This window comes from Streptomyces sp. NPDC058295 (assembly GCF_042880655.1).
GTDB lineage: Bacteria > Actinomycetota > Actinomycetes > Streptomycetales > Streptomycetaceae > Streptomyces > Streptomyces coriariae.
Map to the genome: position 1 here is coordinate 1 of NZ_JBHVYO010000065.1, position 41,131 is coordinate 41,131.

At 70.9% G+C, this 41,131-nt stretch carries 29 protein-coding genes, 8 tRNA genes and 1 pseudogene; 18 read left to right on the forward strand and 20 right to left on the reverse strand.

Going from position 1 to position 41,131, the window contains the following annotated elements; translation table 11 throughout:
• The first annotated feature begins 469 nt into the window (after positions 1 to 469).
• Complete coding sequence (locus tag ACFVYS_RS39365) at positions 470 to 829, forward strand: hypothetical protein (protein WP_389510105.1); 360 nt, start codon at positions 470 to 472, stop codon at positions 827 to 829.
• A 146-nt stretch (positions 830 to 975) separates the two neighbouring features.
• On the opposite strand, the gene ACFVYS_RS39370 is transcribed toward ACFVYS_RS39365, so the two are convergent.
• The 6 genes from ACFVYS_RS39370 to ACFVYS_RS39395 all read right to left on the reverse strand — a co-directional run bounded on the left by ACFVYS_RS39370 (position 976) and on the right by ACFVYS_RS39395 (position 9,863).
• A tRNA-Lys gene (locus ACFVYS_RS39370) sits at positions 976 to 1,048 on the reverse strand.
• 100 nt (positions 1,049 to 1,148) lie between these two features.
• Positions 1,149 to 2,702: an amino acid permease gene (locus tag ACFVYS_RS39375; protein WP_389510106.1), complete on the reverse strand. Its 1,554-nt coding sequence runs from the start codon at positions 2,700 to 2,702 to the stop codon at positions 1,149 to 1,151.
• Positions 2,703 to 2,750: 48 nt separating this feature from the next.
• Positions 2,751 to 5,819, reverse strand: coding sequence for an FG-GAP repeat domain-containing protein (locus tag ACFVYS_RS39380; protein WP_389510108.1), 3,069 nt, complete (start codon positions 5,817 to 5,819; stop codon positions 2,751 to 2,753).
• A gap of 207 nt (positions 5,820 to 6,026) precedes the next feature.
• A complete protein-coding gene (locus ACFVYS_RS39385) occupies positions 6,027 to 8,309 on the reverse strand; it encodes a DEAD/DEAH box helicase (RefSeq protein WP_389510109.1) in 2,283 nt (760 codons plus the stop codon).
• 560 nt (positions 8,310 to 8,869) lie between these two features.
• Positions 8,870 to 9,403 carry a hypothetical protein gene (locus tag ACFVYS_RS39390; RefSeq protein WP_389510111.1) on the reverse strand — a complete coding sequence of 178 codons (534 nt, stop codon included), beginning with the start codon at positions 9,401 to 9,403 and terminating at the stop codon, positions 8,870 to 8,872.
• 109 nt (positions 9,404 to 9,512) lie between these two features.
• Positions 9,513 to 9,863 (reverse strand): metallopeptidase family protein, encoded by a 351-nt coding sequence (locus tag ACFVYS_RS39395; RefSeq protein WP_216377826.1) that lies wholly within the window; start codon positions 9,861 to 9,863, stop codon positions 9,513 to 9,515.
• Between the two features lie 84 nt (positions 9,864 to 9,947).
• On the opposite strand from ACFVYS_RS39395, the gene ACFVYS_RS39400 reads away from it, so the two are divergent.
• The 7 genes from ACFVYS_RS39400 to ACFVYS_RS39430 all read left to right on the forward strand — a co-directional run bounded on the left by ACFVYS_RS39400 (position 9,948) and on the right by ACFVYS_RS39430 (position 16,652).
• Positions 9,948 to 11,546: a metallophosphoesterase gene (locus ACFVYS_RS39400; protein ID WP_389510113.1), complete on the forward strand. Its 1,599-nt coding sequence runs from the start codon at positions 9,948 to 9,950 to the stop codon at positions 11,544 to 11,546.
• An 80-nt stretch (positions 11,547 to 11,626) separates the two neighbouring features.
• Positions 11,627 to 11,699, forward strand: a tRNA-Glu gene (locus tag ACFVYS_RS39405).
• A 38-nt stretch (positions 11,700 to 11,737) separates the two neighbouring features.
• Positions 11,738 to 11,812, forward strand: a tRNA-Asp gene (locus ACFVYS_RS39410).
• A 23-nt stretch (positions 11,813 to 11,835) separates the two neighbouring features.
• Positions 11,836 to 11,909 (forward strand) — tRNA-Phe (locus tag ACFVYS_RS39415).
• Between the two features lie 116 nt (positions 11,910 to 12,025).
• A complete protein-coding gene (gene hrpA / locus ACFVYS_RS39420; protein ID WP_389510115.1) occupies positions 12,026 to 15,994 on the forward strand; it encodes an ATP-dependent RNA helicase HrpA in 3,969 nt (1,322 codons plus the stop codon).
• A gap of 94 nt (positions 15,995 to 16,088) precedes the next feature.
• Positions 16,089 to 16,163 (forward strand) — tRNA-Asp (locus ACFVYS_RS39425).
• A 297-nt stretch (positions 16,164 to 16,460) separates the two neighbouring features.
• Positions 16,461 to 16,652, forward strand: a complete 192-nt coding sequence (locus ACFVYS_RS39430) for a DUF6274 family protein (protein ID WP_389510117.1) — start codon at positions 16,461 to 16,463, stop codon at positions 16,650 to 16,652.
• Positions 16,653 to 17,175: 523 nt separating this feature from the next.
• Here ACFVYS_RS39430 and bldC read toward each other — a convergent pair.
• Together bldC and ACFVYS_RS39440 are read right to left on the reverse strand one after the other, a co-directional pair.
• Positions 17,176 to 17,382: a developmental transcriptional regulator BldC gene (gene bldC, locus ACFVYS_RS39435; protein ID WP_003949541.1), complete on the reverse strand. Its 207-nt coding sequence runs from the start codon at positions 17,380 to 17,382 to the stop codon at positions 17,176 to 17,178.
• 604 nt (positions 17,383 to 17,986) lie between these two features.
• Complete coding sequence (locus ACFVYS_RS39440; protein ID WP_389510119.1) at positions 17,987 to 18,829, reverse strand: hypothetical protein; 843 nt, start codon at positions 18,827 to 18,829, stop codon at positions 17,987 to 17,989.
• A gap of 189 nt (positions 18,830 to 19,018) precedes the next feature.
• Here ACFVYS_RS39440 and ACFVYS_RS39445 point away from each other — a divergent pair, with 189 nt between their 5' ends.
• Together ACFVYS_RS39445 and ACFVYS_RS39450 are read left to right on the forward strand one after the other, a co-directional pair.
• Complete coding sequence (locus ACFVYS_RS39445; RefSeq protein WP_389510121.1) at positions 19,019 to 20,119, forward strand: Leu/Phe/Val dehydrogenase; 1,101 nt, start codon at positions 19,019 to 19,021, stop codon at positions 20,117 to 20,119.
• A gap of 309 nt (positions 20,120 to 20,428) precedes the next feature.
• Positions 20,429 to 20,689 (forward strand): DUF3073 domain-containing protein, encoded by a 261-nt coding sequence (locus tag ACFVYS_RS39450; RefSeq protein WP_020131270.1) that lies wholly within the window; start codon positions 20,429 to 20,431, stop codon positions 20,687 to 20,689.
• 99 nt (positions 20,690 to 20,788) lie between these two features.
• Here the strand turns inward: ACFVYS_RS39450 and purM are convergent, their stop codons facing one another.
• The 7 genes from purM to purS all read right to left on the reverse strand — a co-directional run bounded on the left by purM (position 20,789) and on the right by purS (position 28,376).
• On the reverse strand, positions 20,789 to 21,865 hold the full coding sequence (gene purM / locus ACFVYS_RS39455) for a phosphoribosylformylglycinamidine cyclo-ligase (protein ID WP_389510123.1): 1,077 nt from the start codon (positions 21,863 to 21,865) through the stop codon (positions 20,789 to 20,791).
• Between the two features lie 42 nt (positions 21,866 to 21,907).
• Positions 21,908 to 23,434, reverse strand: coding sequence for an amidophosphoribosyltransferase (purF, locus tag ACFVYS_RS39460; protein ID WP_389510125.1), 1,527 nt, complete (start codon positions 23,432 to 23,434; stop codon positions 21,908 to 21,910).
• A 254-nt stretch (positions 23,435 to 23,688) separates the two neighbouring features.
• Complete coding sequence (locus ACFVYS_RS39465) at positions 23,689 to 24,171, reverse strand: META domain-containing protein (RefSeq protein ID WP_362268073.1); 483 nt, start codon at positions 24,169 to 24,171, stop codon at positions 23,689 to 23,691.
• A 49-nt stretch (positions 24,172 to 24,220) separates the two neighbouring features.
• The gene (locus tag ACFVYS_RS39470; RefSeq protein WP_389510127.1) at positions 24,221 to 25,018 is read right to left on the reverse strand and encodes a sterol carrier family protein; all 798 of its coding nucleotides are present in this window, start codon (positions 25,016 to 25,018) and stop codon (positions 24,221 to 24,223) included.
• Between the two features lie 129 nt (positions 25,019 to 25,147).
• The gene (purL, locus tag ACFVYS_RS39475) at positions 25,148 to 27,406 is read right to left on the reverse strand and encodes a phosphoribosylformylglycinamidine synthase subunit PurL (RefSeq protein WP_389510129.1); all 2,259 of its coding nucleotides are present in this window, start codon (positions 27,404 to 27,406) and stop codon (positions 25,148 to 25,150) included.
• Positions 27,403 to 28,107: a phosphoribosylformylglycinamidine synthase subunit PurQ gene (gene purQ / locus ACFVYS_RS39480; RefSeq protein WP_389510131.1), complete on the reverse strand. Its 705-nt coding sequence runs from the start codon at positions 28,105 to 28,107 to the stop codon at positions 27,403 to 27,405. Before purQ ends, purL begins: the two co-directional genes overlap by 4 nt.
• A complete protein-coding gene (purS, locus tag ACFVYS_RS39485; protein ID WP_020131278.1) occupies positions 28,104 to 28,376 on the reverse strand; it encodes a phosphoribosylformylglycinamidine synthase subunit PurS in 273 nt (90 codons plus the stop codon). Before purS ends, purQ begins: the two co-directional genes overlap by 4 nt.
• Positions 28,377 to 28,740: 364 nt before the next feature.
• Between purS and ACFVYS_RS39490 the strand changes: the two genes are divergently transcribed.
• From ACFVYS_RS39490 to ACFVYS_RS39525, 8 genes are all read left to right on the forward strand, one after another.
• Positions 28,741 to 29,058, forward strand: coding sequence for an Lsr2 family protein (locus tag ACFVYS_RS39490; protein WP_389510133.1), 318 nt, complete (start codon positions 28,741 to 28,743; stop codon positions 29,056 to 29,058).
• Positions 29,059 to 29,211: 153 nt separating this feature from the next.
• Positions 29,212 to 29,283: transfer RNA gene (locus ACFVYS_RS39495), tRNA-Gly, on the forward strand.
• A gap of 80 nt (positions 29,284 to 29,363) precedes the next feature.
• Positions 29,364 to 29,436, forward strand: a tRNA-Gly gene (locus ACFVYS_RS39500).
• A gap of 187 nt (positions 29,437 to 29,623) precedes the next feature.
• A complete protein-coding gene (locus ACFVYS_RS39505) occupies positions 29,624 to 30,577 on the forward strand; it encodes an ABC transporter ATP-binding protein (protein ID WP_389510135.1) in 954 nt (317 codons plus the stop codon).
• Entirely contained in the window at positions 30,574 to 31,389 is an 816-nt protein-coding gene (locus ACFVYS_RS39510) for an ABC transporter permease (RefSeq protein ID WP_389510137.1), read from the forward strand. The genes ACFVYS_RS39505 and ACFVYS_RS39510 overlap by 4 nt, the downstream gene beginning before the upstream one ends.
• 44 nt (positions 31,390 to 31,433) lie before the next feature.
• On the forward strand, positions 31,434 to 32,660 hold the full coding sequence (locus ACFVYS_RS39515) for a sensor histidine kinase (protein ID WP_389510139.1): 1,227 nt from the start codon (positions 31,434 to 31,436) through the stop codon (positions 32,658 to 32,660).
• A complete protein-coding gene (locus ACFVYS_RS39520; RefSeq protein ID WP_389510143.1) occupies positions 32,657 to 33,265 on the forward strand; it encodes a response regulator in 609 nt (202 codons plus the stop codon). The genes ACFVYS_RS39515 and ACFVYS_RS39520 overlap by 4 nt, the downstream gene beginning before the upstream one ends.
• 37 nt (positions 33,266 to 33,302) lie before the next feature.
• Positions 33,303 to 33,378: transfer RNA gene (locus tag ACFVYS_RS39525), tRNA-Gly, on the forward strand.
• Between the two features lie 37 nt (positions 33,379 to 33,415).
• Here ACFVYS_RS39525 and ACFVYS_RS39530 read toward each other — a convergent pair.
• From ACFVYS_RS39530 to ACFVYS_RS39550, 5 genes and pseudogenes are all read right to left on the reverse strand, one after another.
• Complete coding sequence (locus ACFVYS_RS39530) at positions 33,416 to 34,315, reverse strand: phosphoribosylaminoimidazolesuccinocarboxamide synthase (protein ID WP_389510145.1); 900 nt, start codon at positions 34,313 to 34,315, stop codon at positions 33,416 to 33,418.
• Positions 34,316 to 34,420: 105 nt separating this feature from the next.
• Positions 34,421 to 35,932, reverse strand: coding sequence for a N,N-dimethylformamidase beta subunit family domain-containing protein (locus tag ACFVYS_RS39535; RefSeq protein WP_389510146.1), 1,512 nt, complete (start codon positions 35,930 to 35,932; stop codon positions 34,421 to 34,423).
• A gap of 270 nt (positions 35,933 to 36,202) precedes the next feature.
• Complete coding sequence (locus tag ACFVYS_RS39540; protein ID WP_389510150.1) at positions 36,203 to 38,623, reverse strand: hypothetical protein; 2,421 nt, start codon at positions 38,621 to 38,623, stop codon at positions 36,203 to 36,205.
• Between the two features lie 335 nt (positions 38,624 to 38,958).
• Positions 38,959 to 40,221 carry a phosphoribosylamine--glycine ligase gene (gene purD, locus ACFVYS_RS39545; RefSeq protein WP_389510148.1) on the reverse strand — a complete coding sequence of 421 codons (1,263 nt, stop codon included), beginning with the start codon at positions 40,219 to 40,221 and terminating at the stop codon, positions 38,959 to 38,961.
• Positions 40,222 to 40,352: 131 nt separating this feature from the next.
• Positions 40,353 to 41,131 (reverse strand): annotated as a pseudogene (locus ACFVYS_RS39550) (DNA polymerase III subunit gamma and tau); the annotation flags it as partial.

A 41,131-nucleotide genomic window follows, 5' to 3' on the forward strand; every position in this document is an offset into this window, starting at 1 on the left:
GCCATCTCGCTCGCCGCCAACTGACCCCGGACGCCGCCGGGGCCCGGGGGCCGTCGGCCACCGGGGCCCCTGCGGAATCGCACCACCGCCTGCCGGCCCTGGCGCTGCTCCGGCCGCGGTACTGCTGGTACTGCTCGTACTACTTGGTACTACCGGTACTGCCACCGCGTCGACCGCGGTCCTGCTCATGGCGGCCCCTGATCACTGCGGGCCACCCGGTCCGGCCGTCAGTCCCGTCGCCGTCGTACGACCACCACCTGGCTTCGACACTCCACCGCCGCACCGTCATACACCTGCTGCTGCCCGGCAGTTCGTGTCTGCCAGGCCTTGCTCGATCTCGGCTACGAGAGAAACCATAACCAGGTCAGTGCTCAATGTCTACTCTGGCAAGCATAGATTTTGCGGCTCTCGGCAATGAGGTATCCCCACGGGCCCGGCTCGGACGGGTCGGTGCATAGAATCCGATCTCATGCCGAAGCCTGACGAGCTGATCGTGGACATCGCCGCCCGTGTGGAGTCCGAGCAGAGCAATCAGATGCCCCTGACCGTGGTCACCGGTGGTGCCGTCATCACCGGTCGACTGGCTCCCGAAGCCACCTGGCGGCAGAGGGTGTCGGAGGTGCTGACGGACTCCGCCCACCTGGGAGAGTTCTCCGCCGTCTTCGACACCCCCGCGAAGAAGGACGGGCCGCCCACGCATCTGCACTTCCATGTCGCCCGGATCCTCCAGGGCACGGTGGGGATCCCCGAGACGGGCGGGATGTACCGCGTGGCGATCGAGGACGTCAGCGCCTGGACCATCGGGGACTTCAGCTACTCCGACCACTGACCGACCGACCCGCCGCCGAGCCGGGAACGGCACGGCACCCGCGCTCACGCACCGGCCCGGAAACGGAAGCGGCGCCCGGGTCGACCGAAGTCGACCCGAGCGCCGCACCACAGGCCGGAAGGGGATGTCCCCCGCCTCGCCGCCGGTAGGCCCTGTGGGACTCGAACCCACAACCAATGGATTAAAAGTCCACTGCTCTGCCAATTGAGCTAAGGGCCCAGGCGATGTTGCCTCCCCGAGCATAGCCGGAGGTGGCCGTGTCTCCGATCGGGTATCGGAGACACGGGCGCGCCGGGCGACGCGAAGCGATCGAGATCGGTCACCGCTCGGGCAGTTCGGCGGGTGCCGCAGCCCGTGACGCCTCGCGGGCGATGGTCCGTTCGTGCTCGGGGTTGAGGAACCAGTTCCGGGCGGAGACCTGCCACCACACACCCGCGAAGCCCAGCACGACGAGGACGGCGACCGGGGCGTAGTTGAAGGTCTCCCAGGTGACCGGCGAGACCTGGGGCAGCATGAACAGGACGGTGATGACGGCCACCCACGCCACCGACACCACGCCGATCGCCTTCGACCAGCGGCCCAGGTGCCACGGCCCCCGCGCGAAGGCGTCGCCCTTGCGGATGCGCAGCAGGGTCGGGATGACGTACGCGATGTAGAGGCCGATGACGGCGATCGAGGTGACGGCCGCGTACGCGGTCACGTTGATCAGGTACGGCAGGCCCAGCACCAACGCGCCGCCGGCCGCCAGCCAGACCGCCGCGACGGGCGTGCGGGTACGCGGGCTGACCGTGTGCCAGATGTGCGAGTACGGCAGCGCCCCGTCCCTCGAGAAGGCGTAGATCATGCGGCTGTTGGCGGTCACGGACGCCATCCCGCAGAACAGCTGGGCGCCGATCACGACGAGCAGCAGCAGCTTGCCGGCGGTCGCGCCGAGCGCGTCGAGCAGGATCTGGGCGGGCGGCGCGCCGGTCGGGGAGGCGAGCGCGGCGTCGTAGGACTGGATGGCGTACGTGAAGCCGAGCAGCAGCACGAAGCCCGCGATCCACGAGGTCCAGATGGACTGCACGATCCCCTTGGGGCCGGCCGTCGACGCATCGTGCGTCTCCTCGGTCATGTGGGCGGAGGCGTCGTACCCGGTGAAGGTGTACTGGGCCATCAGCAGGCCGAGCAGGACGACGTACACCCCGCTGCCCCAGCCGGTGTTGTTGACGAACTCACCGAACACGAAGGACGTCGACTGGTGCTTGTCGGGGACGAAGGCCAGCGCCCCGACGATGACGCCCACGCCCAGCACGTGCCACCACACGCTCACGCTGTTGAGGAGGGCGACGATCCGCACCCCGAAGGTGTTCAGCAGTCCGTGCAGCACCAGGATCCCGGCGAACAGCAGGACCGTCCGGCCGGGGGTCACCTCGAAGTCGAACTGGAGGTTCAGATAAGCGCCGAGGAAGGAGGCGGCGCCGAAGTCGATGCCCGCCGTCACCGCCACCTGGCCCAGCACGTTGAACCAGCCCGTGAACCAGGCCCAGGCCGCCGCCGATCGCGGGGGCGCCAGCCGGTGGGCCCAGAAGTACAGGCCCGCCGACGTCGGGTACGCCGAACAGATCTCGGCCATGGCCAGGCCGACGAACAGGGTCATCAGCCCCACGGCGACCCAGCCCCAGACGATCACCGCCGGGCCGCCCGTGTTCATGCCGAACAGGTACAGCGTCAGGCAGCCCGACAGGACCGAGATGATCGTGAAGGAGACCGCGTAGTTGGAGAACGCCGACATGCGGCGGGCGAGGACCTGGGTGTAACCGAGTTCGGCCAGCCGCTCTTCGTCCGAGAGTTTCCCGGGAGCCGGCCGACCCGCTGTGCCGTCATCTGTCATGCCCCCAGCAATTCCCCTGCCGAGGGCGTGACACACGTCACAACTTGGCTAGAAAATGCCCTTGTAGTTCTGCCAGCCGGCGCCGATCTTGACCCGCGTCCCGAAGGTGCCCGTCCCGGTGCCGGGCAGCCGGTACAGCCCGCCCGCGGTGTCGCGCACCACGAGGTCCGCCTTCCCGTCCCCCGTGATGTCCCCGGCCCCGGCGACCGCGTTGTACGAAGCCCCCCAGTTCGCGAACAGCTTCACGCGCGCCGTGAAGGTCCCCTTGCCGGTCCCGAGGTAGCGGTACAGGTTGTTCGACTTGTCCTGGGCGATCAGGTCACCGACGCCGTCACCGTTGAGGTCACCGACGCCGACGATCTTCTTGTACGTCTTCCAGTCGTCGTAGAGCTTCACGGCCGTCGCCAGCTTCCCGGCGGCCGTCCCCCGGTAGAGGTAGACCCGGCCGGTCGACGGGTTACGGGCGATCAGGTCTGGCCGCCCGTCCTTCGTGACGTCACCGGGCGAGGTCAGCACGTCGAACTGGGTCCAGCCGCTGGTGCCCAGCGTGGTGTACGGCGAGGTCGGCTTCAGTGCCGTCCCGCACACCGGCCGGTACAGCCGCAGGGCGCCGTTGCTCAACCGCACCAGGACGTCGTTGCAGCGGTCCCCGGTCAGGTCCCCGACCGGGACCGGCAGGATGCCCGCGGGCCAGCCACCGCCGCTGAGCGCCGAGGGGAACGCGCCCTTGCCGTCGCCCTGCCGGAACGTGACCGTGCCGGAAGAGGTGAACGCGAGCAGATCCCCGACGCCGTCGGGGAACGCCTGCGGCCCCGCGTAGTCGTGCCGGACCGCGGTGCCGCGCAGCATGCGGACCTCGCCCCTCACCTCGAGCGGGGCACCGACGCCGTCGGCGGGCGCGACGGAGAGCGTCCAGTCGTACCGGCCGTTGGGCAGGGTGGCCCCGGGGTCCCAGTCGACCGTCAGCTCGCCCCGAACCGCACCGCCGTCCGTGCCGCCGACGACCTTCCCGGTCGCCTTGCTGCGCACCTTCAGCTCCCAGCCCGCGGCCGGCTTCGACAGCACCGTCGTGGTCAGTGTGTGGTAGCCGGGCGAGGTCTCGGCCGTATTCCGTGCGGGGTCGAGCAGGCGCAGCGGCTGCTGGGCCACCCCGGACGGTACGAGATGGACGCGTTGCAGCTCGTCCACGTACGCGGCGTTGGAGCCCGACTCGTCCACGGTCCAGCGCACGTCCCGCTGCGGGACCCCGGTGTCCGGCAGGTCCCCGATCACCCGGCTCTCGGGGGCCGCGCCGGTGACCGTGGTGAGGACCAGCTTCCCGTTCTGCCTGTCGTGCGTGACGACGAACCCGTCCCCCAGTCCGGCCTCGCCGGCCGGTACGGCCACGGAGGCGCCCGCCGTGCGGTCGTACACGCCCGCACGGCCGTCGCAGGCCCAGTACAGCCAGCGGCCGACGGCCTGGAGGTCGGTGGGGGCGCAGCCCGCGTCGGTGGTGAGGGGCGTGCCGCTCCGGCCGGTGGCCAGGTCGAGGGGCACGACGCTGCCCACGGTCGTACCGGGGGTCCACAGGGTGTTGCCGGAGAGGGCGGCGGCACCGGGGGCGCGGGTGACGGGCTGGTAGTAGTCGTCACCGGGCTTGTACACGTACTGCCCACCGGGAGCCGTGTAGAGCAGGTACCGGCCCGAGACGTCGGTGATCCGTCCCCCGGCCGGGACGTCGACGTGCCATGACTTCCACGCGGTGGCCGACGCTCGGTACGTATTGATCCGGTCGAGTTGCTCCGTGGCGTGGCTCAGCCGGACGGTCGTCCCGTCGCCCATGCTCCGCACCGGAGAACAGGCGGCGTCGTCGGACGGACAGCTCTCGGCGCCCGTGAGGGTGGTCTCGGCGCCGAAGACCGGGGTGCCCGTCGGCGCGACACTGCGGGCGTTGATGAGCCGGCTGGTCGTGGTGGCATCGTAGGCGGCCACCAGGCGCCCCTGGTCCAGGGACAGACCCTGGATCTCGGTCGGCGGCTTGGGCAGCGCCTTGACCTGCGTGACGACCGGACTGCCGGCCGGACCGGGCTGGATGCGCCGGATGCCCCAGTCGTCGAGCGTGACCGAGGTGCGCCCGACCGCCACGGCGCTGCCGTCGGCCGCCGCGGAGATGCCGGCGTACGACGTGGCGAGCAGGGTCACCGGGGGGCCGCCCGCGAGGGACTGCCCGTACACCGCCAGTCCCGCGCTGGGCCGGTACACCAACCAGTCGCCGACCACGGCGAGGTCCTGCACCGGGTTCACGCCGCGCCCCGTCAGCGTGAGCTGGGCGGGTGCAGCGGACAGGTCGGAGCGGGAGTACACCTGGACGGTGGGCTCGTTGAGGTTGAAGAGGACGACGTGGCCGGAGGTGACCTGGGCGTCGAGATAGATCTTGGGACCCGGCGTGGTCCAGCTCTGCGCCCGGCCCGTGCGCCGGTCGACCATGACCGTCAGGAACTGGCCGTCCTTGTCGGCCAGGAACAGCAGCCCGTTCTCGTCACCGCCCGCGGGCCTGCCGAGGTTCACTCCCTCGGGCACCCCGGTGACCGGCACGTCCCGCGTGGTGCCGTCGGTCTCCGGGAGCAGCAGGTGCATCTCCCGCCAGGCCTTGCCGTTCTCGTCCTCCACTGCGCGGTAGGCGACCGCCAGATCGCGGTAGGCCGTGACCAGGTCCAGGCCGTCGGGTGCCCGGAGGGTGCGTGTGGTGCCGGCGGCCGCGTCCCACAGGCCGACCTCACCGCCGCCGTACTGGTAGGCGAGCACGTCGCCTCCGGCCGCGTAGGTGCCGGTGATCCCGGCCGGACGGGTCACGGGCACGGACTCGCCGTCCGCGTACCGCGTCCAGACCAGCCCCTTGCCCTCCAGCGTGTGGAAGACGCCCTGTGCTCCGGCGCCGTCGTGACCGCTGTAGGTCGACCGGCTGTAGAGCGGAGCCGAGGTGTTGGAGTCACGTACCTTCGCCGGCACCACCGTCTCCTGCGCCGTGTCCGCGACCGCCACCGACGACGGCAGCAGGGGGCTCAGGCCCGCTGCCAGGACGGCGGAGGCGGCGACGAGGCGCAGGCGGTCGTGGGCGTGGCGGGTCGAACGAGCCAAGAGGGTCCCTCCCCGGGAACGGGGACGGATGCGCCACCCGCCTCTCCGGCGTCTTCGGCCCCCCGGCCTGTGGCTCCGCCCCACGAAGTCCGGTGATCCTACAGCCGCCCCACAGCCACACGGAAAGGGGTTACCGGGAGACGGAAAACGCCGTGGCCCCCACCGGAGTTCGGTGGGGGCCACGGCGTTCACTCAACTGAGCCGACGTCAGCCGTTGCGCTTCCAGCGCGGCTTGTCGTCACGGCGGCCGGTCGTGCCGGAGCCGGTGCCACGGTGGTCGCCGCGGTGGGTGGACGGGCGGTCGTGGCCGCCGGAGCGGAAGCCCGGGCGGTCGTCGCGACGGTCACGGTTGAACGGACGGTCGCTGCCACGGTGGGTGGAGGGACGCTCGTCGCGACGGTCGCGGTTGAAGCCGCCCGACTGACGGTCGTCACGGTTGAAACCGCCCGAGGGACGGTCGTCGCGGCGGAAGCCACCGGAGGGACGCTCGTCACGACGGTCACGGCTGAAGCCGCCCGAGGGACGGTCGTCACGGCGGAAACCACCGGAGGGACGCTCGTCACGACGGTCGTCGCGGCGGAAACCACCCGCGGGACGCTCGTCACGACGCTCGAAGGAGCGGCCACCACGGTCGTCACGGCCGGCGCCGCCACGGTCGTCACGGCGGTCACGGTTGAAGCCACCGCGGTCGTCACGACGCTCGAAGGAGCGGCCACCACGGTCGTCACGGCGGTCGTCGCGGCGGAACCCGCCACGGTCGCCGTCCCGACGGTCACGGTTGAAGCCACCGCGGTCGTCCCGGTTGAAGCCGCCACGGTCGTTGTCGCGGCGCTCGAAGGAACGGCCGCCACGGTCGTCACGGCGCTCGTAGTTGCCCCGCTCGTCACGGCGCTGACGCGGCTGCTCGTGCGCGGGCTGCTCGGAGACCACGGCCTCGGCCGGCGCCTCCGCCACGGTGTTCTGCTCGACGACCGCCTCGGCGGCCGCGACGACGGCCGCCTCCGGGTCCTCGCCACGCTCGCGCGCCACGCGGGCCACCAGACGGTCTGCCTCCTCGCGCAGCTCGGTCGCGCGCCGCTGCGCACGCTCCAGCTCCTTGGTGAGCTCGGAGACCTCACGCTCGGCCTGCTGCGCCGCGTTGCCCGCGGACTCGGCCTGGACCTCCGTCATCGAACGGGCACCGGTGATCTCGGCGACCTCCGGCTCGAAGGCGGCACCGCCCTGGATGATGTGACGCCCGGCGTCGACGCCCGCGTCCTCCATCAGACGGAAGATCTGACGGCGCTGGTGCGGCAGCGAGAGGGAGACGACCGTGCCGGTGCGGCCGGCCCGCGCGGTGCGGCCCGCGCGGTGCAGGTAGTCCTTGTGGTCGCCGGCCGGGTCCACGTTGAGCACCAGGTCGATGCCGTCGACGTGGATACCGCGGGCGGCGACGTCGGTCGCGACGAGCGCGTTGACGTAGCCGTCCTTGAAGTCGGCCAGCGTGCGGGTCCGCGCGCCCTGGGTCATGCCGCCGTGCAGCGCGTCCGCCTTCACACCGGAGTCGCGCAGCTGCTCGGCGATACGGTCGGCGCCGAGCTGGGTGCGGACGAAGATGATCGTGCGGCCCTTGCGGGACGCGATCGCGGCGGTGACCGGCGCCTTGTCCTTGGGCTTCACGATCAGGATGTGGTGCGACATGGTCGTGACGTTGCCCTGGGCGCTGTCGACCTCGTGCGTGACGGGGTTGCTCAGGTAGCGCTTGACCAGCGTGGAGATCTCGTTCTCCATCGTGGCCGAGAACAGCATGCGCTGGCCGCCGCCGGGGATCTGGTCGAGCAGCTCGGTGACCTCGGGCAGGAAGCCCAGGTCGGACATCTGGTCGGCCTCGTCGAGGACGGCGACCTGGACGTTCTCGAGCGAGCAGGCGCCACGGTTGATGAGGTCACGCAGACGGCCCGGGGTGGCGACGAGGACGTCGACGCCGCGCTCCAGGGCGTACATCTGGTTGCTCATCGACGTACCGCCGCAGACGACCTTCATCTTCAGGCCGAGCACGTCGCCGTACGGCTGAAGCGCGTCCGCGACCTGCATCGCGAGCTCACGCGTCGGCGTGAGGATGATGCCGCGGGGCTTCTTCTTGTCGGTGTGGCCGCCGGACAGCGACGTCAGCAGCGGCAGACCGAACGAGAGGGTCTTGCCGGAGCCGGTGCGGCCGCGGCCGAGGATGTCCTTGCCGGCCAGGGCGTCCGGGATGGTCGCGGCCTGGATCGGGAAGGGGCTGGTCACACCGTTCTGCGCGAGCTTGCGCACGACGCCCTCGGGGAGCCCGAGGTCGGCGAAGGTGAGTTCGGGGGTCTTGGGGGCCTCGGGCGTCTCGACGATGGCCTCTACGGCCTCGGCGACGGCCTCTGCGGTCCCGGCGGTCTCCGCGACCTCGATGGTCGCGAGGTTGATCGGCTCGTCGTTGTTCTCGGACACGACGGAGTGATCAGTACTGGAAATGGACATGCGAATGCGAAACCTTCCGGAGTCTCAAGTCGGCACGCGCCCGTCAACTCCGTGTTCGCATTGCACTACGACCGCCTCTATGCGGTCAGCCACGGCAAGGGAGAGTACGCGCCACACGGCGCGCTCTGCGGTGGCGCCGGGCAAATGGGATCAAACGATCTACCACTATAAGCACCCTGACCACCGAAGGCAAACCGAGCCTCATCACCGCAGCTCAGCGGCCTCCTCACACCCAAGGAGAGAGCCCACGCGAGGGATCCGCGAAGGACCTGCGTCATGGCCTCCCCGAGCCGGGCGGCCCGCCCGGGACAAGCACCTGATCGAGACGGACGACCACCCGGCACGAACGAGTGTCCGGGACGAGCACCTGATCGAGATGGACGACTGCCCGAAGCGAACAACTGTCCGAGACCGACGGCTGTCGGGACGGACGACTGACAGGGACAGGCGACTGCCCGGCACGAACGACTGTCCGGTACGAACGACCGACCGGGACGGATGACTCTCGGGGGCGAACGACTGACCGGGACAGCACGTCCGGACCAGGCGGGCGCGTCCGACTACGCGGGCGAGCCCGCCTCCGGTGCCGGCTCCCGGTCCGCCAGCTGTGCCGCCGGGCCTCCGTCGCCCTCGTGCGCCGAGGACGACGGCTCGGCGACCGTCGGCTCCGGCGTGGGCGACGGCGGCTCCGGCGTGGGCGCGGGCGGCTCCGGGTCCGGCGAGCGCGTGGGCGGCTGTGCCCCGGTGGGCGTCGGCACCCCCGGCCGCTCGCTCGTCCCCGGCCGCACGGCCCCTGCCGAGGCCGGCGCGCTCCGACCCGCCGACGGCGGGGCCGAGACCGACGCCGAGGCGCTCGCTCCGCCCTTGCCGCCCTTGCCGTGCCCGTGCTTGCCGTCACCGCCCGCCGCGCCCACCCCGAAGCCGCCGCCGGAGCCCCCCGAGACCCCGCCGGGGGCCTCACCGCCCCGCTGCCCCGCCGAGTGCGACGGCTTGGCCCGGCCGCCCTCCTCGTGCCCCACGCTCATGCAGCCGGCGGCCGCGGCGACGGCCAGGACCGTCGCGGCCAGACGAACGGGTACGTACAAGGGGCGCACGGGGCCACCTCCGGGGCAGGCGTAAGGAGTCGACGTGCCCAACTCCCGGCGCCCGCAAGAAGACACGCGCCGACGCGCGCCCCTCTGCCGTACGGCTCAGGCGTACGGCTCAGCCGTAGCCGAGGGCGTGCAGCCGCGCGTCGTCGATGCCGAAGTGGTGGGCGATCTCGTGCACCACCGTGACCTCCGTCTCCGCGACGACCTCCTCCCGCGTCTTGCACATCCGCAGCGTCGGCCCCCGGTAGATCGTGATCCGGTCCGGCAGCACGCCGGCGTACCACTCCCCGCGGTCCGTCAGCGGCGTCCCCTCGTACAGCCCGAGCAGCTCGGGATCGTCCGCCGCCGGTTCGTCCTCGACGAACACCGCGACGTTGTCCATCAGCCGCGTCAACTCCGGCGGAATCCGGTCCAGCGCCTCGGCGACCAGTTCCTCGAACTCCTCGCGCGTCATCTCCAGCACAGGGCCATTGTCCGGTACGACGCCGCCGGGGGGAGGTCACGAACCGTCCGCATACCGACGCCCGGACCGGGGCATAGGGCACCAATGGTCCGAGCCCGTCTCCCCACCGCAGTCCTGAAGCGCCGCAAGCCCGCCAGGAGCGGGAACCCGGTCCCCGAACTCGCCGCCCGGCCCAACCCCTGGATCCGCGCTCTCGGCCTGACCGGCGTCGTCCTCATCGGCGCCTGGCTCGGCCTGCTGATCGTCGGGGACGTCCGCGTGTCCGTCGGCCCGATGAACACCACGATGACCCTGCGCCCGTCCGTCACCGGCGGCACGAAGATCAACATCTCCCCGCTGGGCGCGCTCAGCCTGGACAGCCACATCGCCCCGGTCCGCCTCGACGTGAACGTGGACCAGCTCGATCCCGAGCGCTCCCAGGCCCTCGTCGACCACCCCGAACGCCTCTCCGGCCTGCAGGACGAGGTCGCCCGTGACATCGAGCACGGCACCCTCGACCTCGCGCTCCGCTCCTGCGTCGCCGTGGTCTCCGGCGCCACCGCGCTCGGCCTCGCCGTCTACCGCCGCCCCCGCCGCGCCCTCGCCGCCGGCGGTCTCGCCCTCACCCTGCTGGCCGCCTCGGGCGCGACCGCCTACGCCACCTGGAACCCCAAGTCGGTGCTGGAGCCGCGGTTCTCGGGCCTGCTGTCCTCCGCGCCCTCGCTCGTCGGCAACGCCCGCAGCATCGTCACCGAGTTCGACGTCTACCAGCAGGAACTCGCCCGCCTGGTCACCAACGTGACCAAGCTCTACGACGTCACCTCCACGCTCCCCGCCTTCCAGCCGGACCCGACCACCGTCCGCGTCCTGCACGTCTCCGACATCCACCTGAACCCCGCGAGCTGGAAGATCATCGCCTCGCTCGTGGAGCAGTACAAGGTCAATGTGATCGTCGACTCCGGCGACACGATGGACCACGGCTCGGCCGCGGAGAACGGCTTCCTGGACCCCATCGCCACGCTCGGCGCGCCCTACGTCTGGGTCAGGGGCAACCACGACTCGCTCGTCACCCAGCGCTACCTGGAGGGGATGAAGAACGTGCACGTCCTCGACGACGGCCGCGCGGTCACCCTCGCCGGGCTGCGCTTCGCCGGCATCGGCGACCCCCAGTTCACCCCCGACCGCTCCGCCGCGCCGGGCGCCGAGGAGTCCCAGGAGGAGGCGGGCGCCCGGCTGGCCCAGGCCCTGCGCGCCCAGCGGGACGCCAACACCCCGGCGGACGTGGCCATCGCCCACGAGCCCTCCGCCGCCCGCGGCACGGACGGCGAGGTGCCCCTCGTCCTGGCCGGGCACCTCCACCACGAGGACATGGAGGTCATGAAGAAGGGCACGCGGCTGCGCGTCGAGGGCTCCACCGGCGGCAGCGGCCTGCGGGCCGTGGAGGGCAAGTACCCGGACCCCATCGAGGCGTCGATCCTCTACTTCGACCGGGACACCCGCCGCCTCCAGGCCTGGGACGAGATCAAACTCGGCGGCCTGGGTCTGACGACGGCCGAGGTCAGCCGCCACCTCCCGAAGGAGAACCTGCCCGGAGCCGCACCGTCCCCGAGCCCCTCGCCGACTCCCTCCCCCAGCCCGCCGCTCAGCCCGTCCGCCAACCCGTCGGTCAGGCCCTCCGGAACCCCCTCCGGGGCTGCCCCGTAAACCGTTTTGGCGATACCCCCCGCCATCCCATATGCTCATGACGTCCCCGACGCGCTGAGAAGCGCCCAGGCGGGCCGATAGCCCTCATCGTCTAGCGGCCTAGGACGCCGCCCTTTCAAGGCGGTAGCACGGGTTCGAATCCCGTTGGGGGCACGCAACACCGTGTGCGACACTGTCGTACACAACAGCTGGGTCCTGTGGAGCAGTTTGGAGTGCTCGCCACCCTGTCAAGGTGGAGGCCGCGGGTTCAAATCCCGTCAGGACCGCTGAGGTTTCACTGAAACCTCGTGGCTGGGTAGCTCAGTTGGTACGAGCGATCGCCTGAAAAGCGATAGGTCGCCGGTTCGACCCCGGCCCCAGCCACAAGAACGAAAACCCCCTCCGGGCGACCGGAGGGGGTTTTCGTCGCTGTGTGTCGGACGGGGCGGGTCCAAAAGCACTCGCCCCTTCTTTCGCCGAGATGAGATCCTGGATCGCGTATGTCTACGCACCCCACTCCCGGCGCCTCCGCTCCGGGCACTCCGGCCCTCGGCGACCTCGCCCCCCGCCTGACCGAGCTGTCCCTGCGCGACGCGCACCGGCTCGGGCGCAGGCTCGAAGGCGCGCGCAAGATCCGCAAGCCGGAGGCCCGTGCCGCCGTCCTCGCCGAGATCGAGGCGGAGGTCGCTCAGGTCGAGGAGCGGATGGTCCTGCGGCGCGGCCGGGTGCCCGCCGTCTCGTACCCCGAGCAGCTTCCGGTCAGCCAGAAGAAGGACGAGATCGCGGCCGCCATCCGTGATCACCAGGTCGTCATCGTCGCCGGTGAGACCGGGTCCGGCAAGACCACCCAGATCCCGAAGATCTGTCTCGAGCTGGGGCGCGGCGTCCGCGGCATGATCGGGCACACGCAGCCCCGTCGGATCGCCGCCCGCACCGTCGCCGAGCGGGTCGCCGAGGAGCTCGACACGCCCCTCGGCGAGGCCGTCGGCTGGAAGGTGCGGTTCACCGACCAGGTGAACCCGGACGCCACCTTCGTGAAGCTGATGACGGACGGCATCCTCCTCGCGGAGATCCAGACCGACCGTGAGCTGCGCGCTTACGACACGATCATCATCGACGAGGCCCACGAGCGGTCCCTCAACATCGACTTCCTGCTGGGCTACCTCGCCCAGCTGCTCCCCCGCCGCCCCGACCTCAAGGTCGTCATCACCTCCGCGACCATCGACCCGGAGCGCTTCTCCCGGCACTTCGGCGAAGCCCCGATCGTCGAGGTCAGCGGGCGGACGTACCCGGTGGAGGTCCGCTACCGGCCGCTCCTCGAAGAGGAGTCCGACGACGCCGACCGCGACCAGATCACCGCGATCTGCGATGCCGTCGAGGAGCTCCAGTCCGAAGGCAAGGGCGACATCCTCGTCTTCCTCTCCGGTGAACGGGAGATCCGGGACACCGCCGACGCCCTGGAGAAGAGGAAGTACCGCTTCACGGAAGTGCTCCCCCTCTACGCCCGGCTCTCGCACGCCGAGCAGCACCGGGTCTTCCAGCAGCACACCGGCCGCAGGATCGTTCTGGCGACCAACGTGGCCGAGACGTCCCTGACCGTCCCGGGCATCAAGTACGTCATCGATCCCGGCTTCGCCCGCATCAGCCGTTACAGTCACCGCACCAAGGTCCAGCGCCTGCCCATCGAGCCGATCTCGCAGGCCAGCGCCAACCAGCGCAAGGGCCGCTGCGGCCGGACCAGCGACGGCATCTGCATCCGGCTGTACGACGAGGACGACTTCCTCGCCCGCCCGGAGTTCACGGACGCGGAGATCCTCCGTACCAACCTGGCCAGCGTCATCCTCCAGATGACCGCGGCGGGCCTCGGCGACATCGAGAAGTTCCCCTTCATCGACCCGCCGGACCACCGCAACATCCGCGACGGCGTGCAGCTGCTCCAGGAGCTGAACGCGCTGGACCCGGCCGAGAAGGACCCCCGCCGGCGGCTCACCCAGACCGGCCGCAAGCTGGCCCAGCTCCCCGTCGACCCGCGCCTCGCGCGGATGGTCCTGGAGGCCGACAAGAACGGCTGTGTGCGCGAGGTCATGGTGATAGCCGCCGCGCTGTCCATCCAGGACCCGCGCGAGCGCCCGGCCGACAAGCAGACCCAGGCCGACCAGCAGCACGCCCGCTTCAAGGACGAGACCAGCGACTTCCTGGCCTACCTCAACCTGTGGCGGTACGTGCGCGAGCAGCAGAAGGAGCGCGGTTCCTCCTCCTTCCGGCGTATGTGCAAGCAGGAGTACCTGAACTTCCTGCGCATCCGTGAGTGGCAGGACATCTACTCGCAGCTCCGCACGGTCGCCAAGCAGATGGGGATCCATCTGAACGAGGAGGACGCGCCCGAGCAGAGTGTCCATGTCTCGCTCCTCGCCGGGCTGCTCTCGCACGTCGGCATGAAGGACGTGAAGGACGGCAACAAGAACGAGTACCTGGGTGCGCGGAGCGCCAAGTTCGCGATCTTCCCGGGTTCGGCCCTCTTCAAGAAGCAGCCGCGCTTCGTGATGTCCGCCGAGCTGGTGGAGACGAGCCGTCTCTGGGCCCGCGTCAACGCGAAGATCGAGCCCGAGTGGGTCGAGCCGCTCGCCGGACACCTCCTGAAGCGGACGTACAGCGAGCCGCGCTGGGAGAAGGACCAGGCGGCCGTCATGGCGGACGAGAAGGTCACGCTGTACGGCGTCCCGATCATCGCCCAGCGGAAGGTCAACTACGGGCGGATCGACCCGGAGACCTCCCGCGACCTGTTCATCCGCAACGCGCTGGTCGAGGGCGACTGGCGCACACACCACAAGTTCTTCGCCGACAACCGCCGGCTCCTCAGCGAGGTCGAGGAGCTGGAGCACCGTGCCCGGCGCCGGGACATCGTGGTGGACGACGAGACGCTGTTCGACTTCTACGACCAGCGGGTGCCCGAACACGTCGTGTCCGGCGCGCACTTCGACTCCTGGTGGAAGCACAAGCGGCACGAGCAGCCCGATCACCTGGACTTCGAGCGGGAGATGCTCATCCGGGAGTCGGCGGAGGCCGTCACCAAGGCCGACTATCCGGACTCCTGGCGGCAGGGTCAGCTGAAGTTCCGGGTGACGTACCAGTTCGAGCCCGGCACGGACGCGGACGGCGTGACCGTCCACATCCCGCTCCATGTCCTCAACCAGGTCACGGACGAGGGCTTCGACTGGCAGATCCCGGGTCTGCGGGAGGAGGTCGTCACGGAGCTGATCCGTTCCCTCCCCAAGCCGATCCGCCGCCACTATGTACCGGCGCCGAACTTCGCGAAGCGCTTCCTGGACGTGGCGGTGCCCCTTCAGGAGCCGCTCACGACGACCATGGCGCGTGAGCTGAAGCGCATGGTCGGCGTCCCGTTCGAGGCGGACGACTTCGACTGGTCGCGGCTCCCCGACCATCTGCGGATCACCTTCCGGATCGTCGACGAGCGGCGCCGCAACCTGGCCGAGGACAAGGACCTCGAGACGCTGAAGCTCCGGCTGAGGCCGAAGGCGAGGCAGGCCATCTCGCAGGCGGCCGCGGCCACCGCCGAACGGCAGGGCGGCGAGTCCCTGGAGCGTTCGGGCCTGACGGACTGGACGATCGGCTCGCTCGCCCGCGTCTTCGAGACCCGCCGCGCGGGCCAGCCGGTGAAGGCGTATCCGGCGCTCGTCGACGACGGCGACACCGTGTCCGTGCGTCTCTTCGACACGGAGGCGGAGCAGGCGGAGGCCATGTGGAAGGGCACGCGCCGACTGATCCTGCGCACCATCCCGGTCAATCCGGCAAAGTTCGCATCCGAGAAGCTGACGAACGCCCAGAAGCTCGCGCTGTCCGCGAATCCGCACGGCTCGATCCAGGCGCTGTTCGACGACTGCGCGATGGCGGCGGCGGATCGGCTGATCGCCGACTTCGGCGGTCCGGCCTGGGACGAGGAGTCGTACCGGAAGCTCTACGACAAGGTGCGTGCGGAGATCGTCGACACGACGGTGCGCACGGTCGGGCAGGTGCAGCAGGTCCTGGCCGCCTGGCAGGCCTGTGAGCGCCGTCTGAAGGGCGTACGCAGCCCCGTGCTGCTCGCGAACCTGGCGGACGTGCGGAAACAGCTGGACGCCCTCGTGAAGCCCGGCTTCGTGACCTGGGCGGGGCTGCGCCGCCTGCCCGACCTCATGCGCTACCTGGTGGCGGCGGACCGGCGGCTCCAGCAGATGCCGACCGGCGTCCAGCGGGACACCAGCCGCATGGAGAAGGTCCACGAGATGCAGGACGAGTACGCGTGGCTGCTGGAGCAGTTGCCGAAGGGCCGGCCCGTTCCCCAGCAGGTCCTGGACGTCCGCTGGATGATCGAGGAGCTCCGGGTCAGCTATTTCGCCCACGCGCTGGGCACGGCGTACGCGGTCTCCGACAAGCGGATCGTGAAGGCGATCGACGCGCTGGCGCCGTAACGGCTCCCGCACGGAGGGTGAGTTCGACCACCGGGCTCACCCTCCTGTACAGTCCTTCTCGCAGCGCAACGCAACATCAAGTGCCGCAAAACCTGGTCCTGTGGAGCAGTTTGGAGTGCTCGCCACCCTGTCAAGGTGGAGGCCGCGGGTTCAAATCCCGTCAGGACCGCAGTGAACGAGTGAGGCCCGCTTCCCGCCAAGGGACGCGGGCCTCACTCATGTCGTGACCTGCGTCAACCCGCCGACCACCCGCCAAGGCGGAGGCCGCGCCGCGGCGCAGCCGCAATCGGGTACGTCACATCCCGTCAGGACCGCAGTGAACGAACGGCAGAGAGCCCGGATCTTCGGATCCGGGCTCTCTGCGTTGCTCTCCGGACGTTGTCCGCCGCTCCCTTGACGTCGTCACCTTCCGCCGGTACCCCAGAAGTCAGGGCCCTGTTTCGCGTGGCCCCGACGGAGGTGGGGCATGGCGGTATCGGTCAGGCACGAGACGCGGGCACTGCTTCGCGCGCACCTGTCGGCCGCGACCCCCTACCGGCATCAGACCCGCCACTGCCCGATCTGCCACCGCTTACTGCGGCTGGCGCTGAACGGCACCCCACGGGGCCCGGAGGCCCCTGAAGGGGCCGTGGAGGGCGAGAGTCCCCCGTCGGCGTGATCCGGCGCCCTCGTGACCTCCGGCCGCGCCGGCGCCGCACTCGCACCCGCACCCGCACCCGCGTCCGCGTCCGCGTCCGCGTCCGTCAACGGCCGTACCCGCGTGGGGCGCTGGAACGTGAACCTCCTCTAGCGCACATGAGCCAGAGGCAACAAGGCTGCTGGCATGTGACGGGTGTCACGGCATGAGTTTTGAAAAGCCGGGTTCTTACCAGGCTCCTACAACTGGTCAATTTTATATGTGCAATTGCACCACTCCGGAGGATGCCCCCAGGAACCCTCCCAGAGCCTCCCCAGACTCCGACAAGGCCGCTCACAGAGCCACCTGATATGACCCGCCGAGCACCCTCAAGCAGTCTCAAGCGCACAAAAAAGATCGCGCTGGACCCGGCGGAGTCCAGCGCGATCGACGACGCTCCCAGTGGGCGAGGGGCCTGTTGGGGCAGGACCCACGTCGCTTGTAGCTAGGTTTCGGGCGTCCGAACAGGTTGGGGGACCTGACGTGTTGCCCGGTTATTCACTTGTCAGGCCTCGCTGCGCTGCTGCGGGATACCCGCAAGCAGTGCGCGGACCTCGGCCTCGCGATAACGGCGATGTCCGCCGAGCGTACGAATCGATGTGAGCTTGCCGGCCTTCGCCCACCGCGTGACCGTCTTGGGGTCGACGCGGAACATGGTGGCGACCTCAGCCGGGGTCAGCAGCGGCTCAGCATCAGGGGTGCGAGCGGTCATGAGCGGCCTCCTCGGGAGAACCGAACCTTCTCGGTTCTTTCCTCTAAATTCTGCACCTTGACCCGCGTTGCCCGAAATGGCGGACGCGAGTCGAGTCGGTTATAGGACGAACGGCTTGTCCTCGGCACTACAACTACACCATCCGTCCAGCCGCGTCGGCCAAACCGATGGAATTGCCCCCCAGGTGTTCATCGGCGACGGAAGCCGATGGACCATGCCATAGCGGACAGTCACGCCACTGTGACGATCAGTCACAGGGCGATCAGGAGGCATCAGACCCCCCAAAGCGCTGCAATGCTGAGATTTCCCCCCACAGTGGAGCATAAGCAGGCGGACGGAGCCCTCCCCGGACTCCTTGTCCTATTTTGGCACGAGGAGGGGTAAGCGACGCAAGGGCCGCGTACGTGCGTTCCATCACCCTTGCGACATAAGCCCGGATCGGGACCTACGTCCCGTCAGTTCCGTGAAGTGCGGTTGACCGTACGCTGTTCCACTGCTTCACGGCCGTGACGTGCGTCACTAATGAAAGCGCTGTCGCATCTGTCACATCGTCAGATCACAGCAAACGCGGGAGGTCGGCGGCCGTGCCAACCCACGGCGGCCGTCAGTTCGCCGAGCGCCGCTCCCGCACCGACCGCCACCGCTCCACGAGCCGCGCGTACGCCTCGCCCGCCGCCGCGCCGTCGCCGATCCGCAGCGCCTCGATGGCCTCGGCCACGTCCTGCGCCGAGTGATCGTCCTCCAGATCACCCGCCGGCAGCACGTGCACCAGGCCGCCGTAATCCAGTTCCACCAGCGAACGCGGGTGGAACTCCTCGAGCCAGCGCCCCACGTCCACCAGGCCCTCGACGAGCGGCCCGCCGTCCATGGTGTCCTTCAAAGTCCGCAGCGACCGGGCCACCCTGCGTCGCGCCTGCACCATCGGGGTGCGATAGCGCAGCACGGGGGCCACCTCCGCCGTCCCCTTCTCGTACTCCCGCTCCTCCTCGGAGACGAGCACGAACCAGTTCAGGGGCACCTGCCAGACGGCGGTACGGATCCACGGGCGGGCATCGGGGTTGCGTTCCAGCCACCGCTCGTGGTCCTTGGCGGCCTCCAGACGCACGACCTCGGGCAGTGCCGCCTCCAGGACCGGCCGGGGCAGCTCGTCCTCCAGCTCCGCCAGGGCCAGCCAGCCGCGCAGCCGGGTGCGCCAGGGGCAGACACAGAGCACCCCGTCCACCTGGGCCAGGAACGCGTCGCCGCTCTCGTGCACGGGCACCGCGACCGGAGGGGTGGGCAGCAGGTCGGCCAGCGAGCGGCGCAGCTCGTCCTGGTAGGAGGGGAGCTCGGGGCGGCCGGCGTAGCGGGTCCAGTGGGTGCGCTCGGGCTCGGGGAAGGCGGCCAGCGGCTCGTACACACGCAGATAGACCGCGTACGGAACGACCACCGAGGACACCTTGGGCACGCCTGCTCCCTCCCCCTTCGGCCGATCGGGAAACCCTGCGAATCGTCCCACGGAGGCACTCCGGGAGAAGGTGATCCCTGACACTGCGAGATCGGCGGGCCAGGCAGGCTCTACTCTCAGTCCATCAGGCCCCGCCACCCTTACGGTGCCTGCGTCCCGACCGCCGCTCGATACCCGGGAGTCACCACAGTGACCGACGTTTTCGGCGCACCTGCTGATGTACTGCACACCCTGTTCCACTCGGACCAGGGCGGTCATGAGCAAGTCGTGCTCTGCCAGGACCGCGCCAGCGGCCTCAAGGCCGTCATCGCCCTCCACTCCACCGCTCTGGGCCCGGCCCTCGGCGGTACCCGCTTCTACCCGTACGCGACCGAGGCGGAGGCCGTCGCCGACGCGCTGAACCTCGCCCGCGGGATGTCGTACAAGAACGCCATGGCCGGTCTGGACCACGGCGGCGGCAAGGCCGTGATCATCGGCGATCCCGACACGATCAAGACCGAAGCACTGCTGCTCGCGTACGGCCGTTTCGTGGCCTCGCTCGGCGGTCGGTACGTGACCGCCTGCGACGTCGGCACCTATGTCGCCGACATGGACGTCGTGGCCCGAGAGTGCCGCTGGACGACCGGGCGCTCACCGGAGAACGGCGGGGCCGGCGACTCGTCCGTGCTGACCGCCTTCGGCGTCTACCAGGGCATGCGGGCCTCCGCGCAGCACCTGTGGGGCGACCCGTCGCTGCGGGGCCGCACGGTCGGCATCGCGGGCGTCGGCAAGGTCGGCCACCACCTGGTGGAACACCTGCTGGCGGAGGGCGCCCAGGTCGTGATCACGGACGTGCGCCAGGAAGCCGTGCGGCGGATCGCCGACAAGCACCCCTCGGTGGGTGTGGTCGCCGACACCGAGCGCCTGATCGAGATCGACGGGCTCGACATCTACGCGCCCTGCGCGCTCGGCGGCGCCCTGAGCGACGCCTCCGTGCCGGTGCTGACCGCGAAGATCGTCTGTGGCGCGGCCAACAACCAGCTCGCCCACCCGGGTGTGGAGAAGGACCTCGCCGACCGCGGGATCCTCTACGCGCCGGACTACGTGGTGAACGCCGGCGGCGTCATCCAGGTCGCCGACGAGCTGCACGGTTTCGACTTCGAGCGGTGCAAGGCGAAGGCCGCGAAGATCTTCGACACCACGCTCGCCATCTTCGCTCGTGCGAAGGCGGACGGGATTCCGCCGGCCGCGGCGGCCGACCGGATCGCGGAGCAGCGGATGCACGAGGCCGCCCAGGCGCGCGGCTGGTGACCCTCCCGTAGGGCCCGCTGCGACCCCTCCGGGGGTTTCGGCGGTACCGCCGGGAGGAAAGTTGGAGAGAACTCTCACTCTTCCCGGCGGGTCGGCCGCCGATAAGTGGTTAAAATCGCCACTGACCAGCCAGGACGGGGCGACCGAAAGGTGCCGCGCACACGCGCGTGCTACGGGCGACGTACCGTACGGGCGTGGGCTCAGGTACCGTGGGAGCCCTACGACGGGCTCTCCACGGAGAGACCGTCCTGGATCATGAACGCGTGTCAACCTGGGGCCGTCGAGCCCCGTCGTTGAGGGGGTCGAGCCATGGGGCGCGGCCGGGCCAAGGCCAAGCAAGCGAAGGTCGCCCGCCAGCTGAAGTACAACAGCGGCGGGACAGATCTCTCACGCCTGGCCGAAGAGCTGGGCGCATCGCCATCGAATATTCCGCCGAATGGTGAGCCATTCGAGGACGATGACGATGACGATGAGCAAGACGACGACCCGTACGCCCGGTACGCCGAGCTGTACGGGGACGACGACGAGGATGACGGCGAGGATTCCTCGCAACACCGTCGCGGCGCTTGACCTTGTACTGAGCACCCGCCCGGTCGGTGACTTCGGTCACCGACCGGGTCTTGTGCTGCCTACGCGGTCACGGGCCTGCCCGGTCGCAGGACCGCCCGGTCATCGGCCGGCGTAGTCCCCGACCAGCTCCGCGCCCGTCGGGTGCTCGCCGCGTTCGGTGATCTCGCCGGCGACCCAGGCCTCCACACCACGGTCGGCCAGCGTCGCCAGGGCCACGTCCGTCGACTCCTCGGGCACGATCGCCATCATGCCGATGCCCATGTTCAGGGTCTTCTCCAGCTCCAGGCGCTCCACGGAGCCGGTCCTGCCGACCAGGTCGAAGATCGGGGCCGGGGTCCAGGTGGAGCGGTCCACGACGGCGTGCAGGCCGTCCGGGATCACCCGGGCCAGGTTGGCCGCGAGGCCGCCGCCGGTGATGTGCGAGAAGGCGTGCACGTCCGTCGTGCGGGTGAGCGCCAGACAGTCCAGCGAGTAGATCTTGGTGGGCTCCAGGAGCTCCTCGCCGAGGGTGCGGCCGAGGTCGTCGATCCGCGACTCCAGGGACAGGCCGGCCTGCTTCAGCAGGACGTGCCGGACCAGGGAGTATCCGTTCGAGTGAAGACCGGAGGCCGCCATGGCGATCACGGTGTCACCCGTGCGGATACGATCCGGGCCGAGCAGCCGGTCGGCCTCCACGACGCCCGTACCGGCGCCGGCCACGTCGAAGTCGTCCTCGCCCAGCAGACCCGGGTGCTCGGCCGTCTCGCCGCCGACCAGGGCGCAGCCGGCGAGCACGCAGCCCTCGGCGATGCCCTTGACGATGGCGGCGACCCGCTCGGGGTGGACCTTGCCGACGCAGATGTAGTCGGTCATGAACAGCGGTTCGGCGCCGCACACCACGATGTCGTCCATGACCATGGCGACCAGGTCGTGGCCGATGGTGTCGTACACACCCAGCTGACGGGCGATGTCGACCTTGGTGCCCACGCCGTCCGTGGCGGAGGCGAGCAGCGGACGCTCGAAACGCTTGAGGGCGGAGGCGTCGAAGAGGCCGGCGAAGCCGCCGAGGCCGCCGAGGACCTCGGGGCGCTGCGTCTTCTTCACCCACTCCTTCATCAGCTCTACGGCGCGGTCGCCCGCCTCGATGTCGACTCCGGCAGCCGCGTAGGACGCACCGGAAGCACTGGTCTCAGACATTGCCTGGGATCTTTCGGGTTGGTGAAACGGGGCTCTGCGGCGCTACGGGCGACGGATGGCGTCAGCCGCGGCCGTGGCTGCGGGACCCGCGGCCAGCTCGGTCTCCAGGAGCTGCTTGCCGAGCAGCTCGGGGTCCGGAAGCTCCATCGGGTACTCGCCGTCGAAGCAGGCGCGGCAGAGGTTCGGCTTGGCGATGGTGGTCGCCTCGATCATGCCGTCGATGGAGATGTAGGAGAGGGAGTCGGCGCCCAGGGAGGTGCCGATCTCGTCGATGGTCATGCCGTTGGCGATGAGCTCCGCGCGCGTGGCGAAGTCGATGCCGAAGAAGCAGGGCCACTTCACGGGCGGCGAGGAGATCCGGATGTGGACCTCGGCCGCGCCGGCCTCGCGGAGCATGCGGACCAGGGCCCGCTGGGTGTTGCCGCGCACGATCGAGTCGTCGACGACGACCAGGCGCTTGCCCTTGATGACTTCCTTCAGCGGGTTCAGCTTCAGCCGGATACCGAGCTGTCGAATGGTCTGCGAGGGCTGGATGAACGTCCGGCCGACGTACGCGTTCTTCACGAGACCCGCGCCGAAGGGGATGCCGGAGGCTTCGGCGTAACCGATGGCGGCCGGGGTGCCGGATTCCGGGGTCGCTATCACCAGGTCGGCGTCGACCGGCGCTTCCTTGGCCAGCTTGCGGCCCATCTCCACGCGGGAGAGGTACACGTTCCGGCCGGCGATGTCGGTGTCCGGGCGGGCCAGGTATACGTACTCGAAGACACAGCCCTTGGGCTTCGCTTCCGCGAAGCGGGAGGTCCGCAGTCCGTTCTCGTCGATGGCGATGAACTCGCCGGGCTCGATCTCACGGACGTAGGCGGCGCCGCAGATGTCGAGGGCGGCGGACTCGGAGGCGACCACCCAGCCGCGCTCCAGGCGGCCGAGGACCAGCGGGCGGATGCCCTGCGGGTCGCGGCCGGCGTAGAGGGTGTGCTCGTCCATGAAGACGAGCGAGAATGCGCCCTTGACCTGGGGAAGGACCTGGTGGGCCGCCTCCTCGATGGTCAGCGGCTTGCCGTTCTCGTCGACCTGGGCCGCGAGCAGCGCGGTGAGCAGGTCGGTGTCGTTGGTCGCCGCGACGCGCGGGGTGCGGCCTTCCTGCTTGGGCAGGTCGGCGACCATCTCGGCGAGCTGGGCGGTGTTGACGAGGTTGCCGTTGTGACCGAGCGCGATCGAGCCGTGCGCGGTGGCACGGAACGTCGGCTGGGCGTTCTCCCACACGGAGGCCCCGGTGGTCGAGTAGCGGGCGTGTCCGACCGCGATATGACCCTGGAGCGAACCGAGCGAGGTCTCGTCGAAGACCTGGGACACGAGGCCCATGTCCTTGAAGACGAGGATCTGGGAGCCGTTGCTGACCGCGATCCCCGCGGATTCCTGACCTCGATGCTGGAGGGCGTAGAGCCCGAAGTAAGTGAGCTTGGCGACCTCTTCACCGGGAGCCCAGACTCCGAAGACGCCGCAAGCGTCCTGGGGGCCCTTCTCGCCGGGGAGCAGATCATGACTGAGTCGACCGTCACCACGTGGCACGCCTCCGAGTGTAGGCGAGATCGACCACTGGTCCGAATTGGGGATACCCGCCGGTAACTCGATCACCGGGCGGCCACCACCTCCATGATCGACTCATTTCCGCAGGTCAATGGCCGGATATGATGATCCATTGGATGGCCGGACGGGCCTCGGGGGCGACCGCCCGAGCACCCGTTCCGCGGGGGCGAGTGAGGTGTCGCACACCATCGGGGCCGACGGGCGCGCCTCACCGCAGCCGAGGAGCCGCCCGCGGGTCATTTCCTGGTCAGCAGGACCTGATCGCCGTCGGCCGTGGCGAGCGTCAGCCGGGTGCCGTCGACCTCGGTGCTGAGGGCGCCCTCGGCGAGGGTGCCGGCCAGCGTGCGCTCGAAGTCCATCGGCTGCTCCGCGCAGGCCATCCTGGTCGACCTGGCGTCGCTGAACCGGATGCTGTCGCCCGCGACGGCGGCTTTGGCGGTGAAGTTGTTGCAGCCGTAACTGCCCGCCGCCTTGCCGTCCCGGATCTCGACGTGCGCGCCGGCCGGGGCGCGGTGGGTGGTGCCGTCCACGGTGACGCTGTCGACGTTCCAGCGGACACCGGTGACGGGCTGCTCGGCGCTCACCGCCCCGCTGCCGGGCTGCTCACCGTCCGCCTTCTCGCTGCCGCAGGCCGCGGCGAGCGGGATGAGCAGGACGGCCGCGGTCAGCGTCAGGCGCTGCTTGTACGTGTGCGTAGGGCTGTGCCTCTGCCGGTACATGCCGGTTCGACGGGACGGGTGGGGCGGTCGGTTCCACCCGGGGTCGGATTCAGGACATGAGGGGCAGCAGCGCCCTGAGGTCGGCCCGCTCGCCGCTCGCCGCGACCTTCGCCTGTTCCACGGCGTCCGGCCAGGTCACCCGGCCTGTGGCCAGCCGGATCCAGGTCAGCGGGTCGGTCTCGACGACGTTGGGCGGGGTGCCCCGGGTGTGCCGGGGGCCCTCCACACACTGCACGACGGCGTACGGCGGGATCCGCACCTCCGTCGCGCCACCGGGCGCCCTGGCGGCGAGGGCGTCGGCGAGGAGCCGGGTGGCGGCGGCGAGCGCCTGGCGGTCGTACGGGACGTCCAGGCCGGGGACGGCGGCGTTCAGGTCGTCGGTGTGGACGACGAGCTCGACGGTCCGGGTGACGAGGTAGTCGGCGAGGCTCATCGCGCCGGTGCGGGTGGCGAGGAGGCGGTCGCCGGGAGCGGTGCCGAGGGCCTCCGCGAAGCCCTCCTCGGTGCGGGTGAACAGGGCGTTCAGGTCGGGGTGGGCCACGGCGAGGTCCCGGGTGCCGTCGGAGATGTCGGCGGCCCGGGCAGCGGTGGCGAACGGCCACTCGAGGAGCGTGAGCTCCGCCTTCGGGGGCTCGTCCCGGTCGAGGTTGCGGCCGACCGTCGCCACCGCCATGGTCACGTGCGCGGCCAGGTCCCGTACGGTCCAGCCCGGCAGCCGTGTGGGCAGCGCGAGCTGCTCGGGGCCGAGGCCGGCCACGGCCCGCCGGACGTTCCCGAACTGCGCGGTGACCGCGGCACGGGTCTTGGCGGGGTCGTACGCGCGGGTGCGTTTCCTGGCCGGGGGCATGGCGGTGAGCCTAGTGGCCGCCTGTGACACCGGGCCCGTCCCGCTCCGCGCGACCCTGTGACGGCACGACGAAGGCCCCGCCCGTGGGAACGGGCGAGGCCTTGGCCGCCGTACAGATGCCGCGGGTGCTTACGCGAACAGCGCCGGGATGGTGTCCTCGTGAGCCTTGCGCAGCTCCTCCAGGGACAGCTCGAACTCACCCTGGAGCTCGACCGTGTCGCCGTCGACGACACCGATGCGGGTGACGGGCAGGCCGCGCGCCCCGCACATGTCGTTGAACCGCAGCTCCTCGGAGCGCGGGACGGCCACCACGGCACGGCCCGCCGACTCGGAGAACAGAAGGGTGAAGGCGTCGAGCCCGTCCGGTACGACCAGCCGCGCGCCCTTGCCGCCGAGCAGCGCCGACTCGACGACCGCCTGGATCAGACCGCCGTCGGACAGGTCGTGCGCGGCGTCGATCATGCCGTCGCGGGAGGCGGAGATCAGGATCTCGCCGAGCAGCCGCTCGCGCTCCAGGTCGACCTTCGGGGGCAGACCGCCGAGGTGGTCGTGGACGACCTGGGACCAGGCCGAACCGCCGAACTCCTCACGCGTGTCGCCGAGGAGGTAGAGCAGCTGGCCCTCCTCCTGGAAGGCGACGGGCGTGCGGCGCGCGACATCGTCGATCACACCGAGCACGGCCACCACCGGGGTCGGGTGGATGGCCACCTCGCCCGTCTGGTTGTAGAGCGAGACGTTGCCGCCGGTCACCGGGGTGCCCAGCTGCTGGCAGGCGTCCGCGAGGCCGCGGATGGCCTCCGCGAACTGCCACATCACCGCCGGGTCCTCGGGCGAGCCGAAGTTCAGGCAGTCGGAGACGGCGAGCGGCTTGGCGCCGGTCGTCGCCACGTTCCGGTAGGCCTCGGCGAGGGCCAGCTGCGCGCCCGCGTACGGGTCGAGCTTGGCGTACCGGCCGTTGCCGTCGGTCGCGATGGCGACGCCGAGGCCGGTCTCCTCGTCGATCCGGATCATGCCGGAGTCCTCGGGCTGCGCGAGGACGGTGTTGCCCTGCACGAAGTGGTCGTACTGCGAGGTGATCCACTTCTTGGACGCCTGGTTGGGCGAGGCGACCAGCTTGAGCACCTGGTCCTTGAGCTCGGCGCCGGTGGTGGGCCGGGGCAGCTGGTTCGCGTCGTCCGCCTGGAGGGCGTCCTGCCACTCCGGGCGGGCGTAGGGGCGCTCGTAGACCGGGCCGTCGTGGGCCACGGTCCGCGGGTCGACGTCGACGATCTTGCCGCCGTGCCAGAAGATCTCCAGCCGGTCGCCGTCGGTGACCTCACCGATGACGGTCGCGATGACGTCCCACTTGTCGCAGATCTCCAGGAACCGGTCGACCTTCGCCGGCTCGACGACCGCGCACATGCGCTCCTGCGACTCGCTCATGAGGATTTCCTCGGGCGAGAGCGTGGAGTCGCGCAGCGGTACGTCGTCCAGGGTGACGCGCATGCCGCCGGAGCCGTTGGAGGCCAGCTCGGACGTGGCGCAGGACAGGCCGGCCGCGCCGAGGTCCTGGATGCCGACGACCAGCTTCTCGGCGAAGGCCTCCAGGGTGCACTCGATGAGGAGCTTCTCCTGGAAGGGGTCGCCGACCTGAACGGCGGGACGCTTCGACGGCTTGGCGTCGTCGAAGGTCTCGGAGGCGAGGATCGACGCGCCGCCGATGCCGTCGCCGCCGGTCCGGGCCCCGTACAGGATGACCTTGTTGCCCGTGCCGGACGCCTTCGCGAGGTGGATGTCCTCGTGCCGCATGACGCCGATGGCACCGGCGTTGACCAGCGGGTTGCCCTGGTAGCAGGCGTCGAAGACGACCTCGCCGCCGATGTTGGGCAGGCCCAGGCAGTTGCCGTAGCCGCCGATGCCGGCCACGACGCCCGGCAGGACGCGCTTGGTGTCGGGGTGGTCGGCGGCGCCGAAGCGCAGCGGGTCCACGACCGCGACCGGACGCGCGCCCATCGCGATGATGTCGCGGACGATGCCGCCCACGCCTGTGGCCGCGCCCTGGTAGGGCTCGACGTACGAGGGGTGGTTGTGCGACTCGACCTTGAAGGTGACCGCGTAGCCCTGGCCGACGTCGACGACGCCCGCGTTCTCGCCGATGCCCACGAGCAGCGCGTCGGACCGGGGGGCCTTCTCACCGAACTGGCGGAGGTGGACCTTGGAGGACTTGTACGAGCAGTGCTCCGACCACATGACCGAGTACATGGCCAGCTCGGCGCCGGTCGGGCGGCGGCCGAGGATCTCGACCACGCGCTCGTACTCGTCCTTCTTCAGACCGAGTTCGGCCCAGGGCAGCTCGACGTCGGGGGTCTCGGCCGCGTGCTCGACCGTGTCCAGAGGCGTCCGGCTCATGCGTTGACCAGCTTCTTGAGGATCGAGGTGAAGAACGGGAGACCGTCGGTGCGGCCGGAGCCGACGAGGGGCTCGACGGCGTGCTCCGGGTGCGGCATGAGGCCCACGACGTTGCCGGCCTCGTTGGTGATGCCGGCGATGTCACGGAGGCTGCCGTTGGGGTTACCCCGCTCATTGGCGACTCCGTCGCGGGCCAGGTAGCGGAAGACGACCCGGCCCTCGGCCTCGAGCTGGTCGAGGGTGCGCTCGTCGGCGACGTACCGGCCGTCCATGTTCTTCAGCGGGATGTGGATCTCCTGGCCCGCCTCGTAGTCGGCGGTCCAGGCGGTCTCCGCGTTCTCCACCCGCAGCTTCTGGTCGCGGCAGATGAAGTGGAGGTGGTCGTTGCCGAGCATCCCGCCGGGAAGCAGGTGGGCCTCGGTGAGGATCTGGAAGCCGTTGCAGATACCCAGGACCGGAAGACCGGCCTTCGCCTGCTCGATGACGGTCTCCATCACCGGCGAGAAGCGGGAGATGGCTCCGGCCCGCAGATAGTCGCCGTAGGAGAAACCGCCGGGCAGCACCACGGCGTCCACCTGATGGAGGTTCTTGTCCTTGTGCCAGAGAGCGACGGGTTCGGCACCCGCGAGCCGGATCGCACGCTGAGTGTCCCGGTCGTCGAGGCTGCCGGGGAAAGTGACGACGCCAATACGAGCGGTCACTTCGCGGCCCCCGCGACTGCTTCTTCCGACTCGACCTTGACGGTGAAGTCCTCGATCACGGTGTTCGCGAGGAAGGATTCCGCAAGATCGTGGATGCGGGCGAGGGCGGCCTCGTCGACCGGCCCGTCAACTTCCAGTTCGAATCGCTTTCCCTGACGTACGTCGGAGATGCCTTCGAAACCCAGCCGCGGCAGTGCGCGCTGCACCGCCTGGCCCTGGGGGTCGAGGATCTCCGGCTTGAGCATGACGTCGACTACGACGCGTGCCACTGGCACTCCCGGTGGTGTGGTGCTGAGCAGGTGCCTGCGGGGTGTCTCCAACAGGTGTCTTCAGACTACCCGTACAAAATTTCTACGCGGGTAGAGTTGTAGGAAACTACGTGAGCGCCATCACGATCAGGTATCGGACCAGTGCCTTGGTGAAAATTTCAGGGAAAGATCCGGGGTGCGCCAACGTTCCCTATTGCCCTGGGACACGCGGGCAGATTTAGTCGAGCTTCACATTGCAATGCCGGGCACTGTACAAATGAATTGTCAATAGCCGATACTTTGCCCCATAACAGGCGGACAGTCGACATCTCCGTGACGTCTTGGCACGTCATCGCAGAGGTGTCGCACGAAGGGACCGATATTCGTGGCGCAGAAGGTCGTGGTCACTCTCTTTGACGACATCGACGGCTCGGAAGCGGCGGAAACGATCGCCTTCGGGCTCGACGGCAAGTCGTACGAGATCGACCTGAATGAAGCCAATGCCAAGAAACTGCGTAAGGCTCTCGAGCCCTACGTCGACGCCGGCCGCAAGCGGTCGAGGTCCGGCAAGGCGTACAGGCAGACGGAGGTCGCTCCCGACCCCGCGGCCGTCCGGGCCTGGGCCCAGGCCAACAAGCTGGAGGTGCCGGCGCGCGGCCGCATCCCCAAGAAGGTCTACGAGGCGTTCGCCGACGCGCAGTGAGCCGCACTCGCTGATCGGCTCCCCGTGAGCCGCGGGCCGACGGCCGGTCACCGGCCCCTCGAACGTACCGACTTGCGCTGCACCCCTCCTGGTCAGCTAGAGTCTGGAGCACGCCGAGGGGCCAGGCCGAAAAGCCCAGCTCACGGAGTACACGCGGGTGTAGTTCAGTAGTAGAACATCCCCCTTCCAGGGGGAAGGCGCAGTGTGCGATCCCTGTCACCCGCTCTGCATGACCTGTCTGGCCACTGCTGTGGATCAGGTAGGGTGGTGCTCGCGCCGATCGGTGAAAGCCGGTCGGAGGCAATGCGGACGTAGCTCAGTTGGTAGAGCGCAACCTTGCCAAGGTTGAGGTCGCGAGTTCGAGCCTCGTCGTCCGCTCGGGAATCAGACCCCGGTCCATTGGACCGGGGTCTTTTCGTGTGCCGTGAACGGGTGCGCGGCTGCCTTGAACGGGTGGCGACTGTCTTGAGCGGGTGCGCGTCGCGCGCGGCCTTCTGACATTTGTCATACGGAGTGGTGACACCTCGCACTGCTGCCGGCCTCGGCCCGCGGGGAGGCTTGAGGCATGGACACGAATGAACACGTGATCGAGGTCACCGACCTCCGGCGTGTGTACGGGGGCGGGTTCGAAGCGGTCCGTGGGATCTCCTTCCACGTCGGCCGCGGTGAGATCTTCGCGCTGCTCGGCACCAACGGCGCCGGAAAGACATCGACGGTCGAACTGCTGGAGGGGCTCGCACGCCCCGACGGCGGGCGGATCAGGGTTCTCGGCCACGACCCGTACACCGAGCGGGCCGCCGTCCGGCCGCGCACCGGCGTGATGCTCCAGGAGGGCGGCTTCCCCTCCGAGCTGACCGTCGCCGAGACCGCCCGCATGTGGGCCGGCTGTGTGAGCGGCGCCCGCCCGATCAGGGAGGCGCTGGCACTGGTCGGACTCGCCGGGCGGGCCGACGTCCGGGTCAAGCAGTTGTCCGGCGGTGAGCGGCGGCGCCTCGACCTGGCGCTCGCGGTCCTCGGAGAACCCGAGGTGCTGTTCCTGGACGAGCCGACCACCGGCCTGGACGCCGAGGGCCGCCGGGACACCTGGGACCTGGTGCGCGCCCTGCGCGACGCCGGTACGACGGTGCTGCTGACCACGCACTACCTGGAGGAGGCGGAGAACCTCGCCGACCGGCTGGCCATCCTGCACCAGGGCCGGATCGCGGCCGCCGGGACACCCGCCGAGGTGACCGGCGGCCAGCCGTCCCGGATCACCTTCGAACTGCCCGAGGGGTACTTCGTGGGCGATCTGCCTCCGCTGGGCGAGCTGGGTGTGTGCGGTCACGAGGTCGACGGGCGCGTCGTACGGCTGCGCACCCGGGAGCTCCAGCGGGCGGCGACCGGGCTCCTGGTGTGGGCCGAGCGGGCCCAGGTCGTGCTGCGAAGGCTGGATGTGCGGTCGGCCTCGTTGGAGGAGGCGTTCCTGGGGATCGCCCGGGAGGCGTCGAGGAACGACGAGACCGAGGAGGTCGCGGCATGAGCGGGGCATCGGTGAAGGACCCGGCCACCCGTGCGGCCGGCCGTGCGGTCACGACTCCCGCGAGCCGGCTGGCCGCCCTCGCACGCGCCGAGCTGACCCTGCTCGGGCGGAGCAGGAGCACGATCATCGCGGCCGTGTTCGTGCCACTGGTGCTGCCGGTGAGCCTGGCGACGGTGGTCGAGGACATGGACGTGGAGGACGTCGGACTCAGCGCCGGCCTGGTGCTGCTGCCCGCCGCGATCGGCTTCTCGCTGCTGTTCGGGGTGTACTCGGCGCTGGCGGCCATCTACACCGCCCGGCGCGAGGAGCTGGTACTGAAGCGGCTGCGTACCGGCGAGCTGCGGGATCCGGAGATCCTCGGCGGGGCGGCGCTGCCCGTCGTCGCCACGGGACTGGTGCAGTCCCTGGTGCTGGTGGCCGGCACCACGGTCCTGCTCGACCTGCCGGCCCCCAAGGCCCCTCATCTCGCCGTTCTGGGACTGCTGTTGGGCCTGGTGATGTGCGCGGCGCTGGCGGCGGTCACGGCGGCGGTGACCCGGACCGTCGAGAGCGCACAGGTCACCACGATGCCCATGGTGCTCGTGTCGATGACCGGCTCCGGCGTGACCGTCCCCCTGGAACTGCTGCCCGACCGGCTCGCCTCCGTCTGCGAACTGCTGCCCCTGTCGCCGGTGATCACCCTGATACGCGGCGGCTGGACCGGAAGTCTGTCGGCGTACGAGGCCCTGGGCGCCCTGGCCACCGCACTGGCCTGGACCCTGCTGGCGGTGTTTGCTGTACGCCGGTGGTTCCGATGGGAGCCCCGGCGCTGACGTACACGCGGCGCGGGGAGTACGGGGAAACGGGGGGCGCGCGGATGCGCAGGCCGTGGGGCTGGTGGCGGCGGAAGAGCACGCCCGCGAAGGTCGAGACATATACGCGGTGGTCGTTCCACTTCTTCGCCGTGGCCGAGTTCATGGCGGTGGGACTGCCGTTCACCGGCGGGCTGCGGACCGGCACCGGGTGGTGGCTGCCGGCGATGACGGTCGGGCACTGCGTGCTGAGCGCGGTGACGGCGTCACGGGCGCTGGACTGGACGCGCGGGCGCCGGCCGCAGCCCCTCCGGCTGCTGTGGGCCCTGGCCGCGGCCACCGCGGTCGTCGCCGTCACCGCGATCGGGATCGCGGAGCGCGGTCCGGACCACGAGGGCGTCGACACCGCCGCGGGCGGGGTCTTCGGAGTCGTGCTGGTCTTCGGGGCCGGCTTCACCGCTCTCGGCGTACGCAGACGGCGACGGGTGTTCGCGGTCGTCGCCGGCTTCGCGCTGGGCGCCGGGGTCGTGGCGTTCCCGGTCGGACTGCCCGGCCCGGCCACTCTGGTGACGATGACCGCGGTGTTCCTCGGCGGCGGATTCCTCGCTTTCACCTCCGTCTTCTCCGTCTGGCTGCTCGACGCCGTCTACAAGCTCGACGAGGCCCGTGACACCCGGGCCCGGCTCGCCGTCGCCGAGGAACGGCTGCGGTTCGGACGGGATCTGCACGACGTGATGGGCAGGAATCTGGCGGTGATCGCCCTGAAGAGCGAGCTGGCCGTGCAGCTGGCCCGGCGGGGACGACCGGACGCCGTGGAGCAGATGATCGAGGTGCAGCGCATCGCGCAGGAGTCGCAGCGCGAGGTGCGCGCCGTCGTACGTGGATACCGGGAGGCCGACCTGGGCGTCGAACTCGCGGGCGCGCAGGGGGTACTGAAGGCGGCGGGCATCGCGTGCGCGGTGAACGGGGAGACCGGCGGGCTGTCCACCGAGGTGCAGTCCGCGCTCGCCTGGGTGGTGCGCGAGACCACCACCAACGTGCTCCGGCACGGAAACGCCGGCCGATGCTCGGTGGCGTTGCGCAGGACGGAGGAACACGTGGTGCTGACGGTGGAGAACGACGGCGCGGGGCCCAACGGCGCCGGCGGTGGGTCGGGACTGACCGGGCTGCGGGAGCGGCTGCGGGGCGTCGACGGGACGCTGGAGGCCGGGTTCGTCGAGGCCGGCGTCTTCCGGGTCGTCGCCGAGGTTCCGTTGAGCGGAAAGGCCGCTGTGAGAGAGGTCGCTTCATGACCGTGCGGGTACTGCTCGCCGACGACGAACATCTCATCCGGGGTGCGCTGGCCGCGCTGCTCTCCCTGGAGGACGACCTGATGATCGTCGCCGAGGCGGCCACCGGACCGGAGGCGCTGGCGATGGCGCTGGCGCACCGGCCCGACGTCGCCGTCCTGGATCTGCAGATGCCGGGCACCGACGGTGTGAACGTCGCCACATCCCTGCGCACCGAACTGCCGGAGTGCCGGGCACTGATCGTCACCAGCCACGGCCGGCCCGGGCATCTCAAGCGGGCGCTCGCGGCCGGTGTGCGGGGGTTCGTCCCCAAGACGGTGAGCGCGCAGCGGCTCGCGGAGATCATCCGTACCGTGCACGCCGGGAACCGGTACGTCGACCCGGAGTTGGCCGCCGACGCGATCGCCGCCGGTGACTCGCCGCTGACCTCGCGCGAGACGGAGGTGCTCGAACTCGCCGCCGACGGGGCGCCCGTCGCGGAGATCGCCGAGCGGGCCGCGCTGTCCCAGGGGACCGTACGGAACTATCTGTCGTCGGCCGTCTCCAAGCTCGGGGCGGAGAACCGGCACGCGGCCGTGCGGCTCGCCCGGGAGCGGGGTTGGGTATAGTTGGCCTCGCGCCACGGCATCTTCACCACGGCGCAGTGCGGACGTAGCTCAGTTGGTAGAGCGCAACCTTGCCAAGGTTGAGGTCGCGAGTTCGAGCCTCGTCGTCCGCTCCATCGCAAAGGCCCCGGTCATCGACCGGGGCCTTTCGCGTCAGGACCAGCTGATGCCCGTCAGGCGCTCGTAGGCCTCGATGTACTTCGCGCGGGTGGCGTCCACGATGTGCTGCGGCAGGGGCGGCGGGGGCTGCTCGCTCGCCCGGTCCCAGCCGGACTCGGCCGAGGTCAGCCAGTCCCGCACGAACTGCTTGTCGTACGAGGGCTGCGCGCGGCCCGGCTGCCACTGGTCGGCCGGCCAGAAGCGGGAGGAGTCCGGGGTGAGGACCTCGTCGGCGATCACCAGGTTCTCGCCCTCGAAGCCGAACTCGAACTTGGTGTCGGCGAGGATGATGCCCCGGTCGCGGGCGATGTCGCGGGCGCGGCCGTAGACCGCGAGGGTCGCCTGGCGGAGCTGGGCGGCGGTGTCGGCGCCGACCTGACGGGCGACCTCCTCGTAGGAGACGTTCTCGTCGTGCTCACCGACGGCGGCCTTGGTCGCCGGGGTGAAGATCGGCGCGGGGAGTTCGCTGCCGTCGACCAGGCCCTCGGGGAGGGCGAGGCCGCAGACCGTGCGGGACTCCTTGTACTCGGCGAGGCCCGAGCCGGTGAGGTAGCCGCGGGCCACACACTCCACGGGGATCATCCGGAGCGACTTGCAGACGAGGGTGCGGCCGGCCCAGTCGGCGGGGGCGCCGGCGGGCAGTTCCGTGCTCAGGACGTGGTTCGGGACCAGGTCGCGAAGCTGGTCGAACCACCACAGGGAGAGCTGGGTGAGGACACGGCCCTTGTCGGGGATCTCGGTGGGCAGCACCCAGTCGAAGGCGGAGGTGCGGTCGCTGGCGACCATCACGAGGTCGCCCGCCTCGTTCTGGTACAGCTCGCGCACCTTGCCGGTGTGCAGATGCACCAGACCCGGCACCTGAAGCGGCTCGGGCTTTTCTACGAATCCGGACACGGTTCCTCCCCGTGGTTCTGTCTCAGTGGGGTGATTGTCCCGTACATCGGGATCGATCGAGGACAGCGGGTCGGATCGTGGGTGGGGCGGGCGGGCGTACGGACGTCAGTCGCGTTTGCAGATGCGGTCCAGGAGGTTGGCCGTGGCGCGTTGGACGCGGGGGTCCACATGGCCGGGGCGGTCCAGGGCCGGCGACCATGCGAAGGTGCCGGAGGCGAAGACCAGGGCGCCGGAGGGGGCCCGGTAGAGGGAGGTCTCCTGGTGGCGGAGGACGCCCTCGCTGTCGGCGTACGGGGAGTGGGCGAGGAGTATGCGGTCCTCGTGGGGCGGGAGGGGGGTGCGCGGGAAGTAGCGGTCGGCCTCACCCGCCACCAGGTCCTCGATGCCGTCGCCGTCGCACGCTCCGGTCGCCTCCCACAGCCAGTGGTCGGCGTTGCGGACGATCAGCGGATGCGGCTCGGGCACCCGGCCCGCGTACTGGATGCCGACCAACTGCTGCTCGGCGCGGTCGATCTCCCGCCACAGGACGGGTTTGCCGGGTCCCTTGCGCTTGCGGCAGGTCAGCAGGCGGCCGGGGACGCCGGACGGGGAGGGGCCCAACTCCACCTGCCAGTAGAGGGAGTTGGCGGACAGGAAGACCAGTGAGGTGCCGCTGTCGCGGGCGAGTTCCACGGTGCGGCGCATGCTCGTCGACCAGTACTCGTCGTGGCCGGGAAAGACCAGGCCGCGGTAACGGGTGGGGTCGATGTGACCTGCGTGCAGATCGCGGGCGTCGGCGTAGGCGAGGTCGTAGCCGTAGCGCTCGGCCCAGCGGATGAAGTCGTAGGCGTGGCCGACATGGAGGGGCAGGCCCGCGCCTGCGTACGGCCGGTCGAAGGAGACCGTCGTCGCGGCGTCGGCCTCGCCGAGGAGACGGCCGTCCTCGTCCCACGCGTGGTAGAGGCTGGCGCCGCTGCGGCCGTCCTCGGGGTAGAGGTTGTAGGCCTGCCAGGTGACATCGGGCAGCAGCAGGAGCAGATCGGCGGGGTGGTGGTCGCGGACCGTGAAGGGGACGTGGGAGCGGTAGCCGTCGACGGTGGTGAGGACGGCCACGTACGCGCCGCCGTTCCAGTACGACGGGACCTGTAAGCGCCAGGAGAGCCACCAGTGGTGGCAGGAGACCGTGCGGTCGGCGGCCAGCGGCGGGGGCTGGACGATGCCGGAGAGGCGCGGGCTGGTGGTGATCTTGGCGGCGCCGTCGCCGTCGTAGTGGCCGATGCGGTAGACGTCGACGCTGAATTCCTGGGGCGGGTCGACCGTGATGTGGAAGTCGACGGCCTCGCCGGGGGCGACCGCGCCGGTGGAGACGAAGCCCTTGATCTGGCGGCGCACGTCGTCGGCCGAGCGGGGGCCGCCGGCCGAGGGCGCGGTGCGGGGGGCCGGGACCCGGAGGCCGCCCCGGGTGGGGGCGGGGGCCGTGTCCACGTACCAGGGGACGACCTGGCCGGTGTCGTCGAAGTACGTCTCGCTGCCGCGCAGCCAGGGGACGGGGCCCTGTCCGAAGGGGTCCGTCACGGCGTGGGCCAGTGCTCCCGACTCCCATCGGCGGATGTGTTCCGGTCCTGGTCCGGGTTCCATGGTGCTCCCCTCCCTTGTGCCCCCGTGCTGCTTCGTGCGTACGCCGTACGTGACCGCCCTGCGCGTTTGTCCTATGTCGCAAGCCCTTGCCATGGGCCCGATCGATCCCAGCACATCACATAACGCGCGCAGGCAGTCACTATTCGTTGCGAATTGGCCGAAAGTGGAATATAGAGCTCCGCTCGGTCTTGGTCGGTGGGGTGTTGCCGAGGGTTGCCGGGGGCCGGCCGAGGGCGGACGGCACGGGCAGCGTCGGCGCTTCGGGGGCGTTCAGCCGAGCCGTACCGGCTTCTCCGGGCGTATCCCGAGCTCCACCAGCCAGGTGCGCAGGGGGACCGCGTCGCCGTCCTCGACGAGGCTGAGCACCCGGGGCGCCAGGTCGGCCACGCGCTCGCCGTCGACCAGGAGGGTCGGGCCGTCGAGCCAGTCGAGACCCGGAACGGCGCCGACGGTGTCCATCGCGGCGCAACAGACCATCGCCGTGACGTGATCGGCCAGCAGCTCGCGCTCGGTGCGCGGGGGCTGGAGGGGGAACAGGGGGAGCGCGTCCTGGTCCCAGAGGGCCATGTCGGGGCCCTGCCCGGGCGCCGTGGGGCCGGACGGAACGGGGGGCGCCGCCGCCGCGGCTGCGGCCTCCTCCCGCCCCAGCTCGGCACCGATCCCGGCGGCGAGGGCCACGCTGCGGGGGTTCGGAGGCAAGAGGTCCTCGTCATCCGCGAGGTAGGCGGGTTCGGGGGCCTGGAGGGGGGCGGGGGGTTCGGCTTCGGCCTCGGCCTCGGCCTCGGCTTCGGCTTCGGCTTCGGCTTCGGCTTCGGGATAGCCGGCGCGGGCGGGGGCCGGCGAGGTCGGCAGACCGGGGGCGGCAGAAGGACCGTTGGGGTCGATGGGGCCGCTGGGGTCGGTGAGGCCAGCGGGGCCAGCAACACCCGAGAGGCCGTTGGGGTCAGTGGGGCCCGAAGGGCTGGTGGGGCCCGCGGGGCCATCAGCGCCGGAGAGGCCATTGGGGTCAGCGAGACCAGCGGGGCCAGCAGCACCCGAGAGGCCGTTGGGGGCAGTGGGGCCCGAAGGGCTGGTGGGGCCCGCGGGGCCATCAGCGCCGGAGAGGCCATTGGGGCCCGCGGGGCCCGAAGGCCTGGTGGGGTCAGTGAGACCGTCGGCGTCCGTGGGGGATGGCAGGGATGCCGGGCCGGATACAGGGGCCGCAGGCACGCTCGGCTCGGCGGCCGGGGCTGGTGTCGCCGCAGGGGCGGCTGAGGCCGTCGGGCGTGCCAGGTCGGTCCAGTCCGTCGGGTCCGCCAGGGTGGACCGGTCCGCGAGGTCCGTCGGGTCCGCCAGGTCGGTCGGGTCCATCGGGTGGGAGCCCTCCGGGTCGGCGGGTCTGTCCGTCAGGTGGTCCAGGACTCGGGACAGAGTGGGGCCGCTGTGGCCGCCGGGGTGGGGGCCGCCGGGGTGGGCGGTGGCGGTGGGGTCGCAGGAGCGGCGGACGCCGAGGGTGTCGAGGACTCGGTGGAGCCGGGCCGCGTCGGTGCGCCACTTGCGGTCGACCACCTCGTCCGGGTAGTCCTCCCAGGCCACCGGTGACCAGTCCGGGCCCGGATCCGCGGGGCCGCCGTGGAAGAGGCGGGCGGCGAGCAGCGAGGCGGCCTCGTCGATCGTGCCGGGCTCTTCGAGCAGGTCGCAGGCGGGGCGTTCGCCGAGCCGGGAGGCGAACCCCTCGGCCAGCCGGTCGCGCCGGGACAGCTCGGTGAGGGCGGCGACGACGCCCGCGTCCAGCCGGGAGGGCCAGCGGCCCATCCGCCAGGCGGGCAGCGCCACCCGCGTCAGCAGACGGTCCCAGCCCGCGTAGGCCAGCCCCACCTGCTCCTGGGCGACGATGCGCAGCCCGTAGTCCACGGCCTGCGCACGCTCGGAGGCCGCGGCGGCGACGCCCCGCTCCATCTCGCCGGCGTGGATCTGACAGCCGCGCAGCATCAGGCGGGCGGCCCAGCCGATGCCCGAGCAGGCCGGGCGCAGCACGGGATACCGGTCACCCCGGTAGGCGCTGACGGCCACCGCGGCGTCCAGCCCGCGCACGAAGCGCCGGGCCGCGGCTATGTCGGGGTGCGCCGAAGGGCCCGTACCGGCGACGACCGGGGCCAGCACGGCGCGCAGCTCGCCCACGCGCATCCACCACAGGAACGGGGAGCCGATGACGAGCACCGGTGCCGCTGCCGTACGGCGGTGGAGGGGGCCGCCGGAGCCGCCCGGGCCGGCTATCTCGTCGCCGCCGCGGGACGGGGACGGGCCGTGGGCCGGGTGGGTGCGGTCCTCCAGCCAGCTGTCGCAGTCCGGCGTGAGCGCTATCGCGGAGGGCGCGGGGACGTCGAGGCGGTCGGCGAGGTCCCGGACCAGCCGGTACAGATCGGGGGCCGCCTCCTCGGCGATGGCGACCGTGGGGCTGACCGCGGGGCGCGCGCGGGCGACGACCAGGCCGATGACGCCGGCGGCCAGCAGTACGACCGCCGCGACGACGGACACCGTCCAGCGGGCGGTGTCCCATCCCGGGCCCACGAAGTGCCCGGTGGAACCGCCCGCCAGCAGGATCACCGCGGCGGCCGCGGGCAGCAGCGCGACGGCGAGCGCCCGGCTGCGGATGCGTAGCACCGCCAGTGCCCGGGCCCGCGCGGCCTGCGCGCCCATCTCCACTCCCATACCGGTCACGACCGGACCTCACCCCCTCCCTACGGTCCTGTTTCCCCCGGCTGTCTTCGCAGTGGTCACTCCCCCACTGTGGCACCGACCACTGACATCGCAATGCCGGTGGGCCAAGTGCCGGAACGAGTGCCGGAACGCTTGCGCCGCACCCTAGTTGGCGCTCCGGCCCACGTCAGCCGGATAGCTCAGCGCTCACACGATGGAATGGCTTTGGGGAAAGGTGGATGACGGTGGGCAACGATCAGGCCCCGGGTTCCACGGGTCCTCCGTACGGAGTTCCATGGTGGCCCGGGGCCTGGGAGATCCCTGCTGATGCCTGCCGCGGCGGGTGCCTACGCCCCTGCCGCCGCCTTCGCGGCGATGTCCGTACGGTGCTGCGAACCGTCGAGCCCGATGCGCCCGAGCGCCTGGTACGCGCGCTCGCGGGCCTCGGTGAGGTCCGTGCCGGTCGCGGTGACGGACAGGACGCGTCCGCCGGCACTGACGACCGTGTCGCGGTCGTCGCCGTCGTACTTGGTCCCGGCGTGCAGGACGTACGCGTGCGGGGCGTCCTCGGCGGCCACCTCGGCGAGGCCGGAGATCGGGTCGCCGGTGCGCGGGGTGCCGGGGTAGTTGTGCGAGGCGATGACGACGGTGACGGCCGCGTCCTCGCTCCAGCGCAGGGCCGGCAGGTCGGCGAGGTCACCGGTGGCGGCCGCCTTGAGGACACCGGCCAGCGGGGTCTTCAGCCGGGCCAGGACGACCTGCGTCTCGGGGTCGCCGAAACGGGCGTTGAACTCGATGACCCGGATGCCGCGGCTGGTGATCGCGAGGCCCGCGTAGAGCAGTCCGGAGAAGGGGGTGCCGCGGTGGCGCATCTCGTCGACGGTCGGCTGGAGGACCGTCTCCAGGACCTCGTCCACCAGCTTCGGGTCCGCCCAGGGCAGCGGCGAGTAGGCACCCATGCCGCCCGTGTTGGGGCCCTCGTCGCCGTCGAGGGCGCGCTTGAAGTCCTGGGCGGGCTGGAGCGGAACGACGCTCACGCCGTCGGTGATCGCGAAGAGGGAGACCTCCGGGCCGTCGAGGAACTCCTCGATGACGACCCGCTCGCAGCCGGCCGCGTGCGCCGCGGCGGCCTCCAGGTCGTCGGTGACGACGACGCCCTTGCCGGCGGCCAGGCCGTCGTCCTTGACGACGTACGGCGCGCCGAAGGCGTCGAGGGCCTCGGCGACCTCCTCGGGGGTGGTGCAGACGTAGGAGCGGGAGGTCGGCACGCCGGCCGCGGCCATCACGTCCTTGGCGAACGCCTTGGAGCCCTCGAGCTGCGCGGCCTCCTTCGAGGGGCCGAACACCGGGATGCCCGCGTCGCGTACGGCGTCGGCGACCCCGGCGACCAGCGGCGCCTCCGGGCCGACGATGACCAGCTCGGCGCCGAGCTCGACGGCCAGCGCCGACACGGCCTCGCCGTCCAGGGCGTCGACCTGGTGCAGCTCGGCGACCTCGGCGATGCCGGCGTTGCCGGGGGCGCAGTACAGCGCGGTGACGGCGGGGTCGAGGGACAGTGAGCGGCACAGGGCGTGTTCGCGGGCGCCGCTGCCGATGACGAGGACGTTCACAGGGGTCAGCCTAACGGGCGGGGGCGGGGGTGATTTGTGCGGGCTTCCGAAAGCCGGGAGGCGGGCACGTTGTGCGTTCCTCCAAGCGACAGGGCGGGAGGAGGCGCCGCCGGGGGACGTCCGTGTCGCCCCTACTCGTTGGTGAACTCCTCCACCACCGTCGCTCCGAGCTCGCGCACGATCAGTTCGTAGCCGGAGAGGGCCGACTCGTTGAGGTCGGGGTCGTCGTCCTCGGGGGTGTCGTCCTCGGGGGCCACCGGTTCCGGGGCGGGCGGACGGGACGGGGCCGGGGCGGACGCCGCGTGTGCGTGGGCCGACGCCGCTGCCGACGGCGACGCGTGCCGGGCAGGGGCTGCGGGAGCCGCCGGTGCCTGGGTCGGGGCCGCGCCCGACGGGGCCGTGGAACCGCCGCCACCGCCGTAGCCACCGCTGGGGTGGCCCCCGGGGCTGCCGTAGCCGCCGGGCGCACCGCCTCCGCCGCCACCGGGGCCGCCGGACGGCGGGGGCCCCGAGCCGCCGGACGGGTCGATGACCGCGTCGATCTTCCACTGGACGCTGAACTGCTCGGCCAGCGCCTGCCGCAGCACGTCCTCGCTGCCGCTGCTCGTGAAGTTGTCACGGGCTCCGGCGTTGACGAAGCCGAGCTGGAGGGTCGCGCCGTCGAAGCCCGCCACATGGGCGTTCTGGCTGAGCAGGATCCAGGTGAAGCGACGGCGGTTCTTGACCGCCTCCAGGATGTTCGGCCAGAGCATGCGGGGGTCGAGGCCGCCGGAGGGGGGCGCGTACCCGCCGGGGGCGGGCGCCGGGGTGGCTGCCGGGGCCGGGGGACCGGCCGAGGCAGCGGGGGCGGAAGCCGGGGCAGGCGGCGCCGGGGGCCGGCCGCCGCCGCCCGCGGGCGCGGCCGTGGGCC

What these genes read in the sequence shown, in the direction of transcription:
- ACFVYS_RS39365 (WP_389510105.1), top strand. Translation starts at nt 470, where the DNA reads ATGCCGAAGCCTGACGAGCTGATCGTGGACATCGCCGCCCGTGTGGAG.
- purL (WP_389510129.1), bottom strand. Translation starts at nt 27,406, where the DNA reads ATGAGCCGGACGCCTCTGGACACGGTCGAGCACGCGGCCGAGACCCCC.
- ACFVYS_RS39465 (WP_362268073.1), bottom strand. Translation starts at nt 24,171, where the DNA reads ATGTACCGGCAGAGGCACAGCCCTACGCACACGTACAAGCAGCGCCTG.
- ACFVYS_RS39510 (WP_389510137.1), top strand. Translation starts at nt 30,574, where the DNA reads ATGAGCGGGGCATCGGTGAAGGACCCGGCCACCCGTGCGGCCGGCCGT.
- ACFVYS_RS39515 (WP_389510139.1), top strand. Translation starts at nt 31,434, where the DNA reads ATGCGCAGGCCGTGGGGCTGGTGGCGGCGGAAGAGCACGCCCGCGAAG.
- hrpA (WP_389510115.1), top strand. Translation starts at nt 12,026, where the DNA reads ATGTCTACGCACCCCACTCCCGGCGCCTCCGCTCCGGGCACTCCGGCC.
- ACFVYS_RS39375 (WP_389510106.1), bottom strand. Translation starts at nt 2,702, where the DNA reads ATGACAGATGACGGCACAGCGGGTCGGCCGGCTCCCGGGAAACTCTCG.
- ACFVYS_RS39450 (WP_020131270.1), top strand. Translation starts at nt 20,429, where the DNA reads ATGGGGCGCGGCCGGGCCAAGGCCAAGCAAGCGAAGGTCGCCCGCCAG.
- ACFVYS_RS39505 (WP_389510135.1), top strand. Translation starts at nt 29,624, where the DNA reads ATGGACACGAATGAACACGTGATCGAGGTCACCGACCTCCGGCGTGTG.
- ACFVYS_RS39535 (WP_389510146.1), bottom strand. Translation starts at nt 35,932, where the DNA reads ATGGAACCCGGACCAGGACCGGAACACATCCGCCGATGGGAGTCGGGA.
- ACFVYS_RS39520 (WP_389510143.1), top strand. Translation starts at nt 32,657, where the DNA reads ATGACCGTGCGGGTACTGCTCGCCGACGACGAACATCTCATCCGGGGT.
- ACFVYS_RS39470 (WP_389510127.1), bottom strand. Translation starts at nt 25,018, where the DNA reads ATGCCCCCGGCCAGGAAACGCACCCGCGCGTACGACCCCGCCAAGACC.
- purM (WP_389510123.1), bottom strand. Translation starts at nt 21,865, where the DNA reads ATGTCTGAGACCAGTGCTTCCGGTGCGTCCTACGCGGCTGCCGGAGTC.
- bldC (WP_003949541.1), bottom strand. Translation starts at nt 17,382, where the DNA reads ATGACCGCTCGCACCCCTGATGCTGAGCCGCTGCTGACCCCGGCTGAG.
- ACFVYS_RS39400 (WP_389510113.1), top strand. Translation starts at nt 9,948, where the DNA reads ATGGTCCGAGCCCGTCTCCCCACCGCAGTCCTGAAGCGCCGCAAGCCC.
- ACFVYS_RS39540 (WP_389510150.1), bottom strand. Translation starts at nt 38,623, where the DNA reads ATGGGAGTGGAGATGGGCGCGCAGGCCGCGCGGGCCCGGGCACTGGCG.
- ACFVYS_RS39430 (WP_389510117.1), top strand. Translation starts at nt 16,461, where the DNA reads ATGGCGGTATCGGTCAGGCACGAGACGCGGGCACTGCTTCGCGCGCAC.
- ACFVYS_RS39385 (WP_389510109.1), bottom strand. Translation starts at nt 8,309, where the DNA reads ATGTCCATTTCCAGTACTGATCACTCCGTCGTGTCCGAGAACAACGAC.